Genomic DNA, 57,671 nt, shown 5'->3' with positions numbered 1-57,671 from the left:
GTACAGTAGCAACTGGACGTATCGAAACTGGTGTTGCTAACACAGGAGATGCTGTTGAAATTATCGGTATGGGTGCTGAGAAATTAACTTCTACTATTACTGGAGTTGAAATGTTCCGTAAGATATTAGATAGAGGTGAAGCTGGAGATAACGTAGGTATCTTATTAAGAGGTATCGATAAAGACCAAATCAAAAGAGGTATGGTTATCGTTAAGCCAGGATCTGTAACTCCTCACGCTAAATTTAAAGCAGAGGTTTATATCCTTAAGAAAGAAGAAGGTGGACGTCACACTCCATTCCACAACAATTACCGTCCACAATTCTACGTACGTACAACAGACGTAACTGGTACTATCCAATTACCAGAAGGAGTAGAAATGGTAATGCCTGGTGATAACTTAACTATTACAGTTGAATTACTTAATACTATCGCGATGAACGTAGGTTTACGTTTCGCTATCCGTGAAGGTGGTAGAACTGTTGGTGCAGGTCAGGTAACTGAAATTTTAGACTAATTAAAGTTTAATAATATATAAGGTTAAGGTGTTTCAATAACGGAATACCTTAACTTTTACCTACGGGTTTAGCTCAGTTGGTAGAGCACTGGTCTCCAAAACCAGGTGTCGGGAGTTCGAGTCTCTCAACCCGTGCTAATAAAGTATAGAAAAACAATGGCTGGATTTGTAAATTACGTAAAAGAATCGTTTGAAGAGTTAAAGCATAATGTGACTTGGCCAACAATGTCAGAAGCACAAAGCTTAACTATTTTAGTAGCTGTATTCTCTACATTATTCTCTTTAGCAATATGGGGAATAGATACAGTATTCAGCAAAGTCATCGCATTTTACTTTCATTTAATAAACTAAAATAAAACATTAATTTATGTCTGAAGGGAATGCAAAAAAGTGGTATGTTGTTAGAGCCGTAAGTGGTCAGGAAAATAAAATCAAAGCCTATATCGAGACTGAAATAGCGAGATTAGGGCTTCAGGATTATGTTGATCAGGTACTTGTTCCTACAGAAAAAGTAATTCAAATCCGTAACGGAAAGAAAATAAGCAAAGAAAAAGTTTATTTTCCTGGTTACATTATGGTGCAAGCCAATTTAAGTGGGGAAATACCTCACATTATAAGATCAGTAACTAATGTTATCGGTTTTTTAGGTGAAACTAAAGGAGGAGATCCGGTGCCGTTAAGACAGTCTGAAGTAAACAGAATGTTAGGTAAGGTAGATGAATTAACTGTAGAAACAGAGAAAAACGTTGCGATACCTTATACTATTGGTGAGACAGTAAAAGTAATCGACGGTCCATTTAATGGATTTGACGGTACGATTGAAAAGATAAATGAAGAAAAGCGTAAGCTTGAAGTTATGGTGAAGATTTTTGGAAGAAAAACACCATTAGAGTTAAGTTATATGCAAGTTGAAAAAGTATAATAATTGTTACAACGATACCGATGTGTAATACCGCTTCCAACAGTATAGGCACATCACAATTAAATTATTAAAAATGGCAAAAGAATTAGGTAAAGTAGTTAAGTTACAAGTTCGGGGAGGTGCAGCGAATCCGTCGCCACCGGTTGGACCCGCTTTAGGAGCTGCAGGTGTTAATATCATGGAGTTCTGTAAGCAATTCAATGCTAGAACGCAAGATAAACAAGGTAAAGTATTACCTGTTGTGATTTCTGTTTACAAAGACAAATCATTTGACTTCGTAATCAAAACACCACCAGCAGCAGTACAATTATTAGAAGCGGCCAAGGTGAAAAAAGGTTCAGGTGAACCAAACCGAAAAAAAGTAGCTAAAGTTTCTTGGGACCAGATTAAAACTATTGCAGAAGATAAAATGCAGGATTTAAATGCATTTACTTTAGAATCTGCTATGAAAATGATCGCAGGTACCGCGAGGTCTATGGGAATTACCGTAACCGGAAACGCGCCAAATTAATCTATTAAAAGACATTTAAAATGGCAAGATTAACAAAAAAGCAAAAGGAAGCTTTAGCAAAAATAGAAAAAGGAAAATTCTATTCAATTAACGAAGCTTCATCATTAGTAAAAGAGATCACAAATGCAAAATTTGATGCCTCTGTAGATATCGCTGTTCGTTTAGGAGTAGATCCAAGAAAAGCAAACCAAATGGTTAGAGGTGTTGTATCTCTTCCTCATGGTACAGGTAAAGACGTAAAAGTTTTAGCATTAGTTACTCCAGACAAAGAAGCAGAAGCGAAAGAAGCTGGCGCTGATTATGTAGGATTAGATGAGTACTTAGATAAGATTAAAAGCGGTTGGACAGATGTTGATGTAATCATCACTATGCCAAGTGTTATGGGTAAATTAGGTCCTTTAGGTCGTATCTTAGGTCCTCGTGGATTAATGCCAAACCCTAAAACAGGTACAGTTACTATGGATGTTGCTAAAGCAGTAACTGAAGTAAAAGCTGGTAAAATTGACTTTAAAGTTGATAAAACCGGTATTGTACACGCTGCAATTGGTAAAGCATCATTTAGCCCAGAGCAAATTGCTGGAAACGCAAATGAATTAATACAAACGTTAATAAAATTAAAGCCAACTGCGGCTAAAGGTACGTACGTAAAGAGTATTTACATATCAAGTACAATGAGTCCTAGTATTGCTGTTGAGCCTAAAATTGGTTAATTAGTTAAAAACTTTTATTATGACTAGAGAAGAAAAATCGCAAGTAATTGAAGACTTAACTGCACAATTAGCCGAAAATACAAATATCTATATCGCTGATATTTCAGGCTTAAATGCAGGTCTAACTTCAGATTTACGTCGTGCTTGTTTTAAAGCAGATATAAAATTAGCAGTTGTTAAGAACACATTACTTGAAAAAGCAATGGAAGCTTCAGATAAAGATTTTGGAGATTTACCATCTGTTTTAAAAGGTAACACGTCAGTAATGTATTCTGAAACAGGAAACGCTCCTGCTAAAGTAATTAAAGCTTTCAGAAAGAAGTCAGAAAAACCTTTATTAAAAGGTGCTTTTATTGAAGAAGCTATTTACGTAGGAGATGACCAATTATACGCCTTAGTAGAAATCAAGTCTCGTGAAGAGTTAATCGGTGATATCATCGGATTGTTACAATCGCCTGCTAAGAATGTTATTTCAGCACTTCAATCAGGTGGAAATACATTAACAGGTGTCTTAAAAACATTATCTCAAAAAGAGGGGTAATTAAAAAAGTACGCACTTTTACACAATTATATTAAATTAAAAAACTTATTAAAACGATAGAAAATGGCAGATTTAAAAGATTTCGCAGAACAATTAGTTAACTTAACAGTAAAAGAAGTAAACGAGTTAGCTACTATATTAAAAGATGAGTATGGTATCGAGCCTGCTGCTGCTGCTGTAGCTGTAGCTGCTGGACCAGCTGCAGGTGGTGAAGCTGCAGAAGAAAAAACTGAGTTTGATGTAATCCTTAAAGCAGCTGGAGCTTCTAAGTTAGCAGTTGTAAAATTAGTTAAAGAATTAACTGGTTTAGGATTAAAAGAAGCTAAAGAATTAGTTGATGGTGCACCTAGTCCAATTAAAGAAGGTGTTTCTAAAGACGAAGCTGAAGGTTTAAAATCTTCTTTAGAAGAGGCTGGAGCTGAGGTTGAGCTTAAGTAAGCTTAGCTTTCAAACAATACAAAGGTTTAGGTCTGGAGTAATACTCTAAGACCTAAACCATTTTGCGTATATATTAGTACGATACGCTGTCATTATTATTTTTAATCAAAATTTCGTCCATTGATGTTAGTAACACAAGCTGAAAGATTAAATTTCTCGTCTATTATCAATAGAACAGATTATCCAGATTTCTTGGATATTCAGATTAAATCCTTCCAGGATTTTTTCCAACTAGAAACTAAATCTGAAGAAAGAGGTAATGAAGGGTTATACAATACCTTCATGGAAAACTTCCCAATAACAGACACCCGTAATCAATTTGTTTTAGAATTTTTAGATTACTTCATTGATCCGCCAAGATACACTATTGAAGAGTGTATTGAAAGAGGACTTACTTACAGCGTACCGCTTAAAGCAAGGTTAAAATTGTATTGTACAGATCCTGAACACGAGGATTTCGAAACTATTGTTCAAGATGTGTATTTAGGAACAATTCCTTACATGACTCCAAGTGGTACTTTTTGCATTAATGGAGCAGAACGTGTTGTAGTATCTCAATTACACCGTTCACCAGGGGTTTTCTTTGGTCAATCTTTCCATGCTAATGGGACAAAATTATACTCTGCCAGAGTTATTCCATTTAAAGGATCTTGGATTGAATTCGCTACAGACATTAACAGTGTAATGTATGCTTATATCGATCGTAAGAAAAAATTACCGGTAACAACGTTATTCAGAGCTATAGGTTTTGAACGTGATAAAGATATTCTTGAGATTTTCGATCTTGCTGAAGAGGTAAAAGTATCAAAATCCGGATTAAAGAAATATCAGGGACGTAAATTAGCTGCTCGTGTACTTAACACATGGCACGAAGATTTCGTAGACGAAGATACTGGAGAAGTTGTATCTATCGAACGTAACGAAATTGTATTAGATCGTGATACAGTTTTAGACAAGGACAATATTGAAGAAATTCTTGATGCGAATGTAAAAACGGTTCTTTTACATAAAGAATCTGCGCAACAAGGAGATTATGCTATTATTCATAATACACTTCAAAAAGACCCTACTAACTCTGAGAAAGAGGCTGTAGAACACATCTATCGTCAATTACGTAATGCTGAACCGCCAGACGAGGAAACTGCAAGAGGAATTATAGATAAACTATTCTTCTCAGATCAACGATACTCTTTAGGTGAGGTAGGACGTTACAGAATGAACAAAAAATTAGGTCTTGATATTGGAATGGATAAGCAAGTGCTTACTAAAGAAGATATCATTACCATTATTAAATATTTAATCGAGCTTATCAACTCTAAAGCAGAGATTGATGATATTGATCACTTATCTAACCGTCGTGTACGTACTGTAGGTGAGCAATTATCACAACAATTTGGTGTTGGTTTAGCACGTATGGCACGTACTATTCGTGAGCGTATGAACGTTCGTGATAACGAGGTGTTTACGCCAATAGACTTAATTAACGCGAAAACTTTATCGTCGGTAATTAATTCGTTCTTTGGAACAAACCAGTTATCTCAGTTCATGGATCAGACTAACCCATTAGCAGAGATTACTCATAAACGTCGTTTATCTGCTCTTGGACCAGGTGGTTTATCTCGAGAAAGAGCCGGTTTCGAAGTACGTGACGTTCACTATACACATTACGGGCGTTTATGTCCGATTGAAACTCCTGAAGGTCCGAACATTGGATTAATTTCTTCACTTTCGGTATATGCTAAAGTGAATTCGATGGGATTCATCGAAACTCCTTACCGTCCAGTGGAAAACGGAGTTGTGGATATTGTTAATCCTCCGGTGTATTTAAGTGCAGAAGAGGAAGAAGAGAAATTAATTGCACAAGCAACTGTACAAATAGACGAAAACGCTAAAATTGTACATGATAAAGTAATTGCTCGTATGGAAGGTGACTTCCCGGTAATCGAGCCAGAGCATATTCATTATACAGACGTTGCACCTAATCAAATTTCGTCTATATCGGCGTCTTTAATTCCGTTCCTTGAACATGATGATGCGAACCGTGCGTTGATGGGATCTAACATGATGCGTCAGGCCGTTCCATTATTACGTGCTCAGGCACCAATTGTAGGTACTGGTTTAGAGCGTCAGGTTGCTAAAGATTCTCGTGTATTAATTAATGCAGAGCGCGATGGTATTGTGGAGTATGTAGATGCTAACGAAATTATTATCAGATACGATCGTACAGAGGATGAAGCAGCAGTTAGTTTCGATAGTGATACTAAAACATATCCATTAGTTAAATTTAGAAAAACGAACCAAGGAACCTCTATTAACCTTAAGCCAATCGTTCGCAAGGGCGATAAAGTTCAAAAAGGTCAGGTGCTTTGTCAGGGTTATGCAACTGAAAATGGAGAACTAGCACTTGGTAGAAATATGAAAGTAGCCTTCATGCCTTGGAAGGGGTATAACTTCGAGGATGCTATCGTTATTTCAGAAAAAGTGGTTCGTGAAGATATCTTTACATCTATCCATATCGATGAGTACTCTTTAGAAGTAAGAGATACTAAGTTAGGTAACGAAGAATTAACTAACGATATCCCTAACGTTTCTGAAGAAGCTACTAAAGATTTAGATGAAAACGGTATGATTCGTGTTGGAGCCGAAGTTAAACCTGGTGATATCCTTATCGGAAAAATCACGCCTAAAGGGGAAAGCGATCCAACACCTGAAGAAAAATTATTACGTGCTATTTTTGGTGATAAAGCGGGAGATGTCAAAGATGCATCTTTAAAAGCTTCTCCATCGTTAAATGGTGTAGTTATCGATAAAAAATTATTTGCTCGCGCGGTAAAAGATAAGCGTAAGAGAGCAAAAGATAAAGAAGATATAACGCAATTAGAAGGTATTTATTATTCGAAATTCGAAGACTTAAAGAACATTTTAATTGATAAATTGTTTGCTTTAGTTGCCGGAAAAACTGCGCAGGGAATTTATAATGATTTAGGTGAAGAAGTATTACCTAAAGGAAAGAAATATACCCTGAAAATGTTAAATGCTGTTGAAGACTATACGCATCTTACATCTGGTGTATGGACTACAGATGAGCATACTAATAAATTGGTTGCAGACTTAATTCATAACTATAAGATTAAAGAAAATGACTTACAAGGTGCTTTAAGACGTGAGAAGTTTACTATTTCTGTAGGAGATGAATTACCTTCTGGTATTATTAAATTAGCTAAAGTTTACATTGCGAAAAAACGTAAACTAAAAGTAGGAGATAAAATGGCTGGACGTCACGGTAACAAAGGTATTGTTGCTCGTATAGTACGTCAGGAAGACATGCCATTCTTAGAAGATGGAACACCTGTAGATATTGTATTAAATCCACTTGGGGTACCATCTCGTATGAACATTGGTCAGATTTACGAAACTGTTCTTGGTTGGGCCGGACAAAAATTAGGACGTACGTATGCAACGCCTATTTTTGACGGAGCAACTATCGATCAGATTAATGAATTAACAGACGAAGCCGGAATTCCAAGATACGGTCATACATATTTGTATGATGGTGGAACTGGAGATCGTTTCGACCAGCCTGCAACTGTAGGAGTTATCTATATGTTAAAATTAGGGCATATGGTTGATGACAAAATGCACGCACGTTCTATAGGACCATACTCTTTAATTACGCAGCAACCACTTGGAGGTAAAGCTCAGTTTGGAGGTCAGCGTTTTGGAGAAATGGAGGTTTGGGCTCTTGAAGCTTATGGTGCTTCTGCCACCCTAAGAGAAATATTGACAGTGAAATCTGATGACGTTATTGGTAGAGCTAAAACTTACGAGTCTATCGTTAAAGGAGAGCAAATGCCAGAACCTGGTTTACCAGAATCTTTCAACGTATTAATGCACGAATTGAAAGGTTTAGGACTAGACATTAGATTAGAGGAATAATATATTGCCCATCAGATTATTTTATCTGATGGGCTAAAGTTTACAAATAATTCGATATCACCATATATTATGGCAAGAAAACAAGATAAGAATGCAGTAAAGAGGTTTAACAAAATCTCCATTGGTTTAGCGTCACCAGAGTCTATATTAGCAGAGTCTAATGGTGAGGTTTTAAAGCCAGAAACTATCAATTATCGAACTCATAAACCAGAACGTGATGGTTTATTCTGTGAGCGTATTTTTGGTCCTGTTAAGGATTACGAATGTGCCTGTGGAAAATATAAGCGTATACGCTACAAAGGGATAGTATGTGACCGTTGTGGGGTAGAAGTTACAGAAAAGAAAGTACGTCGTGACCGTGTGGGACACATTAACCTTGTGGTTCCTGTAGCTCACATTTGGTATTTCCGTTCTTTACCAAATAAAATAGGATATTTATTAGGATTACCATCTAAGAAATTAGATATGATTATTTACTACGAACGTTATGTAGTAATTCAGCCGGGTAATGCTAAAAATGCCGAGGGAGATCCGTTACAAAAAATGGATTTCTTAACTGAAGAAGAGTATTTAAATATTTTAGAAACACTTCCTCAGGAAAATCAATATTTAGAAGATACAGACCCTAATAAGTTTATTGCTAAAATGGGGGCTGAGTGTTTAATAGAACTTTTAGAGCGTATCGATTTAGATGCTTTATCTTATCAATTACGTCATAAGGCAAACACAGAAACTTCTAAACAACGTAAAACTGAAGCATTAAAGCGTTTACAGGTTGTAGAGGCTTTACGTGAATCTAACGAAAACAGAGAGAACCGTCCGGAGTGGATGATTATGAAAGTAATTCCTGTTATTCCGCCGGAATTACGTCCGTTAGTGCCGTTAGATGGAGGTCGTTTTGCAACTTCAGATTTAAATGACTTATACCGTCGTGTAATTATTCGAAACAACCGTTTAAAACGTCTTGTTGAGATTAAAGCACCAGAGGTGATTTTACGTAACGAAAAACGTATGTTACAGGAATCTGTAGACTCGTTATTCGATAATACACGTAAAGCGTCTGCGGTTAAAACAGATTCAAACAGACCTTTAAAATCTTTATCAGACTCGTTAAAAGGTAAACAAGGTCGTTTCCGTCAAAACTTATTAGGTAAGCGTGTTGACTATTCTGCGCGTTCTGTAATTGTTGTAGGACCAGAAATGAAGTTATTCGAGTGTGGTTTACCTAAAAATATGGCGGCAGAACTTTATAAGCCTTTTGTAATTCGTAAGTTAATCGAAAGAGGTATTGTAAAGACTGTAAAATCTGCTAAGAAAATTATAGATAAAAAAGAGCCAGTGGTTTGGGATATCTTGGAAAATGTGCTTAAAGGACATCCGGTATTACTAAACCGTGCTCCTACGCTTCACAGACTGGGTATCCAGGCGTTCCAGCCTAAATTGATTGAAGGTAAAGCGATTCAGTTACACCCATTAGTGTGTACGGCGTTTAACGCGGATTTCGATGGTGACCAGATGGCGGTGCATTTACCATTAGGACCAGAAGCTATTCTTGAAGCGCAATTATTAATGTTAGCGTCTCATAATATCTTAAACCCTGCAAATGGTTCGCCAGTAACAGTACCTTCTCAGGACATGGTACTTGGTTTATATTATATGACCAAGTTACGTAAGTCTACGCCGGAAGTACCAGTTAAAGGTGAAGGTTTAACATTCTATTCTCCGGAAGAAGTAGTTATTGCTTTCAACGAGAAACGCTTAGACTTAAATGCTGGTATTAAAGTTAGAACTTATGACTTTAATGACGAAGGAGAAATAACTTTACAAATTATTGAAACTACTGCAGGTCGTGTATTATTTAACGAAAAAGTACCACATGCAGCAGGATATATAAACCAGGTTTTAACTAAAAAATCATTAAGAGATATTATCGGTAATATCTTAAGAGTAACATCTGTTCCTGAAACAGCTGCTTTCCTTGATGAAATTAAAACTTTAGGTTACAAATTTGCATTTCAGGGTGGATTATCATTCAGTTTAGGTGATATTATTATCCCGCCGGAAAAGCAAGGTATGATTGATAAGGCTAATGGTTTAGTAGACGGTATTACCGGAAACTATAACATGGGACTTATTACAAATAACGAACGTTATAATCAGGTTATTGATATCTGGACTTCTACGAATGCTGAATTGACTGAATTGTCTATGAAGCGTATTCGTGAAGATCAGCAAGGATTTAACTCGGTATTCATGATGCTTGATTCTGGAGCGCGTGGATCTAAAGAGCAGATTCGTCAGCTTACTGGTATGCGTGGATTAATGGCAAAACCTAAAAAATCTAACGCAGGTGGTGGAGAAATTATCGAAAACCCGATTCTTTCTAACTTTAAAGAAGGACTTTCAATTTTAGAATACTTTATTTCTACTCACGGTGCTCGTAAAGGTCTTGCGGATACGGCTCTTAAAACGGCAGATGCGGGGTACTTAACGCGTCGTTTAGTAGACGTTTCTCAGGATGTTATCATTAACAGTGAAGACTGTGGTACTTTAAGAGGTGTTGAAGTTTCTGCGTTAAAGAAAAATGATGAAGTAGTTGAATCTATTGGTGAGCGTGTAGTAGGTCGTGTATCTCTTCACGATGTAGTTAACCCATTAACAGAAGAAGTACTTGTTTCTGCTGGAGAGTTAATTACCGATGATATTGCTGATATTATTAATGCTTCTCCTTTAGAAAGTGTAGAAGTACGTTCAGCTTTAACTTGTGAGGCTAAGAAAGGTATCTGTGCTAAATGTTATGGTCGTAACCTTGCAACCAATAAAATGGTTCAGATGGGAGAAGCTGTTGGGGTTGTTGCTGCACAGTCTATTGGTGAGCCAGGTACACAGTTAACACTTCGTACATTCCACGTGGGAGGTATTGCTGGTAACATTTCAGAAGAAAACAAGTTAATCGTTAAGTTTAACGGAATTGCAGAAATTGAAGATCTTAAAACGGTTAAAGGTGTAGATGCTGAAGGAAATGCTGTAGATATCGTTATTTCTCGTACTTCTGAATTGAAGTTGATAGATAAAAAGACAGGTATTACTTTAAGTACAAACAATATTCCTTACGGTTCTACAATTTATGTAGAAAACGGAGCAGAGCTTTCTAAAGGCGATGTAGTTTGTTCTTGGGACCCTTATAACGGTGTAATTATTTCAGAATTTGCTGGAAAAATACGTTATGAGAACATCGAGCAAGGTGTTACTTATCAAGTAGAAATCGATGAGCAAACCGGATTCCAGGAAAAAGTAATTTCTGAATCAAGAAACAAGAAATTAATCCCTACGTTACACGTAGACGACGCTAAAGGAAATCCTATACGTTCGTACAACTTACCAGTTGGAGCGCACTTAATGATTGACGATGGTGAGAAAATTGGTGTAGGTAAGGTATTAGTTAAAATTCCTCGTAAATCTGCTAAAGCAGGGGATATTACAGGAGGTTTACCTCGTGTAACAGAATTATTCGAAGCGCGTAACCCTTCTAACCCGGCTGTAGTAAGTGAAATTGATGGTGTTGTTTCTTTTGGTAAAATTAAGCGTGGTAACCGCGAAATTATAGTAGAATCTAAATTAGGAGATATTAAGAAATATCTTGTAAAACTTTCTAATCAAATCCTTGTTCAGGAGAATGATTATGTAAAAGCAGGTATGCCTTTATCTGATGGTTCTATTACGCCTAACGATATTTTAAATATTAAAGGGCCTTCTGCGGTACAACAATACTTAGTTAACGAAGTACAGGAAGTATATCGTTTACAAGGGGTAAAAATTAACGATAAACACTTTGAGGTTGTTGTAAGACAAATGATGCGTAAAGTACAGATTATTGACTCTGGAGATACTATCTTCTTAGAAGATCAATTAGTACACAAAGCAGACTTTATTGAAGAAAACGATAAAATTTTCGGATTAAAAGTTGTAGAAAACGCAGGAGACTCTACAAATCTTAAAGAAGGGCAAATTATTACGCCGTTTATGTTAAGAGACGAGAACTCATTGTTACGTCGTGAAGATAAAGAACTTGTTACTGCAAGAGATGCGCAACCGGCAACGGCTACGCCAATCTTACAGGGTATTACAAGAGCGTCACTTCAAACTAAGTCGTTTATCTCGGCTGCATCCTTCCAGGAAACTACGAAGGTGCTTAACGAAGCTGCAGTAAACGGTAAAGTAGACGATTTAGAAGGTCTTAAAGAAAATGTAATTGTAGGACACAAAATTCCAGCAGGTACTGGTTTACGTAAATACGATCACATTATCGTAGGATCGAAAGAAGAGTTTGATGAAATGATGCAAGCTAAAAAACAAGAAGTAAATTATAACTAATGAGACTATTCCCGTACTTTTGTACGGGAATAGTATTTATCTCAACGCAGGTTGGGTATAAAATTTAAAATCCTGCTTAATTTTAATTGAGTAGGATTTTTTTTTAAATCAATAAATATGTCAGACGAAAAAGATCCGAAAAAACAAGGACAGATAAATATAGAATTAGACGAAAAAATTGCTGAAGGGACCTATTCTAATTTGGCAATTATTAATCATTCCATTTCAGAATTTGTTGTCGATTTTATAAGTATTATGCCTGGAACGCCAAAAAGTAAAGTGAAATCCAGAATTATATTAACGCCGCAGCATGCTAAACGTTTATTAAAAGCTTTAGGCGAAAATGTTCACAGATTTGAACAGGCTCATGGTGAAATTAAAGATTACGAGCAACCTCCGATCCCATTAAATTTTGGACCAACTGGAGAAGCTTAAATCGAGCAAAAAGAATAAGAATGTAAAAGATTGAAGTTAATTGAAATTTTTTATGAAGCAACCTCCAATCCCATTAAATTTTGAACCAACGGGAGAAGCGTAATATTAAAAAATCCCTTTGAAATTTATTTCAAAGGGATTTTTTATTTGTGATTGTTTGGTCCTGTTAATCAAATTCTGATGTTAAATGGAATTTAATATTCGGGTACTTTTGTTCAGTCATTTGTAAAGAGAATTGTGAGTCGGCCAGAAACACTAATTGATTTCTTTTGTCTTTTGCTAAAAAGCGTTGTTTAACTCTCATAAACTCTTTAAACTCTTCACTTTTAGGGTCTTTTGGTTTTACCCAACAAGCCTTATATACATTTAAGTTTTCGTAGCTACATTTAGCACCGTACTCGTGCTCTAAACGGTATTGTATAACTTCATACTGTAGTGCTCCAACCGTTCCAATTACTTTTCGTCCATTTAATTCCAAAGTGAATAATTGGGCTACTCCTTCATCCATTAATTGATCAATACCTTTATAAAGTTGTTTTGATTTTAACGGGTCGGCATTATTGATATATCTAAAATGCTCAGGCGAAAAACTTGGTATTCCTTTATAATGAATAATTTCACCTTCTGTTAATGTATCTCCAATTTTAAAGTTCCCGGTATCCTGAAGTCCAACAATATCTCCCGGATATGAAATGTCTACAATCTCTTTTTTCTCTGCAAAAAAGGCATTTGGACTGGAGAATTTTACTTTTTTATTATGTCGTACATGTAAATACGGAGCATTGCGTTTAAATTCTCCAGAAACAATTTTTACGAATGCCAGTCGGTTTCTATGGTTGGGATCCATGTTGGCATGAATTTTAAACACAAAGCCTGTAAATTTATCTTCATCTGGTTTTACAAGACGTTCTTCACTTTGTTTCGGTCTAGGTGTAGGGGCTATTTCAACAAAACAATCCAGTAATTCTCGAACACCAAAGTTATTTAAAGCAGAGCCGAAGAAAACGGGTTGAATGTCTCCATTCAGGTAATCTTCTTTACTAAATTCTGGGTAAATACCATCCACTAGTTCAATTTCTTCCCTTAATGTATTCGCTGATTTTTCTCCTACAAGCTTATCCAGCTCCGGAGAAGACAAGTCAGAAATTTCAACGGTTTCTTCAATATTTTTTCTGCTATCACCACTAAAAAGGTTGATATTCTTTTCCCAGATATTATAAATGCCTTTAAATTCGTATCCCATACCAATAGGGAAACTTAAAGGGACAACTTTTAGACCTAGTTTTTGCTCTACTTCATCTAATAAATCGAAAGCATCTTTTCCTTCACGATCCAGTTTGTTAATAAATACAATCATCGGGATATTGCGCATGCGACAAACTTCAACCAATTTTTCCGTTTGTTCCTCAACCCCTTTGGCGACGTCGATAACCACAATAACACTATCTACAGCAGTTAATGTTCTAAAAGTGTCTTCGGCAAAATCTTTATGTCCCGGGGTATCCAGGATATTTATTTTGTTGCCGTTATATTCAAATGCTAAAACCGAAGTAGCAACAGAAATACCACGCTGGCGTTCAATTTCCATAAAGTCACTCGTAGCACCTTTTTTAATTTTGTTACTTTTTACAGCACCAGCCTCTTGAATAGCCCCTCCGAAAAGTAATAGTTTTTCTGTTAAAGTTGTTTTTCCTGCATCGGGATGCGATATGATACCAAACGTTCGGCGTCTGTTTATTTCACTTTTAAAACTCATAATTGTACTTGAAAATAGGTCGCAAAGATAATATTATTACAAGGATTTTCTTGGATTGTAGCTAAGGCTTTTTAATTTTATCGTCACAATAACGAATTTTAAAAATTTACTTGGTATTTTTACAAAATGACAGAAGAGAAGGTAATTTTAGTGGATGAAAATGATATGCCAATAGGGCATATGTCCAAGCTTGAAGCGCATGAAAAAGGAGTGCTACACCGTGCATTTTCCGTATTTGTTTTTAATGATAAAGATGAATTAATGCTACAGCAACGCGCCCTAGATAAATATCATACACCAGGTTTATGGACAAATACTTGTTGTAGCCATCAGCGTGAAGGCGAATCTAATATTGAAGCAGGAAGACGACGTTTACAGGAGGAAATGGGATTTGTAACAGCTTTGGAAGAAACTACTTCATTTATTTATAAATCACCATTTGAAAATGGTTTAATCGAGCATGAGTACGACCATATTTTAATAGGGTATTATAACGATGAACCTAAAATAAACCCTGAAGAAGTAGCAGATTGGAAATGGATGTCGTTAAAAGACGTACAAGAAGACATTAAATTAAGACCGGAAATATACACGTCCTGGTTTAAAATTATATTTGATAAATTTTACGAACACATAAACGTTTCTAAGTTATAATGAAGGTTACGGTTAGCAGACAAAGTTATTTTAACGCCGCTCATCGATTGTATAGAAAGGATTGGAGCGATGAGAAAAATCAACTTGTTTTTGGTAAATGTAACAACGTTAATTATCACGGGCATAACTATAATGTAATTGCCAGTGTAACTGGAGAAATTGATGAAGAAACGGGGTTTGTAATTGATTTGAAAATATTAAAACAATTATTAAAGGAAGAAGTAGAAGATCCTTTTGACCACAAAAACCTGAACTTGGATGTGCCGGAATTTAAAGCGTTAAACCCAACTGCCGAACATATAGCCGTCGTAATTTATAATAGAATAAAACCGCGCCTAGCACCCCATTTAGACTTAGAAATAACCTTATACGAAACGCCCCGTAATTTTGTGAAATATTCTGGGAATTAACATATGAAAGACTTTTTATACCCAATTAAATTTACTCCCATTTTAAAAGATAAAATTTGGGGAGGAGATAAATTAAAATCATTATTGAATAAAGATCATAAACTGCCTAATGCCGGAGAAAGCTGGGAAATTAGTGATGTAGAAGGCGATACTTCTATAATTGCGAATGGTCCGTTGAAAGGGCAATCTTTAAAGCAGCTTTTAGAAAACTATAAAGAGCATGTTTTAGGTGTGCAGAATTATAGAATTTTTGGTAATAAATTCCCATTACTTATTAAGTATATAGATGCGAAGGAAGATTTGTCTATTCAATTACATCCTAATGATGAATTAGCGGCGAAACGTCACAATTCCTTTGGAAAGACTGAGATGTGGTATGTAATGCAGGCCGATAAAGATTCTAATTTAATAGTAGGGTTTAACGATAAAATTACTCCAGGTATCTATCTGGAACATCTTGAAAATAAAACGCTTCCGGAAATTTTAAATTTTGACAAGGTGAAGGCAGGGGATACCTATTTTATTGAGGTAGGACGAGTGCATGCCATTGGAGCAGGAGTCATGCTAGCTGAAATCCAACAGACCAGTGATATTACATATCGAGTGTATGATTGGGATCGGGTGGACGCTTTTGGAAAAGAAAGAGAACTTCATAATGATTTAGCCATTGATGCTATAGACTTTAATATGAATGATGATTTTAGAGTGTTTTATCAAAAAACTCCAAATCAATCTAATGAAATGGTTAGTTGTCCGTATTTTACAACAAGTTTTTTACAGGTGACAGAACCATTGACTAAAGAAAATATTTATGATTCCTTCTTAATCTATATGTGTGTAGAAGGCGAGGCAGAAATTACTGTCGATACGTATAAAGAAACTATAAAACAAGGAGAAACGGTATTATTACCTGCCGGCATTAAGGCATACCATATAAATGCAAAACAAGCTAAGCTACTTGAAGTATATGTGTAAAAAAAATCCCAAGTGTAACACTCGGGAATTTTATTTAACAAGCTGTTTTGTTTTCTTTATATAAATTAATGCCTAAAGGAACACCAAATAAAGCGCTACAAATTGTTTCTTGATTTTTTGTGGTGCTTTTTGTTTTGGTTACTATAACATTAACTAAATAGCCCTGGCTATGTTTTTTGACTAATTGGGCCTGAATTGTTAATTCATCATTCAAAAAGGCATTTTTGTGCATTTTAAATTTAAAATCTTCAAGCGCAGGAATGTCTTGTAAATAAAATTCTTTTAAAGGATAGGTAGCAACAGCCTTTACTGTATTATAAAGATTGTGCGGTAATAAAAATCCGTTAGCGTTACTTACGTGTTCTGTAACTAAAAATGGTACGTGGGTATATATATTAGTGTTCATAATTTTAAAAGTTTTAAGGATATAATAAGTGGGGTGTTAAGTTGTAATGATGATAAGTGCCAAACATGACTTTAGAGAGTTGAGAGCACTTAAAAATGTTTTGATTGATTTGCTTTTGCGATTTAATGGATTTCATAATTTGAGTTTTAAAAATTAATATTAGACTGAAAATAAAAAAGGTGCTTTTAAAAAAAGCACCTTTTTGTTTATGGTTATATTATTAAAATGTAACGTTTATTTAAGATGCATATTTAGCTTAGGTTTAAGCACAGAAATAACAAACGACATCCACTGTTGTGAATTGCGCTTACAAATCTGCTTATATGCCATCTTGGTAGTAATCATGTAATAAATTTAAATATTTTTTTCTTTACAGCAATAAATTATAAATCAAATATTATAAATATTATATGGGATTAGTTTAATTTTGTGCCTAAATAAATACAATTATTATATTATGGCAAATGTAAGAGATCTTAAAAAAGACATTAATTATGTTTTAGGAGACATTATCGAAGCTGTTTATGTTTGGGAATATTCAAACACAGACAAGGGTACAGAGCAAAGTGAAGCAATTATCGACGATGCAATAAGTACATTCGATAATTTAATTGCAAAAGTGAACAATAAGTCTGTAGAAGATAAAAAATCTCATTTTAAGGCAATTAACCAGGAGTTGGAAGATAAGGGAAGAGCACTTATTGAAAGAATAAATAAATTGGGTTAAAAAAAATGAAAAAAAGATTTGTAGATATGAGATAACTGCTTATATTTGCACTCGCATTTCAGGCCGATGTAGCTCAGCTGGCTAGAGCAGCTGATTTGTAATCAGCAGGTCGTGGGTTCGAGTCCCTCTATCGGCTCAAAAAGTTCAATGAAAATCATTGAACTTTTTTTTTGTTTCAAACTTAAATAAAGGCATAAATAAAAAGCTCAACGTGTTAGTTGAGCTTTTTGATTTTATTACATATATTTCGATTTATTCTTTTATTTCATCGATATAATGCTGTAATTCTTTACCGTATTTAGAAGCTTTAACTTTAGGCGTAAGCGTATTGTTTATAGTGTCTAACCACTTAATATTGGCATCGTAAATTTCAGTAAGCGCAAGATAAGGAGCGACTTCTGAATCTTTATTATTCATTGCGAAATTTACGGTGTATAGATATTTGCGTTTAATTAAGTTATTGGCAGCATCAACTGCCTTTTTTATCCTTAAGGAATCACCTGATTGTCTGGCTTCAAAATCCTCCTTAATTAAATCTAATTTCGAGTTATTTAGTTTAGACATTACTAATAAGTAGTCTTCTAAAATGTCCTGGTTTTTAGATCCCGTTACTTTCGAATCTATAGTAAAGTTTTTTAAAGTAGTATTTATAGTGATTTCACCTGGTTCGCCAAAAAACAATATTTTTTCATTGGTATTGTCATTCTTATCTAATTTAAGAAAAAAGACTTCTGGTGACTCCACATTGGCATATAATTCAAAATCTTCATTGCCATTTACGGTTACAGAATCTACATTAACTATAATTGAATCATCTGCTTTCTGTAAGTAAACAGTTCCTTTTTTTAATCCTTTTACGTGTGTTTTTACAGTTAAATTACCTGTGTCTCTACCGCAGGAAACGGCTAGTAATAAACCTAAAATAAATGTTAGTTGTTTCATTGTTAATATTGATGTTTAGGGGGCAAATATCAATTAAATAATTATTATAAGCTAGTTGGTGGCTACGATTTTCATTAACTCAGTACATAATATAGCTCCATAGGTTCCGACTACATAACCAAACACAGCGAGTAGGGCACCAACAGTGGCTAGTGACGGATGAAATGCAGCAGCAACGACCGGGGCAGAAGCAGCTCCTCCAACGTTGGCCTGACTTCCAACAGCCAGAAAAAAGTAAGGCGCTTTAATTAATTTTGCTATTATAATGAGTAAACCAGCGTGAATTGTCATCCAGATTAGACCTATTAATATTAAACCTGGATTGTCAAATAGTTTGGTTAAGTCCATTTTCATACCAATAGTTGCAACAAGAATATAAATAAATACACTACCTATTTTGCTAGCACCAGCACCTTCGTAATTTTTAGCTTTAGTAAAAGATAATAGGATGCCAATAATTGTGGCAATGGTGATAAGCCAGAAAAAACTGCTTCCAAACGACGATAAGGCACTTTTAGGGTCGCTTACCACTGTAAAATTAGACGTTAAATAATTTGAAATAACTTCAGAACCAAAATGTGCCAGACCTACTGCCACGAAAGCGAATGACAAAATCATGATATAATCTGTCAAATTTGGTATTCTGGTAATTTTGTCACTAAAATGCTGTACTTTTTCCTGAAGTTCGTTAATGGCAGTGTTGTCAGCTTTTAGCCAGGTGTCAATTTTTTTGCGTTTTCCAATGCCCAGCAGGACAACAGCCATCCATATATTGGCAACAACAATATCGACTAAAACCATCCCGCCATAAAGTTCCTGATTATATTCATAAATTTCTAGCATAGCTGCCTGGTTTGCACCGCCACCTATCCAGCTGCCTGCCAGAGTAGAAAGACCTCTCCAAACAGCATCAAAACCTGCACCTCCAACAGTTTCCGGAGAAAAAGTGGAAACGATTAGAATGGCCAAAGGACCGCCTAAAATGATTCCAATGGTACCGGTAAAAAACATAATCAGCGCTTTCCAGCCTAAATTGAATACGGCCTTTAAGTCAATACTAATGGTCATTAAAACCAATGCAGCAGGAAGTAAATAGCGGCTGGCCACAAAGTAAGTTTTTGATTCGTCGGCAGATATGATACCTAAGGAATTAAAAATGGCAGGAATAAGGTAGCACATTAATAAACCGGGGATGTACTTGTAAAATAAATTCCAGAATTTTGTTTGTTTTGATTCTGTGTAAAATACGAATCCAAGTGAGAGCATTAGGATGCCAAAAACTATGGCATCATTTGTGAAAATAGGGGTGTTTTCCATAAAATTTTGTTAAATGCCGAAAATTAGCAATTTCAGCCCTTATAAAAAAACGATTATCGTAAAGTTTGGCACGATGATTGCTTTTTAATAATCAGTTATTGCGATGACGATTATTAAAGTGTGGTTACTTTAATATTAAGAGTAGTAATTTTTCATATTGGTTGGTTAGTTAGTGAAAAAGCATCCCTTGAGGATGCTTTTTTTATGGACTTATTTTATGAAGGCTTCAATAGTAGTTAGCAGTTCCGGAGCTATTGGCCTCGCTGATTCATTATATGATTTAGCATTTTCTATATGGTCACCATTAATGGGCACTAATACATGATTCATGTTATCAATTATTTTTAGAGTAGAATTTGGTGCAGCTTCATGAAGAAGCTCTGCTTCTTTAGGCATGACTTGTAAATCATTTGTTCCATTAATTATTAGTACAGGCATGTTTAACCCTTTTATTACTTCGGTAGGATTGTATTTCATCCAGCTGGCAATAAATGGCTGGACCTCGATGTTAAATATAGATTTTAATTCAGGAGGATAATCAGTCGTGGTTTGACCAGATTTTAAAACCTCAAAAATTCGTTTGGCATCTTCATAATAAATTGGTGCATTGGTTTGTAGTTGGTCCATAATTACCAAATCGATACTTCGCCCGGCTCCTGCAATAGAAATAAACCCGTCGGCATAGTCTTTTGCTGCAAGCATACCTACTAAACTACCCTGGCTATGGCCAATTATGAATATATGATTGTATTGGTTTGTTGATTTGAAATACTTTATGACCTCGATGGCATCGTTTACAAAGTCATCAAAACTAACAGTATTATCTATCTTATTAGTTTTAATTTGTTTTACAATACGTTTGTCATATCTAAAAGTAGCAGTGCCGTCTTTGGTGAGGTCTTCTGCCAATTTTTTAAGTACATTATTTTTTAAGAAGTTCTGATTTCCATTTCTATCTGTCGGTCCTGAACCAGCGATTAGGATTCCTAAATTTGGCTTCGATACTCCGTTTGGAGTAAGTAAGGTCCCGTCAATTAAATCTGTGATTGTTAAATCTTCCGAGCTATAATTTTGTTCCTGTGCCAGTCCGTAAATGAAGAATAAGCATAAAATAAAGGAAAATTGGAATTTCATGATTAAAATTTTAGATATCTAAAGTTACGGTAAAATATGTTTTGAATATTTAAATTATTAGTAATATTTAGAGATGTTAAGGATTGTTTTTAATCGTTTTTTAGTGAATTTCATCTGTAAATGTTAAAATTATATGTATTTCGTCGAAATAAAAGGCTTTTAAACTTGCTTTTTCAGGTATAATTCTATCTTTGAATTGTACTAAAAAATATTTTAGTTAATGGATTAATTAATTAATTAATTAATGTTTGCATTGTGTTGTTGATGCTAGAGACCCTAAATCTAACTACATAATAAAAGTGCAAATAACGAAAACCGAGGTTGAGGGACCTCGGTTTTTTAGTTTATAATTCTGAAGGTTAAATTAATTCGCCTTCCTATTTCTTTTTTTGTTTTAGGAATTTGGTGCAACCAGTATTCTTGAGTCTTGCCTTGCATAATCAATAGACTACCATGATTTAAGACAAGGTTTTGTTTTAAACTTTTTTCGGTTTTGTGTTTTAATTGAAAATTGCGTTCTGCACCAAATGATACAGACGCGATGATGGGATTGGGACCTAAAGATTTTTCATTGTCTGAATGCCAGCCATTACTATCGGATCCATTTCGGTAAAGATTACATAAACAGGTCGTGAATTTTGTTTTTATCTCCGATTCTACTTTCTGTCTAATTTCATTAAGGCTTTTTATAAAAGGTTTGGGGTACATGGTTATTCCAGAATAGGAATAGGGGTTTGAGTTTTCTGCATATAAAGCTGTTAATCTGGGTTGCAAATGAGTTTTTCCAAAAATTGTTATTTCATCCTGTTTCCAGGATATGTTTTGGAGTAGGTCTTGAAAATAAAAATCAGATGTTTCTTTATTTAAAAAAGAAGGGAAATATGAAATGTTTGCATCTTTTAAGTGTAATTGAATTTTATGATCTGAAAACAGCATACTATAATTGGATATAACTATAGGCCCAGTACATGAGTACAAATTGTAATGGAATGCGTAAAAATAGTATCCATTTTGGAATTTTTATGACTGTAGTTTCATTTTGAAGCATATAAAAATGTACTAGAAGGAAAATACTAAGCATTACAATAATGGCATATATAGAAAAATTTTTAAATGGAGGCATACAAACGGTAAAACCAAGAATCATTTCAGAAACCCCACTTAATCCAATTAGTAAATCATGTTTGGGTAAGTAATTTGGCATAATTCGTTTGTACATTTTTGGTTGTATAAAATGTAAAATTCCAGCCATGATATAGAAAGAGGCCATTAGGTATAAATGCCAAGGATACGTCATAAGACAATTTATTTTCTCTAAATTAGCTCATAACAATTTATATATGAAATTTAAGCTGATTTTTTTACTACTATTTATTGGTTATCAGGGTTTTTCTCAGTTACCAAATGGTTTTGTTTATATTAATAATGTAGACTCTACAATTCAATTAGAATTGCGTTATTGCACAGATTATAATTTTGTAGGGACTCCAATTCACGGTTATAACAAAGCTGTCGGTATTGTTACTGTTAAAACAGCAGAGGCGTTAAAAGCAGTTCAGAAGGAATTACAGTCTAAGAATCTATCGCTAAGAATTTATGATGCTTATCGTCCTCAGGAGGCTGTTAATCATTTTATAACATGGGCAAAGAAATTGAATGATACGATTATGAAGCCTTATTTTTATCCGGATGTTGATAAGCGTTATTTGTTTAGAGATGGATATATCGCATCTAAATCCAGACACAGTAGCGGGAGCACCGTAGATTTAACTTTGGCTGATTTGAAAACAGGAGCTCCTGTTGATATGGGATCTAACTACGATTTTTTTGGAGAACCTTCCTGGGTTGAATATGACAATTTAACACCTGTTCAAAAACAAAACAGGCAGTTATTGCAAAATGTCATGCAAAAACATGGTTTCAGGAGCTATAGTAAAGAATGGTGGCATTTTACATTACGAAATGAACCTTTTAAAGATCAGTATTTTAATTTTCCTGTGGAATAAAATTGCTTAATACCATCTTTTTTTCTTCTTTTTAGATCCTTCTGATTTTCTTCCTTTTTTGTGTTTGCTTCCTGTTTTTTTTGATTTGTGAACTTCGGGTTTTGCCTTGGGGTCTAAAGGATAAGGGTGGTCTTGCTCTACAGCAATTTCTCTTTGAATAAGTTGCTGAATCGTTTTAATATACGCTTTCTCATCAGCAGAGCATAAGGAATAAGACATTCCGGTTTTACCAGCTCTTCCGGTACGACCTATTCTGTGGACATAGGTTTCTGGAACGTTTGGCATATCGAAATTTATTACAGCATCAAGGTCTGTGATATCAATCCCTCTGGCGGCAACATCTGTAGCTATTAAAATATTAACTTCGTTATTTTTAAATCTGTTCAGAGCATCTTGTCGGTCGGTTTGAGATTTGTCGCCATGAAAACTTTCAACTTTATAACCGTTTTTTAATAGAGTTTTTTCCAGTTTGTCGACTCCAAATTTTGTGCGTCGAAAAATGATTATATTCCCTTTTATTGTGTTTCTAAGTAAATGTAAACACAATTCTATTTTATTTCTTTTCGGAACATAATACAATACTTGTGAGACGCTTTTTGCAGCCGATGAAGTTGGTGAAACTTCAATCCTGATTGGCGTTTTTAAAATTGTATTGGCCAGTTGTTCTACCTTAAAAGGCATGGTTGCTGAGAACAACAAAATTTGTTTGTCTTGCGGACATAAACGTTCAATCTTTTTTACATCGTCCAGAAACCCCATGTCCAGCATAAGGTCCGCTTCATCTAGCACCAGAGTTTGTATATAATCTAAATTAACAACGTCTTGTTTATGTAAATCGAGTAATCTTCCAGGAGTTGCAATTAAAATGTCTACACCTTTTTTAAGGACATCTATTTGAGGTTCTATAGGGGCTCCACCAAAAATAACTGTACTTCTTAAGTTGGTGTATTTGCTGTAAATTTTAAAATTTTCTTCAATCTGGATAGCCAATTCTCGGGTAGGACTAACAATTAAAGCTTTTATTTTTTTTCCTCTTTTAGGGGCGTCCTGAAAATCGAAAAGTAATTGTAAAATAGGTAAAGCGAAGGCGGCAGTTTTTCCTGTACCGGTTTGAGCAGATGCAATTACGTCTTTTTGGTCTAAAACAGCAGGAATGGTTTTTTCCTGAATTAAAGTAGGGTTGTCGTATCCTGCTTCAGCAACAGCTCTTAACAGTGGACGGTTTAATTTTAAGTCTTTAAATGACATAAGCCTTCGAAATTTATAAGTGCAAAGATAATGTAAAAGGAATGAGCAGAAGCTTATTTTGTGCTAATTGAAAATATCGACATATTTTTTAGTCGAATTTTTAAGATTGTCTGATAAGGTTTTGAGCCAGGTAAGCTGATTATAAATTAAATGAGCCTCTTGTAAATAATTTAAAGTTTCTGGGGTAATATCTGTAACACCTGCGTTTAGTTCTTTGTTTCGAGCTTCAGATAAGGAGGTGTAAGAATTAAGTAATTTAGATTGTGCAGATGAAATGTCAGGCTGATTTTCTTTAGTTGTATTAAAATTATTACCCAACATGGCAGATGAAGCTTCAAGATTTAACTCTATGTATTTAACAAAATCGTCGAAATGAGTCGAGGCCTCGGTGGTCTTGTGATTTTTTATAAAGCTACCCATAGAAGCAATAGCTGCTAATAGCGTGTTGTTAAGTGTTACAATTTTATAAATAAGGGCTAATTCTTTTTGCTTAGACTTAGGGTCTTGAGTAATGCGCTGAAATGCTGCGTTTAAATTACTAATAGCTAAAAATGCATCTTTTCGGGGTTTTTTGTATTCTAAAGCTGTGGCTGATTTTTTGTGGTATAACGCTTGTGTTGCCAGTAAATATGATTTGTTATGGTCTATAACCGATTTAAGTGACTGGCTTAGGTTGTTTAACTCCCAGTTTGGCCACAAAAAATAAGTCGTTAGCAAGGCAAGAGCGGCACCTATAAATGTATCAATCACTCTGAATTTTACAACCGATAGAGAGTCAGGATAGAGTAGTGCGTACAGAAAAATAATGTGGAGTGTAATAAATAAAGCTCCGATTCTGTAATTTTCCTGAATTAAAGCAAATGCAAAGAGTAAAGATAGTGCGGCCAAAACGCTATATACAACTACATTTTTAGTAATCATTATAATTGCTATTGCTATAACAGCTCCAATAATAGTCCCTATTATACGATTAATAGTTCGTTCCTTAGTTAAACCGTAATTCGGTCTCATAATAACTATTAAAGTGAGTATAATCCAATAAGCATTTTTAATATCGAAAAGTTTACCTAAAGCAAATGCTAAAATAATAGCAACAGTTAATCGTAAAGAATGTCTGAAAATAGGAGAATTAAAACTTAAATTCTGAATAATTATAGAAGGCGAATATTCTTCCTGCGTAATAAACTGTGCCGCTTCCTTACTCTTTAGCGATAATTTTGAATCGATTTTCACATTAGCCAGTGCTCGTCGTATAGAACGAGTTTCTTCTAATAATTGCTCTTGATAGTCGGCGAGGTTGTGTAACATCATGGCACCTTCTCGAGCTTTTGGTAATCCAATATGTTCAACATAATCTGTAATCCCTTTTTCAAGATTTGAGTATGCTTTTAATAATTCATTTTTATCAGGAATCGGGTCTCTTGTTATAACGGCTCGGGATAACTTTTTTAAGTGGTTTCCCAAGATTAAATTAAACTCCCGAAAAGGCTTTAAAAAGTCAGATTTTGAATCAAATACGGAGTCAATTTTATTATAATCTAAGGTGTTAGCCAGAGCTAATTCAAAAATATCGATGATGGAAGTAAAAATGAGCACACGTTTTTCATCGAAATGGGAGCGCCCTGAGCGTTTACGTTCCGCTAATAGTATTTCGCGAAGCGTTTCATGTTTATCGCTTATCTGTGTTTGTAATTTAAACAGTTCTTTCTGAAGTTTACTTCGATTTTTATTTTGGGTAAGTAGCAGGGCTCTGGTACTAAGGTATTCTCCGGTTAAATGAAGCACATCCGAAAGTAACTGATCATCGTCTTTTTTCGGGAAAATCCAGTAGAAGAGCAAGGATAATCCTAAATACCATAAACCACCTACGCCAATTAAACCGACATGGATTAAGATTTCTGAGAGTGTTTCTTTTTGAATCGCTAATGCCAGAACAATAGCCAGTAATCCGGAAAATGAAATAAGTGAAGCTCTGAATCCGTAGGCTGATATTATCGAAATACAAAATGATAAAATAGCAATTACAATAATTAAAAGTACAAGGTAAGGTTTACTTAAAAAGATTAGGGCTGTAGTTAACATAGTAATTAAAATACTATATAAGATACCCAAGATTTTGCGTTTAAAACTTCCGGGAATATCACTTGGTGCATTTAAAAATACTCCTACAGCAATAGAAGGCGCAAAAGCAAATAAATTTAAATAGTGAAATGTAATTAAAGGGACTATTGCCGCTAAGGTTAAAATCAGTCCACGATTAAAACTAGAGCCTTTTAGGAAAATTTCAATGGATTGTAATAGGTCTTTTACCATGTTAAATTATTCAAGGTAAAGATAGGTTAATTCTTAGAACGAGAATTTGAAAATTATAGTTTTAGATATTCAATTTTTCTAAAGCGTAAGGCATTCCAGTCATCATTTAATTCAATTTGTCGTATAGGTTGTAATCTGTAATCTATTAATTCGTCCCAGGCTTCATGATTATACAATTCCAAAATTTCGGCTTTAGAAGTTTTACTGGGATATGCTATCCATAAAACAGAATCATCTTTTAGTTTAGGGAAAAGCGTTAACATTTGCGTAATGAGTTGCTTTTTTGATGTAATAAACAATAAGGCGCAAGAAATGCTTGATGTTTTTATTAGTGAAGAAATTATTGTGGCATCCAACTCAGATACGAGTGGTTGGAAGTCGTCGGGCTCATTAAGTATTAAAACATCTTCATGTTTATGGAATTTTAATTTTTGAATAAGCGACTTCATAATCTTGAATGCAGTTTGACATAAAGTTAACTAAAATTCAATTAGCAACCTAATGCATTTGCTTTCTATAAGTAGGAATTAACAAGTCCTTATCGTCTGTCAATATGAGGGGATTTGTCAGGAACAACTTCAGTAACAAAATATCGTGTGTCTCCCCAAATCATAAAGGTTTTGTAACGCTCTATATATTTTAGTTTAACATATTGTCCTTGTAGTTCGTTTAATTTTTCAATAACATTTTCGTCTTTATCCAAAACAGAAAAAGCAAAAATCTGGGCACCACTAATACCTTGACTAATCTCACCTTCCCAGGTTTTAATAATGACCCCTTTTTTACTGATTTTTATTAACTCTCCAGATCGTGTACCAGAGCTATATGGTACGTAGTATAAAAATGCGATATAAGCTGAACCAAGAATAACTAATCCTAGAAAAACTAAAAGTAATGTTTTCTTCATAAGGTGTTTGTTTAAAATGGGTTAGTATCATAAAATTAACATAAATTTTTAAAACTTTTACTCTAATACATTAAAAGAAAACGTTGTAGTAAAAAACTGCCGAAAAATCCCTTGAATTTTTAATAATTAATTATGAATTCTAATTTTTTCAGAGTAGTAATATGTGTTATTTTTGCAATGTAAAAAGAGAATAATAATAATTTAATATTTTTTGTATGAAAAAAGTTTTGATTTTTGCGGTATTGGTAGTTTTTGGATTAAACTTAAAAGCAGAGAATACAAATCCGGTTTTAGTAAATGTAGGTGATGTTGCTACATTGGGAGCACCTAGTGCTGTAACATATTCAGCTGTTAAATTTCCTCAAAAGAACTTTTTATTAAAACGAGGAGCGATTGTAAACTATAATAGTTTAGCAGGAGTTCAAGTTCAAGTAGTAAAAGTTAAAGAAAATAATGGAAACAAAACTGTTGTTTTAAAACGTGCAGACGGACGTAAATTCTTTAATGTATTATCTACTGTTACCGTAGATGTTGATAAAGCAGTTCAAAATAACGAACTATTACTAGTTTCTTATTTAGATTAAAATATATTAAATCCTCAATTTAATATGATTAAATAGAAGTTTTATTTGAATTAGTCGTTAAAGCCCCTCGAACTTTTAAAAGTTCGAGGGGCTTTTTTGTGCCTTGAAATCTTATTGTTTTATGAATCTAAAGGTTTCAGATTCTGTTTTTAAGAAATAGAGCCCTGGGTTTAAGAAATTTACATTTAGTGTTTGTTTTGGAAGTAATTCACCTTTACTTATTTGTTGCCCTTGAATATTGAATAATTTATAAGCTGTTAGGTTGGATAAGTTTTTAAACTGAATTTGGCTTTGTACAGGATTGGGGTATAAAAGAAGTTTTTTTTCGAAGGGTTTGTCTTCTATACTTAATTTAGCATCGTAATACTTAATTATTTTATTGTCTGCATAAGAAGCTATGTATAGTTCTGTCTCTTCTTGATTAATTTCAAGCGCTACACACTCTTTAATATTCGAAAGGATTGTTTCGGTGTTAAGATTATTAATGTTGATTTTTAATATTTTATTTAAATACCTTTGGGTAACAAATAAGTGATCGTTTCTGATTAAAAACCCAGAACAAGATTCAATGTTTGAAATTACAACTTTATAAGATTGGGAGGCATTGTCTAAATTTATTTTAGAAATAACCCCTTTACTAGATTCGCTGATGTATAATTCATTTTTATATAATTTAATATCTCTAGGGCCCTTTAATCCTTCAATTACAATTATTGGCAGGGAGTTATTTTCAATATTTTTTTTATATAAAATTCCTGTGCCATAATCTGTAAAGTATAAGTAATTGTTATAAATTAATAAGCCATCAGGACGATCTAATTGAGAAGTGATGGTTTTTACAGTTGGTTTTTCTACGCCAATATTTAATTTAGAAATCTTTCCTCCTCCAAATTCGCTTACGTATAAATAGTTGTCTTTTAGAGTTAATCTGGCTGGTTTAGATAATCCCGAAGCTACTTCAATAGGAGTTGCTGAATCGGAATTAATGTCAATTTTCAATATTTTTCCTTCCAAATTCTCTGCAAAGTATAATTGCTCCTGATACAGCAAAATTCCAACTGGAGAGGATATGTTTGTAATTAAATCTGTTTGAGCAAGTATTCTTTGAAATGAAAAAAATAAGAGGATGATTAAGACATTAAGGAGAAATCGTCTCATGTTACAGTTAATTTTGGTTAGTTAAAAAAGGTTGTGTTATTGGTTTGTGAATTTTAAAGTAGTCTATTTCAGTGTTTTATCAAAGTAAAGTAAGGGAAATGTTAAAAATGTTTTCTGTTTGAAATAGAAATAGTCTTGTTTTTATATTTATTTCTTTATGAGTTTCAAATTAAGGAAAAGGTTGTTCGTATGGGGGTATTGAATTATTTAGGAAATATTTATTCAAAAAAAAAGCTAATATTAATATTAGCTTTTTGGGTGTTAAACAGAATAGAGTATACTGTTTTGAGGTTTTATCTAGTGTATTACTTTTTTATAAACTTTAAAGTTTGAAGATTTGTTTTTAGAAAGTATAATCCCGGATTTAAATGTTCAATATTTAAATTTTGATTAGGCTGCAGAGAACTTTCTTGAATAATTTGTCCTTGAAGGTTTAATAGAGTGTACGGTTCAACTGAAGATAAATTATTTAAGTAGATATAACTTGTAGCAGGATTAGGTGAAATGCTAATATTTTTTTGAATTGCATTGTTTTCAATACCTAAATTGGCATCTGTATATTTAATGATTTTATTGTCGGCATAAGATGAAATGTACATTTCGGTTCCATCATTATTAATTGCAATCCCTACGCCGTCGTTAATATTTAATAAAAAATCATTAGCAACTGGATTCGTGCCAGAAATATTGGCTTTAGATATTTTATTTAAATTTCTTAGAGTAATAAATAAGTTGTCGTTTTTTACATAGATACCGGTACAAGATTCTAGGTTTGTAATAACATTATCATGAACGGCATCTGTTCTTGTTAGGTTAAATCTGGAAATCCTATCTCCATTATATTCACTAATATAAAGGTAATTTTCATAAACAAAAATGTCTTTTGGACCAGTTAGGTTATTGTCTACTTCGACAATTGTTGGAGTTTCGCTAGTTAGATCAATTTTTGATAAAGTGCCATCATACACCTGTGTAAAATACAGTTCGTTATTATAAATTGCTATTCCATCGGGACCCTGTAATTCAGAAAGAACTGTTGTTAAGGAGGGAGAGGACTCCGTTAGGTCTATTTTGTAAATTTTGTCCCCCACAAAATCAGAGATGTACAATTCGTTGCCGTATTTGGCAAGTCTTGCCGGACCAGACAGGCCTGAAACAACATCAACAGGTGTTGGGCTTTCTTGAGTAATATCAATTTTAGATATTTTTCCAGCTTCATTTTCTACAATGTAAAGCTCGTTTTCATCTAATAATATACCTACAGGAGAAGATAAACCTGTTACGAAATCGGTTTGTGAATATATCTGATTTGTAAATGAAATAACCAGAATTAAGGTTAAATAAAGCGTAGTTTTTTTCATGACTGAGTGGTTTTAGGTGATTTGAAAAATTTTGATTAAGCTTATGTTGTAAATTGAAGTTAGTCTTTTTCAGTGTTTTAGGCAAAAAAAATGACCGTTTTTAGATAAACGGTCATTTGTTGATTTATGTTATTCAGCGTGTTATTTTATCATGCTGTAACTTCTCTTGATGAAGTTTGTCAGTTCTTCACCTTTTAATAAGCCCTGAGATAAACGTGCTAAATCTAAACTTTGTTTTATTAATCTTGTCTGATCTTCTTTAGCTTCAGTATTTAAAATATCTGATACTAAAGGAGCATTTGTATTAACTACCAGATTATAAATTTCCGGCATATTACCCATACCAAACATTCCTCCGCCTCCGGTTTGTTGCATCTCTTTCATTCGACGCATAAATTCCGGTTGCGTTATTATAAACGGAGAGGCTTCACTATCCATTGTTTCTAACTGAACCATAAATTTATCTGAAGGAATAGTTTCCTTTAATACGTCTTCCAGTTTCTTTTTCTCATCTTCACTTAATTTAGAGATTTTGGTGTCTTCCTTTTTAATTAAGTTGTCAATGTGATCTGCGTCAACGCGTGAGAATGTAATGTTTTCCTTAGTCCCTTCAAGTTTTTGCATTAAGTGAGAAACAATAGGAGAGTCTAGCAATAAGACTTCATAATCTTTTGCCTTAGCTTCTTCTATATAACTGTGTTGAGCGTCTTCGTTAGAAGCGTATAAAATAACAAGTTTACCATCTTTATCGGTTTGGTTTTCTTTTATTTTATTTGTTAACTCTTCGTAAGTGTAGTACTTGCCATCTACGGTTGGGTAAAGTGCGAAAGCTTCTGCTTTGTCGAAGAATTTATCTTCAGACAACATTCCGTATTCGATAACAATTTTAATATCGTTCCATTTAGCTTCAAAATCTTCACGGTTATTGTTGAATAACGATTTTAATTTATCGGCAACTTTTCTTGTGATATAAGATGAAATTTTCTTAACTGCACCGTCCGCCTGTAAATAGGAACGCGATACATTTAACGGAATGTCAGGAGAATCTATAACACCTCTTAGCATAGTTAAAAATTCAGGAACTATACCTTCCACATTATCTGTAACGAATACCTGATTCTGGTATAGTTGAATTTTATCTTTTTGAATGCTCATATCGTTTGTCATCTTAGGGAAGTATAAAATTCCGGTTAGATTGAAAGGATAATCTACATTTAAATGGATGTGGAATAGAGGCTCCTCAAACTGCATTGGGTATAACTCTCTGTAGAAATTCTGGTAATCTTCAGTTTCTAAATCAGCAGGTTGTTTGGTCCATGCTGGGTTAGGGTTATTTATAATATTGTCTACAGTTATTTTACGCTGAGGTTCTTTAGTTTCTTTACCGTCTTTATCTGTAATCGTAGCAGGTTCATGCTCAGGATCGTTGATTTCCTTGGTTCCAAATTTAATTGGAATAGGCATGAATTTATTGTATTTAGAAAGTAGGCTACTTATACGTGACTCTTCTAAAAACTCTGTAGAGTCTTCTGCGATATGAAGAATTATTTCAGTACCTCTTTCTGTTTTGTCTGAAGTTTCGAGACTAAACTCAGGAGAGCCATCGCAGGTCCAGTGTGCAGCAGGTTCATCTTTGTAAGATTTTGTAATAATCTCAACTTTATCAGCTACCATAAAGGCAGAATAGAAACCTAAACCAAAATGACCAATAATTCCAGAGTCTTTAGCAGAGTCTTTATATTTATCTAAAAATTCTTCAGCTCCCGAAAAGGCAACCTGATTAATGTATTTTTCAACTTCTTCAGCTGTCATTCCTAATCCCTGATCTATAATATGAAGTTTTTTATTCTCTTTATCTATTTTAACTTCAATTTTAGGGTCGCCATATTCTACTGTGGCTTCACCAATACTTGTAAGGTGTTTTAGTTTTAAAGTTGCATCTGTTCCGTTACTAATTAATTCACGTAAAAAGATTTCGTGATCGCTGTACAGGAACTTTTTAATTAATGGAAAGATATTCTCTACCGAAACATTAATACTTCCTTTTGCCATAATATGTATATTTTTAAAAATGATTTATTTCTTGACTTTAGATAGACAAAAAAAATACCAAGGATGAAAAGGTGACAAAGTGGCATTGGATGGAAATAATGAAATCGATAAAGTAGAGAAAATCGCTGGCCGAATTTTTTAAATAATCCAATGTGTATTTAGAAAACTATTACGGCTAAAATGTTTAAATTTGATTATTCTACTGAGAATATTTCAAAAAAGAGGTAGAGAAATCTTCATAACAATAAAATTTATGTACAATTCAAAAATTACCGGTCTCGGGTATTATGTGCCGGACAATGTGGTGACAAACGATGATTTGTCGAAAATAATGGATACTAATGATGAGTGGATTCAGGAACGAACCGGTATTAAAGAACGCCGTTGGGTAACTTCAGAATCGGGAGATACTACTTCCGTTATGGGCATAAAGGCTGCAAAAATAGCAATTGAACGTGCAGGAATAGATAAAGATGATATCGATTTTATTGTGTTTGCCACCTTGAGTCCAGATTATTATTTTCCAGGTCCCGGAGTACAGGTTCAAAAGGCTTTGGGAATAAAAACTGTTGGCGCTATAGATGTTAGGAATCAATGCTCCGGCTTTATATACGGCCTTTCTGTAGCAGACCAGTTTATAAAAACAGGTATGTACAAAAATATATTGGTTATTGGTTCAGAGTTACATTCTAAAGGCTTGGATAAAACCACAAGAGGTCGCGGAGTTTCTGTGATTTTTGGAGACGGCGCTGGAGCGGCTGTTTTAAGTAGGAGTGAGGATTCGTCGAAAGGAATTTTGTCTACACATTTGCATTCCGAAGGAGAACACGCCGAAGAATTAGCTTTACTTGCTCCTGGAATGGGTACACGTTGGGTAGATGATATTTTGAAGGATAATGACCCAAATGATGAAAGTTATTATCCATATATGAACGGTCAATATGTATTTAAAAATGCAGTAGTTCGATTTAGTGAGGTTATTATGGAAGGCCTTGGTGCTAATAATCTGACTGCACAGGATATTGATATGTTAATTCCGCATCAGGCCAATTTAAGAATAGCTCAGTTTATTCAAAATAAATTTAAACTGGACAATAGTCAGGTGTTTAATAATATTATGAAATATGGAAACACGACTGCGGCATCTATTCCAATTGCACTAACAGAAGCGTGGGAGCAGGGGAAAATAAAAGAAGGAGATACAGTTGTTTTAGCTGCCTTTGGTAGTGGATTTACCTGGGGTAGTGCTATAATTAAATGGTAAAACTTAAATGAAACAAAAAAGCCAAAACAGATGTTTTGGCTTTTTTTATATGCTAATAATCAATCCTTAAACTAACATTGGATTGCGAGTACACAATTTTGGTAAGAAGACTAATTCAAATAAAAAAATAATATATCGCTTAATGTTATACTTAAAGTTAACGAAAATTTGTCTTTTTCTATTGCTTTGATTTACAGTATTTAACGAATTTTAACACTTTTAGTCGAAAAAATAGAAACCCGGGATGTAAAATACCGGGTTTCCTTGATTAAAACTCTCATTTTTAACACTAACCATCATTATTTAAAATGGAGTTTTAAAATTGTTAACTTAACAAAATAGATGGTTTTTAATATTTTGAATATTTTAGTGTTCGTTTGTTTTGATTGATATAATAAGGACTTTCTAAATTCTGTTTTGTTACATAAATTTGACTGTCTTAACATTTTTAAGCTATGAAAAAATCAACCTTGGTCTTGGGTGCTTCTTTAAATCCCGCACGATATTCTAATATGGCAATTCGTAAATTAGTTCAGTCAGGACAACCTACTTATGCTATTGGTTTGAGAAAAGGAGAAGTTGAAGGCGTAAGTATAGAAACAAATTTAAGGCTATTTGCAGATGTGCATACAGTAACGTTGTATCTAAATCCTAAACGGCAGGAGGCCTTTTATAATTACATAATACATTTAAAACCAAAACGTGTCATCTTTAATCCAGGTACCGAAAATCCGGAATTTTATGAGGTGTTAGCAAAACATCATATTCAATATGAAGTAGCTTGTACTTTAGTGTTGCTTTCTACGAATCAGTATTAAACCTAAAAAGGTTAATGCCCCGTTTAAAATTAAAATAAAGAATCCAAATTCAAATCCAAACCATTTTAAACTGTTCAGGCTAATAATATAGGAGAGGATTGGAGATAATACCGCAATAAATGGAACCATTTTGTCTTTTATAGCCCATTTGGTAAATAACCCAAAACTGTAAAGTCCTAAAAGCGGACCGTAAGTGTAACCCGCAAAAACAAATAGTTTGGCAATTACGCTTTCATCCTTTATAATATATTTAAAAACAATTATTACCAGAATTAAGAGTAAGGAAATAAGGACGTGAATGCGTTTTCTGATTTTTACCTGCGTAGGTTTATCGTGTTTTTTTTCTATGTCTAAAATATCGATGCTAAAAGATGTGGTTAAAGATGTTAAAGCACTATCTGCACTACTGTAAGCTGCTGCAATTAATCCCAGTAAAAAGAAAATAAAGACCCCAATACCTAGGTGTTCTTTGGCTAATACCGGGAATAAATCGTCTTTATGGGCATCTATTCCATTTTGTTTGGCGTAAACAGTTAATAATAGTCCAAGACTTAAAAAAACGAAATTTGTAATGGTTAAAACTATGGTAAACCAAAACATGTTTTTTTGTGCATCTTTTAGGGTTTTACAGGTCAGGTTTTTTTGCATCATATCCTGATCTAAACCGGTCATGACTATGGCTATAAAAGCACCGGAAATAAATTGTTTCCAGAAGTAATCGGCTGTTTTAAAATCGTCGAAAAAGAACATTCTGGATAAATCACTATCTAAAACAAAATTTAATGCCGTTTTGCCATTAAGATTTATATCCTGACTAACTGAATAAATGGCTACACCAACAGCTGTAAGCATAAAAAGTGTTTGAAGCGTGTCGGTCCATACTATGGTTTTTATACCAGATTTAAACGTGTAAAGCCAGATGAGTAATACTGTTATGGTCACTGTTTGCCAGAATTGAATACCTAAATCATCAAACAGAATAATTTGAAGTACATTGGCAACTAAAAACAATCTGAAACTAGCTCCTACGATTCTGGAAATCAAAAAGAAAGAAGCGCCTGTTTTATAAGCGTAATTACCAAACCGTTCTTCTAAATAAGTATAAATTGAAGTTAAATTTAAACGGTAATAAAGCGGTAGTAATATGGTGCCAATAACTAGGTAGCCTATAATATATCCAAAAACCACCTGCATGTAACTAAATTGAGAAGCTTCAATCCAGCCAGGAACGGAAATAAAAGTAACTCCCGAAAGCGAGGCTCCAATCATTCCAAAAGCTACAACGTACCATGGCGATTGTTTGTTCCCTTGGAAAAATGCACTGTTGTCGCTTTTTTTTCCGGTGAAATAAGAAATTAAAATTAAAAGCCCAAAATAGGCGGCGATAAGTAAAATAATTTGTGACGCGCTCATAAGTTAGTTTTCGCAGTCCAAAATACAAATTAGAATGGGATATGAACAATTCTTAAAACTAAAATTGTAAATTTGAAGCCTATGGAATTTTCTTCAAAATTACTTGAAAAGGCGGTAAAAGAAATGTCGCAATTACCAGGAGTTGGTAAGCGAACTGCCTTGCGTTTAGTGCTTCATTTGTTAAGACAGCCAGAATCTCAAACCATTCAATTGGCGCAGGCATTACTTAATATGAGAACGGAAATTAAATTCTGTAAATCGTGTAATAATATTAGCGATAACGAATTATGCGAAATCTGTTCCAATCCAAGACGTCAGGACGACATTATTTGCGTGGTAGAAGATATTCGCGATGTTATGGCTATTGAAAATACAAGTTCTTTTAAGGGGTTGTATCATGTTCTTGGAGGAAAAATTTCGCCAATGGATGGTATCGGTCCTCACGATTTAAACATATTACCTTTAATAAATAAAGTAAAAGAGGGACGCGTTAAAGAGTTAATTTTTGCGTTGAGCTCTACAATGGAAGGCGATACTACAAACTTTTACATTTACAAACAAATACAGGATTTTGATGTGGTGACTTCCACTATAGCCAGAGGTATATCGGTTGGTGATGAGTTAGAGTATGCGGATGAGGTTACTTTAGGCCGCAGTATTTTAAATCGTATTCCTTTTGTAAGTTCCTTAAAATCTTAATTCGGTTTGAAACTTTCTATAGTCATTTTAAACTATAATGTGCGTTACTTTTTGGAATTGTGTCTGCGAAGTGTCGTTGCTGCGCTTAAGGATATTGATTCAGAAATTATAGTTGTAGATAATTGTTCCACCGATGATAGTTGTGCAATGGTTAAACAATTGTTTCCAGAGGTTCTGCTAATTGCAAACAAAGAAAATTCAGGGTTTTCAAAAGGAAATAATATTGGTGTAGCACAGGCGCAAGGGGAATATGTTTGTCTTTTAAATCCGGATACGGTAGTCGCAGAAGATACTTTTACTAAAATTTTGAAATTTGCCGATGAGCAATCGTATTTAGGAGCTATAGGTTGCCAGTTAATAGATGGGGCTGGAAGATTTTTACCTGAGAGTAAACGTAATGTGCCAACACCTAAAGTTGCTATTAATAAGATTTTTGGTAATCCATCACTGTATTATGCTAATCACATAAGAGAAGAAGACATTTCTAAAGTGGATGTTCTTGTAGGGGCATTTATGCTTATGCCTAAAGCTGTATATCTGGCCGTGGGTGGACTGGATGAAGATTATTTTATGTATGGTGAAGATGTAGATTTATCCTATAAAATTTTAAAGGCGGGGTTTAATAATTTTTATTTTGGAGACACTACAGTAATTCATTATAAAGGAGAAAGTACCTTAAGAAATCGAGTATATGCAAAGCGTTTTAACGGCGCTATGCGTATTTTTTATAAAAAGCATTTTAAGCTTAATAGGTTGCAGGATGTATGTGTTAACCTGGCAATAAAAAGTTTAATCCTGTTAAATCTTCAGCCTAAAATAACTCCCGTAAAAGTCGACTCAGTTGTTATTGTTTCCAATAGAAGTATGGAAAAGTTGTTGTTGAAGATGGAAAAACCGGTTCAAGTCGTTAATACGGTTTTAAATATTAATGAATTTCAACAATATATTCTGGATTGTAATGTGTTGACTTTTAAAGAAATTGTCGAATTTCTTAAAAAAAACGGATTTAAAAAGTCCTTAACCTTTAGAATTATTCCTTATAATGCTAACTTTGCTTTAGGAAGCGATAATGCAGTTTCTAGAGGAGAAATTATAAAATTTTAAGACTTCAATTTAAAAAATACAGTTTTGTATTCTGAATATTTCATTGAATATAATTTGCTAAAATGTGGTTTTTTTTATTAATTTCGCAAGCAATAATTAATTAACATCTTTTTATTAAGAATATGGCAAAAGTAGAGCTGAAATTACCAAAAATGGGAGAAAGTGTTGCAGAAGCGACAATAACATCATGGTTAAAAGAGGTCGGAGATACTATTGAAGCGGATGAAGCGGTATTGGAAATTGCTACCGATAAGGTAGATAGTGAAGTGCCAAGTGATGTTGAAGGTGTATTAATCGAAAAATTGTTCAGTGCAGATGATGTTGTACAGGTAGGACAAACTATAGCAATAATAGAAACAGAAGGTGAAGCTAGTGAGACTACAGCGGAAACCTCAAATGAAGAGGCTCAGCCGGAAGAAGATGCTAAAGTAGAAGAAGTTGAAAATACCGTTAGCCAGGCAAAAGAAACTGTTAGTTCGGCTATTGTTTCTAATGAAGACCGTTTTTATTCTCCTTTAGTCAAAAATATAGCAAAAGAAGAAGGTGTAGGACAGGAAGAGTTAGATGCTATTTTAGGGACAGGTAAAGACGGGAGAGTTACTAAAAATGATATTCTGAATTATTTAAGTAGCAGAAGTTCGAAACCAACTGCTTCTGTTCAAGGGCAGCAATCAGAAGTAAAAGAAGTTGCTAAATCCACTCCGGTTAAATCAGAAGTAGCTCCGGTGGTAGCTTCAGGCGAGGATGAAATTATAGAAATGAGTAGAATGGGTAAATTAATTGCTCATCATATGGTTGAATCAGTTCAAACATCAGCTCATGTTCAAAGTTTTATTGAAGCAGATGTTACAAATATCTGGAACTGGCGCAAAAAGGTTAAAGATGCGTTTTATAAACGTGAAGGCGAGAATTTAACTTTTACTCCAATTTTTATGGAGGCTATTGCTAAGGCTTTAAGAGATTTTCCTTTAATGAATATTTCTTTGCAAGGGGATACCATTATTAAAAAGAAGAATATTAATCTGGGGATGGCAGCGGCTTTACCTGATGGTAATTTAATTGTACCGGTTATAAAAAATGCTGATCAGTTAAATTTAGTTGGAATGACTAAAAAAGTAAATGATCTGGCAAACAGAGCAAGACAAAATAAATTAAAACCAGACGATATTCAGGGAGGAACTTACACTGTAACTAATGTAGGGACTTTTGGTAGTATTATGGGGACACCTATTATTAATCAGCCTCAGGTTGGAATACTTGCTTTAGGTGCTATTCGTAAGGTGCCAGCAGTAGTAGAAACACCAGAAGGCGATTTTATTGGAATACGTTATAGAATGTTCCTGTCTCATTCTTACGATCATCGTGTAGTGAATGGTGCTTTAGGCGGACAGTTTGTGAAAGCTGTTAAAGACTATCTTGAGGCCTGGGATAGTAATCGAGAAATCTAAGTACAAATTGTTAATATAATGTGAACCCAACTGATTTCAGTTGGGTTTTATATTTTAGCCCAATTACATTTAGTAAATTAGCATCCTTAAAAAATAATAATTTGATGAGCCTTAATCTAAAAAAGCCCATTTGTTTTTTCGACCTGGAAACAACAGGGGTTAATATTTCCAAAGACAGAATTGTAGAAATTGCTATTTTAAAAGTGTATCCAGATGGAAAGGAAGAGTCTAAAACCTGGTTGGTAAATCCGGAAATGCCCATTCCTAAGGAAGTTTCAGAGATTCATGGTATTTCAGATGCCGATGTGGCCGATGCTCCTACATTTAAAACCCTGGCAAAAGAAATTTACAATATGATTAAGGATTCAGATCTGGGAGGGTTTAATTCTAATCGTTTTGATATTCCGCTTTTAGCTGAAGAAATGTTAAGAGCCGAAATCGATTTTGACATGAAAAATACCTTAACAGTAGATGTTCAGACTATTTTTCATAAAATGGAACAACGTACCTTAAGCGCTGCGTATAAATTTTATTGTGATAAGAATCTGGAAAATGCTCATAGTGCAGCAGCCGATACTTTGGCAACTTATGAAGTTTTAAAAGCGCAGGTAGAGAAATACGAGGAGCTGGAAAACAGTACTAAGTTCCTGTCAGAATTCAGTACTAGAAAGCAGTTTGCCGATTTTGCAGGTTTTATAGTGTTTAATAAGGAAGGAGAGGAGTGCTTTTCTTTCGGAAAACATAAAAACAAAAAAGTAGTAGATGTGTTAAATGACGAGCCGGGATACTTTGGGTGGTTGTTAAATGCAGATTTTCCGCTTTATACCAAAAAAGTGCTTACAGCAATTAAATTAAGAAGTTTTAATAATAAGTTGAATTAATTTAAGTTATTTACAATGAAACTTATTTGTATAGGTAGGAATTATACCGAGCATATTGCTGAACTGGAAAATGAAAAACCGGAAGATCCGGTTGTATTCTTAAAGCCGGACACCGCAATTTTACTAAAAAAGCAACCGTTCTTTATTCCTGATTTTTCCGAAGATGTGCATTATGAAGTGGAGGTTTTAGTTAAGATTAATAAAGTAGGAAAATACATAGATAAAAAATTTGCTCATAAATATTATGATGAAATTGGCTTGGGAATTGATTTTACGGCAAGAGATTTGCAAGCAAAATTAAAAGCAAAAGGATTGCCCTGGGAAAAGGCTAAATCTTTCGATGGAGCGGCTGTTATAGGTAAATGGTTGTCGAAAGAACAGTTTTCAGATTTAAATAACATTAATTTTTCATTAAAAAAGAACGAAAATACTGTCCAAAACGGAAATACAAGTCACATGCTCTGGAAAATCGATGAGTTGATAGAATGTGTTTCGAAATATTTCACTTTAAAGATAGGAGATATTATCTTTACAGGTACGCCTGCTGGAGTAGGTCCCGTAGCTCCAAATGATATACTTCAAGGATTTATAGAAGATAAACAGATGTTTTCAATAACTGTAAAATAATTATGGAACGACATTACAAGTTGTATAGAGTGAGAGAACTGGCTGATAATGATGAGGATTTTGTTAAAGCGTTAGCCATGACTTTTATTGAAGAAGTGCCCGAAGACCTGAATCTTTTAATTGATGCTGTAAAGACTAAGGACTACAATAATTCCTATCAAATAGCCCATAAATTGAAACCAACTGTCGATTTGTTTGAACTCGGCGTATTAGATGATGTTATCGAAATTCAGGACTGGGGTAAGTTTGAAAAAACAGATTTAGATATAACTACTAGTTTTGAAAAGGTGGTTACAGCTATTGAAAAAGCGGTTTCTGAGATTAAATCGGACTTTGATTTAGAATAATGCAGGCAGAAATTATTACTATTGGCGATGAAATTCTTATCGGCCAAATTATCGATACAAATTCGGCTTACATAGCCAAGGCTTTAAACAGAATAGGTGTTTCGGTATTTCAGATTACTTCTGTTCAGGATGATAAAGAGCATATTTTGCAGACTTTAAAAGCAGCTGAGAATCATGCTGACATTATTATTATAACAGGAGGTTTAGGACCAACAAAAGACGATATTACTAAGCATACCATTGCAGAGTATTTTAACGATACATTACAGGAAGATACTAGAGTTTTAGAGCATGTAGAAGGTATCTTTGCAAGATATTCGTCCAATCCTATTTCGCAATTAAACAGAAATCAGGCTTTAGTACCCTCTAAAGCTAAAGTGTTACATAATGAGTATGGAACAGCTCCTGGGATGTGGATAGAAAATAATGGTAAAGTTTTTGTGTCTTTGCCAGGTGTGCCATTCGAAATGAAAGCGCTTATTGATGATACGGTAATTCCTGAGCTTCGACAGAAATTCAAATGTCCGTTTATTGTACATAAAACTTACGTTACATACGGTCTGGGAGAAAGTGCATTGGCCGAACGCCTGGAAGTCTGGGAGGAGGCTTTACCCGGACCTATAAAACTGGCATATTTGCCAAATTTAGGGAAAGTAAGGCTGAGGTTGTCTGCAAAGGGAATGGATAAAGAAGCTATCCTGAAGGAAATGGATAGACAAGAGCAGCTTTTAATGCCACAAATACAAGACATTTTTGTTGGTGTTGAAGGTGAAGAGAATTCTCTGGAAGAGCAAATCGGAAAATTATTAGCTAAAGACGGTAAAACTTTAGCCACAGCAGAAAGTTGTACCGGAGGAAAAATTGCCGAGCAGTTTACAGCTCATGCTGGCGCATCTCAGTTTTTTAAAGGTAGTGTGGTGAGTTATGCAACTCAGGCTAAAATTGAGGTTTTGAAAATTCCGCAGGCCCTTATTGAAACGCACGGAGTGGTAAGTGCCTCTGTTGCCGAGGCAATGGCTAATCAAGCACTGCAGTTGTTTAAAACAGATTACGCTATTGCTACAACCGGAAATGCAGGGCCTACAGCTGGAGATGATAAAGAAGAATTAGGAACCGTATTCATTGCAATAGCCTCTAAAAAAGGTGTGTATTCTGAAAAATTTAATTTGGGAAATCATCGTATAAAAGTGATAAATAAGGCGGTAAATAAAGCCTTAGAATTACTTCAGAAAGAAATTTTTAAAAATAGATAACATTTAAATTGTTATAAAGCAAAGAATTTGTATATTTGCACCTCGTTTTGAAATAACAACATTTAAAGTTTAGAAAGAATGTCAAGAGTTTGTGAACTTACAGGTAAGAAGGCAATGGTAGGAAACAACGTGTCTCACGCTATGAACAAAACTAAGCGCAAGTTTGATGCGAATTTAGTTAAAAAGCGTTTTTACATTCCAGAAGAAGATAAGTGGGTAACTTTAAAAGTATCTACTTCAGCATTAAAAACTATTAACAAAATAGGGATTTCTGCTGCTATAAAAGAAGCTAAATCTAAAGGGTTTTTAAAATAAGCCACTTTTAAAATTATAGAATAATGGCAAAGAAAGGTAACAGAGTTCAAGTAATATTAGAGTGTACAGAGCACAAAGAATCTGGAATGGCGGGAACTTCTAGATATATTACTACAAAGAATAAGAAGAATACTCCGGATAGAATGGAAATTAAAAAATTCAATCCTATCTTAAAGAGAATGACTATTCATAAAGAAATAAAATAATTGAGTCATGGCAAAGAAAGCAGTAGCATCATTACAAACAGGGTCTAAAAGATTAACAAAAGCTATTAAAATGGTTAAGTCTGATAAGACTGGAGCTTATACTTTTGTTGAAGCAATCATGACACCTGAGCAAGTAAACGACTTCTTGAATAAAAAATAATTATATTTTTTATCAATACTTAAGATATTTAAGCTGCTTTCAATTTTGAAAGCGGCTTTTGTTTTATATTTACATTTAAAATAGAAGCCTTTTGTCGTTTTGTTTAACGATAAATTTGGGCGAAACTCTTTAAATGATTTGTTTTATATAGATAGGAGATTATCTGTGTAAAACAAAAAACTAAATAATAATCGATGAGCTTTTTTAAAAAAATATTTTCTTCAGAAAAAAAGGAAACATTAGATAAAGGTCTTGAAAAATCTAAAGCCACTTTTTTCGATAAGCTAAGTAAGGCAGTTGCCGGAAAATCTAAAGTAGATGATGATGTTTTAGATAACTTAGAAGAAATTTTAGTGTCCAGCGATGTTGGTGTAAATACAACATTAAAGGTCATAGAACGTATTGAAGAACGTGTAGCTCGCGATAAATATTTAGGAACAGAAGAATTAAATCTGATTCTTCGTGAAGAAATAGCCGGCTTATTATCTGAAACGAATTCTGGCGAAGAAACAGAATATACTATTCCAAAGTTGGCTCCACAAGCCAATGGTGCTAAGACGCCTTATGTGTTAATGGTTGTTGGTGTTAATGGTGTTGGTAAAACGACCACAATAGGAAAGCTGGCATATCAGTTTAAAAAGCAAGGTTTAAAAGTTGTGCTTGGTGCTGCCGATACATTTAGGGCAGCCGCTATAGACCAGCTACAGGTTTGGGCTGACCGAGTGGAAGTTCCTATTGTAAAACAAGCTATGGGGAGTGATCCTGCATCGGTAGCTTTTGATGCACTTCAATCTGGTGTGTCTCAGGATGCAGATGTAATTATTATAGATACAGCCGGACGTTTGCATAATAAAATCAATTTAATGAACGAGTTAACCAAGGTTAAACGCGTTATGCAAAAAGTAATTGGAGATGCGCCGCACGATGTTCTGTTAGTACTCGATGGTTCTACGGGGCAGAATGCTTTTGAGCAGGCCAAACAATTTACCGCAGCTACCGAAGTAACTTCATTAGCGGTAACCAAATTAGACGGTACAGCTAAAGGTGGAGTTGTTATTGGTATCAGCGATCAGTTTAAAATACCGGTAAAATATATTGGTGTAGGAGAAGGGATTAACGACCTCCAGGTGTTTAATAAATACGAATTTGTAGATTCTTTCTTTAAATAAACAGAAACGATATAATTTAAATAGATGCCTTGAAGACTAAATGTTTTCAAGGCATTTTTTATTTTCTTAAAGTCATATTGCATTCTTAAATCATTCCGTATCTTTGCACTCTGAATTTTTGATATGAGAACAAAATCACGTAAAAAGAATAAAATCAACGTTGTAACTCTGGGTTGTAGTAAAAATGTTTACGATAGCGAAGTGTTAATGGGGCAACTTAAAGCCAGTGGTAAAGACGTTGTGCATGAAGAAGAGGGGAATATTGTAGTGATTAATACCTGTGGATTCATAAATAACGCCAAGGAAGAAAGCGTGAATACCATTTTGGAATTCATGCAGAAAAAAGAAGAAGGCGAAGTTGATAAAGTATTTGTGACTGGTTGTTTGTCTGAACGCTATAAGCCGGATTTAGAAAAAGAAATTCCGAATGTAGATCAGTATTTTGGAACTACAGAATTGCCTGGTTTACTTAAAGCTTTAGGAGCTGATTACAGACATGAATTAATAGGGGAGCGTTTAACTACCACTCCTAAAAACTATGCATATTTAAAAATTGCAGAAGGTTGCGATCGTCCATGTAGTTTCTGTGCTATTCCTTTAATGCGTGGTAAGCATAAATCGACTCCAATCGAAGAATTGGTGGTTGAAGCTGAAAAACTGGCGTCTAATGGAGTTAAGGAATTAATTCTTATAGCTCAGGATTTAACGTATTATGGATTAGATTTATATAAAAAGCGCAATCTGGCTGAGTTATTGGAAGCCTTAGTTAAGGTGGAAGGTATTGAATGGATTCGTTTACATTATGCATTCCCAACAGGGTTTCCAATGGATGTTCTGGAAGTAATGAATCGTGAGTCTAAAGTATGTAATTATTTAGATATTCCATTACAGCATATTTCCGATCGTATTTTAAAAAGTATGCGTCGTGGTACTACTCAGGAAAAAACCACAAAGTTGCTTCAGGAATTCAGAAAAGCAGTGCCGGGAATGACTATTCGTACTACACTTATTGTGGGATATCCAGGAGAAACAGAAGAAGATTATCAGACTTTAAAGCAATGGGTGCAGGATATGCGTTTTGAGCGTTTAGGATGTTTTACTTACTCGCACGAGGAAAATACGCATGCGTATACTTTAGAAGATGATGTGCCGGAGGAAGTGAAACAGGAGCGTGCTAATGAAATTATGGAAATCCAATCGCAGATTTCTTGGGAATTAAATCAGGAAAAAATTGGTCAGGAATTTAAGGTGGTTATCGACCGAAAGGAAGGTAATTATTTTGTTGGACGTACTGAATTTGATTCTCCAGATGTCGATAATGAAGTACTTATTGATGCTTCTACCGCTTATTTGAAAACCGGAGAGTTTGCAACTGTTAAAATAACCGATGCAGCCGATTTCGATTTGTATGCAGAAGTAGTTAGTTAATCTAAAAATTAGAATATAAAAAAAGCAGAATTTTAGATTCTGCTTTTTTTGTTATAAAGAAGGTGAATTATTGTTTACAAGAAATAATGCGTTTGCAAAAAACAGTTTCCCGTTCTCCCAGAAACTTCGAAACAAAACATTGTCTACCATATATATAATACTCCCTTTTTCAATACGTTCTTCTCCAAAAACTAAAGAATTTTTTAAAGGTTTTAGAGTATCCGTTCCGCTAAATCCGGAAATATTTTTGGGAGATTCTCCAATATAGGAAACATTATATCCGTCTTCGAGTAAATCGTAAGAATCTTTGCCAAGTTTTAAGGTGTAATAGTCTTTTTTGTAACCGAAGGCAAGTGGGTGTGTATTGTCTGTTGCCGTTTCAAAAATGGCTCCTGTAATCATTTTTTTCAGGCTTTCCCGTTCTCTGTCGGCATAAGGAATCAGTTTTTTTGCCACAGTGGTTGAGTCTTTTGTTTTCTTAGTTTTAAGTCCAAATCCTTTTTGGTTTGCGAAACTCTTAAGAGCACCGTCTATCGCGATAATTTTTCCTCCTTTTTTAATCCAGTTGTGTAAAGTATTTAAAGCCGTACTGTCCAAAGAAGTTTTATAATTTCCATCCGGCACTATTAGGGTATTGTATTTATTAAGCTCGTAATGTTTTAAATTTTTAGTTTGTAAGGAAGTTATGGGATAATGTAACTGTTGTTCGAAAAAGTGCCAGATTTCACCATAACTTAATGAAGAGGTGGGTGTGCCTGCTAGCACTGCAATTTTTGGGCTGTGTATAAACTTTACATCCGGAGAACCAAAATCGGGTCCAGATTTAGAGAACCCACTGTTTATAGGACTCGGATTCTTATTGAATTTTTTAGCAGAAGCGATTATTATATCATCAAAATCTGAAACGCTTTTATTATCTCCCCTAAGAATAATTAATGAACCTCTCTCGTACATATGCTCGGTGGCATTAATTTCAATGGGTTTTTCTGTAAACCTAACCTTAATATTCTGGGCTAACAAATCAGCTAAAAACTGGGCATCGGAAATATGATTCCATTTAGCCATATAAGCTGGAGCCGAATTGTCTGCTTTTGGTAGATCTAAACTCTTAGGCGAAGCAGGTTTTTCAGCTATTAGTTTTGTACTGGCTGTAGCATCCAGGCCATAAGCAAAAGGAATACTCCAGGCAGTAATATCATATGTAAGAGAATCTTTCAGTTTAACATTTGGCTCAAATAAGACTTGAACCATTTTTCCTTTAGGCTGGTTGGTGCTCACAATTAAATCGGAATCAGAAATGGTTTTCGTGTATTTGTCTCCTTTAGTATAATTGTAACCATTTACTTTTGAGGAATTACTTTGGTAAAATGAAATGTCGTGTTGTTTTAATAGCGATTTTAAGCTTTCAATTTTATCTCGATCTCCACTAAGTACAAAACTTTTATATTTTAGGTCTGTTGGGTTAAAGAAATTTTGGAATTCCGAGTTTATTTGAGTGGCATTTTTTGAGGCCATTTCTACGGTAGATAATCCGGTTGTAGTATGATGTGCAATTCGGTCTTTTAAGGTTAATACAGAGCCTTCATCAGTCATAATTCCTAAGCCTCCACGTCCATGACCGGCCTGTTCGTAAGTCATTCCTATGGCTCCCATAAATGTAGGATAAGTGTCTCCATAACTCGGGTATAGTAAATCAAAACGCTCTTTTGTAAAATAAAGCCATCCGTTGGTGTCAAAATATTGGGCATTATTCTTCCCGATAGCTGTCTGGAATTCTTTTTGCCAGTCACTTATAAGTTCATGTGAAGGTTCTGCTGCAGGGGCAAAATAATACGGATCATTTATGCCTTGTTCATGAAAATCTACATGAATATGCGGCAGCCATTTGTTATAAACTTTTAAACGAGATTGACTTTCAATTTGGGAGGCCCAGGCCCAGTCTCTGTTTAAATCAAACAGGTAATGGTTTGGTCTTCCTCCGGGCCAGTCTTCGGCATGTTCTCTGGCTTGCTGGTCTATATTATATGGCATGCTTGCCGTTTGGTTAAACCAGTTCACGTAGCGGTCGCGACCATCAGGATTCATGCAGGGGTCTATTATTACCACAGTATTTTTTAACCATTCCTGTTTTTCGGTAAGTAAGTTGTAAAGCGTGTTCATCGCAGCTTCAGAACTGGATGCTTCATTGCCGTGTACATTGTAACTCAACCAGACTATAGTTATATCTTTAGTGTTTGAATTGCCTTCTAGAATCCCTGTGTTTTTTAGGTTGTTTTCTCTAATACGTTCAAGATTTTTTATGTTGTCTGCAGAAGATATAAAAGCTAAGTACAAAGGGCGGCGCTCGTAAGTAGTTCCATATTGTTCCAGTTTTATATTGTCTGGCATTTCTAAGTTGGCATGTTTAAAGTAATCTACAACCTGATGGTGTTTGGAAAATTGGGTGCCTAATTCGTAACCTAAATAGTCTTTAGGAGACTTTAATTCTTGTGCGAATGAGGCAATTGAGCAGCAAAAAAGGCTCATTATAAAAACAAATAATTTGTGCATAGTGTTAGTTTAGGTCATAAAAATAAAGATATAAATTGAATATGAATTAACTAAAATTTAGGACTTAAAACTGTTTAGTGCTGTATATTTACATCAGAATTGAAAAGTAACTATGCCGACAGACTGTATTCCGTTTAAAGACACTCATTATTTTTCACAACTTATCTGTGATTATTTAGAAGAAAAACAAGCGTTAAAACCCTTTTATAACAGGTTTCCATCTTTAGAAGCCTTTAAAACTCAGATTGAAGAAAAGCAGGAGCAGTGGAGTAAAACTTCTGAGAAAAGAGCTATTCTGGCCGATGTTTTGAAAGCGCAATATCAGGGTTTTGAAATGTCTGAAACCACCCGGTATAATATTGAAGCTTTGCAAGAGGCAAATACCTTTACAATAACAACAGGGCATCAGTTAAATTTGTTTACCGGCCCACTTTATTTTTTATATAAAATAATTTCCACAATAAATCTCGCGAAAACATTAAAGGATACATACCCCGAATATCATTTTGTTCCGGTGTACTGGATGGCAACCGAGGATCATGATTTTGATGAAATCAATTATTTTAATTTTAAGGGAAAGAAGATTCAGTGGCACAAAAATGCTGATGGGGCTGTTGGTGAATTGAATACCGAAGGGCTGGATGCAGTGTTCGAGTTGTTTTCAAAAGAATTGGGTCCAGGTAAATCTGCTGAAACCTTAAGACAACTGTTTACGAATGCTTACTTAAAGCATGAGAATTTAGCCGATGCCACAAAGTTTTTAGCTAATGCCTTGTTTTCAAAATACGGTTTAGTTATTGTAGATGCGAATAACAGGGATTTAAAACGAATGTTTATTCCGTATATCAAGCAGGAGATACTTACCCAAATTTCTTCTCAGGAAGTTTCAAAAACTAACGCGCAACTTTCAGAAATTCCAGATGCCGACTATAATATTCAGGTTAATCCTCGAGAGATTAATTTGTTCTATCTGATTAAAAATAAGCGGGAACGTATTGTTCTGGATGGTGAAGTTTACAAAGTGGTTAATTCAGATTTAAGCTTTACTAAAGATGCCGTTTTAAAAGAAATAGAAAATTTTCCGGAGCGTTTTTCTCCAAATGTTATTATGCGGCCTTTATATCAGGAAGTCATTTTGCCTAATTTGTGTTACATAGGCGGAGGGGGAGAATTAGCCTACTGGTTACAGCTAAAGGGGTATTTTAATACAGTTGATGTTACTTTTCCAATACTGCTCTTAAGAAATTCAGTTTTAATAAAAACGGAGCAACAAACACATAAATTAGACCGATTAGAGATTTCTAATCGCGATTTGTTTTTAAAACGGGATGCTTTTATTAACAAAAAGGTGCGTAAAATTTCTAATATAGATATCGACTTTTCTAAACAGAAGGAACATTTAAGAGCGCAGTTTGAAGCAATGTATGCCTTGGCTGAAGAAACAGACCCTAGTTTTAAAGGGGCTGTTGGGGCGCAGGAGCGCAAGCAAATCAAAGGTTTAGAGCATTTAGAGAAAAGACTATTAAAGGCACAGAAGAAGAAGTTGGCAGATCAGGTGTCGCGTATGACCGATTTGCAAAATCAATTATTTCCAAACCAGAGTTTACAGGAACGCGCTGTTAATTTTTCTGAATTATATCTTGAGTTTGGAGACCAATTAATTGAACAGTTAGTGTTAAATTTGCAGCCTCTAAAACAAGAATTTTTAATACTAAATCTGTAACATAAATGCATAAAGTAGATTTTGACTTGGTAGAAATGACAATGGATGTCATGAAATATGCCATAGAACGAATTTCTTCATCAGAACGCAAAATAGGTAAGCCTAAAAAGGCCGAAGAATTAAAGGCTTTGGTAGGCGAAACGATTACGCCTAAAGGAATAGGAGGGGAAAATGCTTTTAACCTTTGGAAAAAGCATTTAATGAAAGCGAATGTTCCTGTAGATCACCCTAGAAATCTTGCTTTTGTACCCGCTTCGCCAACACGTGCAGCGGTAATGTTCGATTTGGTAACTTCGGCTTCCAGTATTCACGGTGCATATTGGATGGAAGGTGCCGGTGGAATATTTTGTGAAAATGAAGCCATGAAATGGATCGTATCCCTTACGGGGCTTCCTGAAGGAGCATTTGGTGTGTTTACCAGTGGAGGAACAGCCGCAAATTTATCGGCTATAGTAACTGCAAGAGAATACTGGAGAAGTTTAAAAGAAGAACATAAAAATGAACGCGGTTTAATTATAACTTCTATAGGTGCGCACTCTTCAATTAAAGCCATGGCTAAAGTGGCAGACTTAGATGTGTTATTAGTTGATACGGAAGATCGTCTGGAAGCAGAAGCTTTACAGGAAACTATAGATGATCTTACATCTACACAACGCGAGCGTTTATTTGCTGTTGTGGCGACTGGAGGTACCACTAATGCCGGAATTATAGATGATTTAGATGGTATTGGCGATATTTGTGAAGCCGAGAATTTATGGCTGCACGTCGATGCTGCTTATGGAGGCGGGGCCTTAGCGGCCGACTCAGTAAGACACTTATTTAAAGGGATAGAAAAAGCAGATAGTATAACTATCGATCCGCATAAATGGATGTTCTCACCATACGATTGTGGTGCTGTATTATATAAACAACCGGAGTTGGCCAAAAATGCGCATTCACAACAGGGTTCGTATTTAGATATTTTTAAGGATGAAGGCGCTCATGGTTTTAATCCAACAGACTATCAAATACAGTTAACACGTAGAGTTCGTGGATTACCGCTTTGGTTTTCGTTAGCGATGCATGGTACAGACCGCTACAAACAAGCAGTTGAGCGTGGATTGGAACTTGCGCAGATTGCAGGAAAGTTAATTACCGAACACCCTAATGTTGAATTGGTAAGAGATCCAAGTTTATCTTGTGTGTTATTCAGACGTATTGGTTGGACACCGGAAGATTATACCCACTGGACTTACGAAAATCATAAAAAAGGTTTCGCTTTAGTGACGCCTACAAAATGGAAAACAGGAGATACTTTCGAAACTGTTTCCCGTTTTTGTTTTATCAATCCGGATACTACAGAAGAAGATATTGCACTTATTTTAAAAACTATGGAATAAAGTTTGTTTCAGACTTTACAAATAAAATATAAATATTAATTTTGCGCATGCAACACGATAAGGTATTAATTTTAGACTTCGGATCGCAATACACTCAGCTTATTGCACGTCGAGTACGAGAACTCAACATTTATTCCGAGATTCATCCATTCAACAAAATTCCAGAAGATTTAGCATCTTACAAATCGGTTATCCTTTCGGGTAGTCCAAATTCAGTAAGAGGAGAAGACGCTTTACACCCAAACTTAGACGGTATTAGAGGAGTAAAACCCATGTTAGCCGTTTGTTACGGAGCGCAGTATTTAGCACATTTTTCAGGTGGTAATGTAGCGCCTTCAGACACCAGAGAATATGGTCGTGCTAATTTATCATTTATTAAAACTGATGAAGAATTCTTCGCGGGAATTAATGAAGGAAGCCAGGTTTGGATGAGCCATAGTGATACTATTAAAGAATTGCCAGCTAATGGTGTTTTAATAGCTAGTACAAAAGATGTAACCAATGCGGCTTACCGAATTGAAGGGGAAACAACGTATGCGATTCAATTCCACCCAGAGGTGTATCACTCAACAGATGGTAAGCAATTATTAGAAAACTTTTTAGTGAATATTGCTGGTGTAAATCAAGATTGGACGCCAGATTCATTTATTGATGAAACTGTTGAAGCTATTCAGGAGAAAGTTGGAAACGATAAAGTAGTACTTGGGTTATCTGGTGGTGTAGATTCTACTGTAGCTGCAGTACTTTTAAATAAAGCTATTGGTAAGAACCTATACTGTATTTTCGTAAATAACGGTTTATTACGTAAAAATGAATTCCAAAGCGTATTAAATCAGTATGAAGGTATGGGGCTTAATGTAAAAGGAGTAGATGCTTCAGAGCGCTTCCTTGCGGCATTGGCAGGTCTTGAAGATCCTGAATTAAAGCGTAAAGCCATCGGAAAAACATTTATTGAAGTTTTCGATGATGAAGCACATAAATTAACCGATGTAAAATGGTTAGCTCAAGGAACCATTTATCCAGATGTTATCGAGAGTGTTTCTGCTACAGGAGGACCTTCGGCAACTATTAAGAGTCACCACAACGTAGGTGGTTTACCAGATTTTATGAAACTAAAAATTGTAGAGCCATTACGAGCTATCTTTAAAGATGAGGTGAGACGTGTTGGAGCTACTTTAGGTATCGACCCTGAATTATTAGGGCGTCACCCGTTCCCAGGGCCAGGTTTAGGTATCCGTATTTTAGGAGATATCACAGCAGAGAAAGTACGTATTCTTCAGGAAGTTGATGCTATTTTCATCAATGGATTAAAAGAATGGGGACTTTACGATAAAGTTTGGCAAGCAGGAGCGATGTTATTACCGGTAAACAGTGTAGGAGTAATGGGAGATGAGCGTACTTACGAAAAATGTGTGGCGCTTAGAGCTGTAGAAAGTACCGATGGTATGACGGCAGACTGGGTGAATTTACCTTACGAATTCTTACAAAAAACGTCTAACGATATAATAAATAAAGTAAAAGGCGTTAATAGAGTAGTGTACGATATTAGTTCTAAGCCACCCGCCACAATCGAGTGGGAATAAACATATTTTAAATCAATTATTTTTCGAATTAAACCATATTGAATGAAAAAGTTTTTAGTTGTTTTTATAATGCTTATCGCATTTGGAGGGTCAGTTTTAGCTCAAAATTATACCACCCATAAAGTTAAGCAGAATGAAAAAATCGAAGATATAGCCAAAACTTATCTCGTATCTGTTTACGATATATATACGCTAAATCCCGATGCTAAAAATGGAATTAAACCCAATATGGTTTTAATTATTCCTAAAACTAAAGTTCAGGCCGAAATTACAACGGTTAAAGAACGGACAGGGTATAAGCCACATCGCGTTAAACGCAAGGAGACGCTTTACAGCATTGCAAAACAATACAATGTTACTCCAGATGATATAAAAAGAGAGAATACCTTTTTGTATTCCGAACCCTTAAAAAAAGGGACCAAAATCAGAATACCTGTTTATAAAACAAAACAGGTTTTAGAAGAGGTAAATCAACCCTTGGATGTGGCAAAAGATTATGTGGTTTTGCCAAAAGAAGGTAAATGGCGTGTGGCTTATAAATTCGGAATTACGATAGAAGAATTAGATGCTTTAAACCCGGAGTTAGGCGAAGTTTTGAAGGTAGGCGATACGATTAAAGTTCCAAATATTGACCGAACTTCGGAAAAGGCTGTCGAAGAAAATTTCGATTACTACGAAGTGCAACCAAAGGAAGGATTCTATCGTTTAAAAGTTAAGCTGGGCTTAACTCAGAATGAGCTTGAAGCTTTAAATCCTGGATTGGCAGAAAGCGGTTTAAAAGCCGGTATGGTGCTTAAAGTACCTAAAAAAGTTGATAACGATGTTATTGGAATGATTTCTGATGAAACTGTGGTAGCTTCAGATTTGACTAAAAGACAATTTTACCCGATGCAAAAGCATATTGCGGTAATGTTGCCGTTTCGCTTAAAAGGAGTTAGTTTCGATTCCATTTCAGGAACAATGGCTCAAATTCAGAAAGATAGTTATTTGAACTTTTCACTTGATTTTCATTCAGGAGTTATCATGGCGCTGGATTCACTTAAAAAATTAGGGGTTAATGTTAAGGTTGATGTTTACGATACCGAAAATAAAACGAGTACCATTAGCGATTTAATGCGTGCCAATAATTTTGAAGAACTGGATGCTGTTATCGGACCTTTAACTCAAACCGATGTAGAATATACTTCGAGTCAGTTAAGTCGTTATAATATTCCGGTTGTTTCTCCAATAACAAAATATGTTAAAGGTTCAGAAAACACGTTTCAGTCCCGACCTTCAGAAGCTATGCTTAAGGCGAGAATTATCAGATATTTTAAAGAACGTGATACTTTAACGAATACCATTCTTGTTTTTGATAATAAATCGCTGTTGCAAAGCAGTGAATTAAAATCGGCATTTCCATTGGCGGCTTCAGTACAATCCAGAAAGGATAAAGATGGTAAAGAAGCGCACTACATTTTAGTTGATGATATAGCCAAGCTCTTAAAACCAGGTAAAAATGTCGTGTTTCTAGAAACCGAAAGCGAAGTATATGCTTCGAATGTTACCAGTATATTAAACTCGTTAAACACCGGAGATTTTCAAATTATGCTGGCGACAACGAATATGAATGCGGCTTTTGAGGGAAGTGAGGTTTCAAATCATCATTTATCTAATTTAAAGTTTCATTATGCGTCTGTTTCCAAGTCTTATGATGATGATCTTCAAAACGGATTTATTAAAGCTTACAGGAATACTTACGGTGTCACTCCAAATAAAATAGCTGTTCGTGGTTTCGATGTAACTATGGATGTGGTATTACGATTGGTAACTTCAACAGACCTTTATGCTTCAGTGAGTGAAGCCCCTTTAACCGAATATGTAGAAAGTAAGTTTGCCTATAAAAAGCAAGGTTTTGGTGGGTTTTATAACGATACGGTATATTTACTGCAGTATGAAGATTTAAAAATTGTAGAAGTTAAAGACTAAAAATTATGACCTCTAAAGTAACTTATCTGGGCGGTTTACGTACGGAAAATACACATTTAAAATCAGGTAATAGTTTTGTTACCGACGCGCCTTTAGATAATAATGGAAAAGGAGAAGCTTTTTCTCCAACCGATACTGTGGCTACTGGGCTGGCAAATTGTATGATGACCGTAATGGGGATTAAAGCCAGAGATATGGAAGTTGATATGACAGGAACTACAGCTGAAGTGACTAAAACCATGGCTGCAAATCCAAGACGTATTTCTAAAATAGAAGTGGTTTTTAGTTTTCCTTTTGATGCCGATGATAAAACCCGAAAAATTCTAGAGCATACTGCAAGAACTTGCCCTGTTCATTATAGTTTACATCCGGATATCGAACGCGATATTACTTTTAATTGGAAGTAAAATAAGTAGTCTCAGGTAAAATTCTTTAAATCTTCATTGTAAACAATTATGAATCAGCTTAATACTGATATTTTAATTGAGTTGGCTCATACAAAAATGCCATTTGGTAAATATAAAGAGCGATACCTTATAGACTTGCCGGAACACTATGTGGTTTGGTATCATGGAAAAGGCTTTCCAAAAGGGAAATTAGGAGATCAATTGCAAATGGTTTACGAGTTAAAATTAAACGGTCTTGAAGATTTGATTCGTAATATAAGGCACAAATACCCGAAAGTTCAATAAGGTTATATTTAATTGTTTATAATACGATATATCTATAAAAAAGGAGATTGAATATTTTCAACCTCCCTTTCAAACAACAATTAAATAAATGAAAAAATATAATTAGTGAGCCACTAATTTTATGGTTTTAGTACCGTCTGCATCTTTAGCTTTTACAAACCAAATACCGTTATCTATAGCTATAATTCTATCCGTTTTAGTTTTTAAACTATAAGTTTGCTGCCCAAGTAAATTATAAATTTGAACAGATGTTTCTGTTTTCACATTTGTAATATGAAGTTTTCCTTTAAATGCCGAAATATTTACCGTATTTGTGTTGGCTGTAACATCTTCTATACTTAAGGCTTGATTTAATTCTTTTATAGGGTCCCAGCCATCATTTCCTTTAGTGAAATTTAAGGTTGTAATTTCTGTTCCGTCTTTTAAAACAGGTTCTGTTAAAAGGGTAGACCATGTTACACGATTAGTGCTATTATCAACACCGGAGTCTTCCATAGAACCATACTCATACATGAATTCCGATTGACCTCCTAAAGAATCTCTCCAGCCATCAGGTACTATTAAGGATAATCCTTCAGACCCCGGATAATTAGACGTTTCGATGGATGTGTTATAAAATACAACTTCACTTGTTGTTGGTCGCCATGGTCTTCCAAAATAGCCAGGTTTAGCACGGTATTGCGAAGCTGTTTCTACACCAGGATCAGTAGTGGTTACTGTACATTCGTACATTAAATAACCACGACCACCATCTTGTTGCGCAGCAGTTAAGTATGCAGCATCGCTGCTCACATCACTTGTATTCATTACAAGATCGGTTTTGTAGAAAACTGCTGTCATACCTCCGAAAATATAATCTACGGCACCTAAAATTTCACCTTTATAAGCGACAACACGGGTATTAGTGCCTCCATAAAAAGTATCTTGCCTACCAATAACTTTACAGCCAATTAGAAGTACTTTGTCTGTATTATTTGTTACAGCAATAGCTGCTGCACGTTCTACATAACTTCTGTCCTGGACATCGGTGTTACCTTGTGTAGTAGGTCTTGTGCCTTTATTTTCTGATGGAATTAAAACTAAAATGTCTTCTGATTCTTTTTTTGAAATATATTGATTAAAGGAGTTTTCGAATATAATAGAATCAGCTTCAAATCCGTTGGCCGAAATGACAACTGTGGCATTCCAGTAAGATCCATTGGTAGTTCCGGCACCGGCATTTTGGTAAGAGATTGAACCGTTTTCTTTGTTTGTTTTTAAAACATCTTCGTGCCATTTCTGGTCAGATCCCATACTGTAATAACTATAACCGTGTCCGTAATAGGACGTAATTCTAACGGCGTTGGCATCGATATCGACCCCTTTGTTTGAAACAGCAATGCTAGGAGTGGCCGAGGCATTTTTAAGGGTTACATTTGGCGTGTTAATAACTAACATTTCCTCGTAGTTTCCCGGATCTATTAAAACAGTTACACGTTCGTTATTAGGACGAACCATACTGGCAATGGCCTTTAAGGCTGCATTTACAGTTTGATACTCTTTATCTGTCCCAACTGTGATTTCAGATGCGAAGTCAACAAAAGGTTCAATAAAGATATTAGTAATATAGGTTGTTCCTGCAGCTTTTAGTGTTACTGTACCATTATCTGCTCCTGTATAAATATACTCAGTAGTTTCTATGGTACTGGTACTTCCACTGGTGGTAATTATTGGGTCTCCATTTTCTATAGTGAAGTTGGCTGCATAATAATAGGTAATTATAATTTTTGTATTAGAGTTTACAGGAATTGCTATAGTTCCGTCAGCTCCTAAATCTAGATGGCCTTTGGCAATTTCATTTTTAACCGATCCCGAAAACATTAAACCTTTGTAATACATATCTCCGCTAGAAATGACTTTATCATCGAAACTCCAGTTTGTAACCGGAACAAAAGATAATTCCTTTGAGGCCTCTGCGTTTTCTACTGTAAGATTAGACGTTAAAGCCAGTTCAATTGGATATTCATCTAATCCGGAATAAGAAATAGAATAAACTCCGTTGCGAAGAGAAATAGCCGTAATGTCGGTAAATGTATAAACAGCATTTTCCTCTGTGGTATTGGTAAATGTTAAGCTTAGTTTTGCTAATTGTTCACTATTTAAATCGGGTGCATTTATACTAATGTTATATACGGGTTTTGCTACAAAATTCAGGTCTTTAGTAGCAGCAGCAGTGCCTATCGTGACTGTATTATTTTCGATTTCAAAATCGTTAACTCCACTTGCCGTTATAGTATACTCTACGTCGGCTTCAAGTTTTACAGAATAGGTTC

53 protein-coding genes and 2 tRNA genes (2 of these 55 running past the window's edge) are annotated in these 57,671 nt (G+C 34.7%); 38 read left to right on the top strand and 17 right to left on the bottom strand.

Annotated elements, in window-relative coordinates; all coding sequences use genetic code 11:
• From tuf to I3217_RS09225, 11 genes are all read left to right on the top strand, one after another.
• A protein-coding gene (gene tuf / locus I3217_RS09275; RefSeq protein ID WP_435049482.1) for an elongation factor Tu crosses the window boundary here: on the top strand, positions 1 to 515 show its final stretch. Its footprint begins 673 nt before the window's first position; 515 of the gene's 1,188 nt are visible here — the last part of the coding sequence; its start codon lies beyond the left edge, outside the window; its stop codon occupies positions 513 to 515.
• Between the two features lie 62 nt (positions 516 to 577).
• Positions 578 to 650: transfer RNA gene (locus tag I3217_RS09270), tRNA-Trp, on the top strand.
• Between the two features lie 21 nt (positions 651 to 671).
• Entirely contained in the window at positions 672 to 866 is a 195-nt protein-coding gene (gene secE / locus I3217_RS09265) for a preprotein translocase subunit SecE (RefSeq protein WP_435049481.1), read from the top strand.
• 16 nt (positions 867 to 882) lie between these two features.
• Positions 883 to 1,437: a transcription termination/antitermination protein NusG gene (nusG, locus tag I3217_RS09260; protein ID WP_435049480.1), complete on the top strand. Its 555-nt coding sequence runs from the start codon at positions 883 to 885 to the stop codon at positions 1,435 to 1,437.
• Between the two features lie 73 nt (positions 1,438 to 1,510).
• Positions 1,511 to 1,948, top strand: coding sequence for a 50S ribosomal protein L11 (rplK, locus tag I3217_RS09255; RefSeq protein ID WP_435049479.1), 438 nt, complete (start codon positions 1,511 to 1,513; stop codon positions 1,946 to 1,948).
• A gap of 20 nt (positions 1,949 to 1,968) precedes the next feature.
• The gene (gene rplA / locus I3217_RS09250; protein ID WP_435049478.1) at positions 1,969 to 2,658 is read left to right on the top strand and encodes a 50S ribosomal protein L1; all 690 of its coding nucleotides are present in this window, start codon (positions 1,969 to 1,971) and stop codon (positions 2,656 to 2,658) included.
• A 19-nt stretch (positions 2,659 to 2,677) separates the two neighbouring features.
• The gene (gene rplJ, locus I3217_RS09245; protein ID WP_435049477.1) at positions 2,678 to 3,199 is read left to right on the top strand and encodes a 50S ribosomal protein L10; all 522 of its coding nucleotides are present in this window, start codon (positions 2,678 to 2,680) and stop codon (positions 3,197 to 3,199) included.
• Positions 3,200 to 3,262: 63 nt separating this feature from the next.
• Complete coding sequence (rplL, locus tag I3217_RS09240) at positions 3,263 to 3,637, top strand: 50S ribosomal protein L7/L12 (RefSeq protein WP_435049476.1); 375 nt, start codon at positions 3,263 to 3,265, stop codon at positions 3,635 to 3,637.
• Between the two features lie 123 nt (positions 3,638 to 3,760).
• Positions 3,761 to 7,573: a DNA-directed RNA polymerase subunit beta gene (gene rpoB / locus I3217_RS09235; protein WP_435049475.1), complete on the top strand. Its 3,813-nt coding sequence runs from the start codon at positions 3,761 to 3,763 to the stop codon at positions 7,571 to 7,573.
• A 69-nt stretch (positions 7,574 to 7,642) separates the two neighbouring features.
• On the top strand, positions 7,643 to 11,947 hold the full coding sequence (gene rpoC / locus I3217_RS09230) for a DNA-directed RNA polymerase subunit beta' (protein WP_435049474.1): 4,305 nt from the start codon (positions 7,643 to 7,645) through the stop codon (positions 11,945 to 11,947).
• A gap of 117 nt (positions 11,948 to 12,064) precedes the next feature.
• Positions 12,065 to 12,382 (top strand): DUF3467 domain-containing protein, encoded by a 318-nt coding sequence (locus tag I3217_RS09225; protein WP_435049473.1) that lies wholly within the window; start codon positions 12,065 to 12,067, stop codon positions 12,380 to 12,382.
• 166 nt (positions 12,383 to 12,548) lie between these two features.
• Here I3217_RS09225 and I3217_RS09220 read toward each other — a convergent pair whose 3' ends face one another.
• The gene (locus I3217_RS09220) at positions 12,549 to 14,138 is read right to left on the bottom strand and encodes a peptide chain release factor 3 (protein WP_435049472.1); all 1,590 of its coding nucleotides are present in this window, start codon (positions 14,136 to 14,138) and stop codon (positions 12,549 to 12,551) included.
• A gap of 126 nt (positions 14,139 to 14,264) precedes the next feature.
• Here I3217_RS09220 and idi point away from each other — a divergent pair, with 126 nt between their 5' ends.
• The 3 genes from idi to I3217_RS09205 are packed head-to-tail and all read left to right on the top strand — an operon-like array spanning position 14,265 to position 16,177.
• Positions 14,265 to 14,792: an isopentenyl-diphosphate Delta-isomerase gene (gene idi, locus I3217_RS09215; RefSeq protein WP_435049471.1), complete on the top strand. Its 528-nt coding sequence runs from the start codon at positions 14,265 to 14,267 to the stop codon at positions 14,790 to 14,792.
• On the top strand, positions 14,792 to 15,202 hold the full coding sequence (locus tag I3217_RS09210; protein WP_435049470.1) for a 6-pyruvoyl trahydropterin synthase family protein: 411 nt from the start codon (positions 14,792 to 14,794) through the stop codon (positions 15,200 to 15,202). The genes idi and I3217_RS09210 overlap by 1 nt, the downstream gene beginning before the upstream one ends.
• Positions 15,203 to 15,205: 3 nt before the next feature.
• Positions 15,206 to 16,177, top strand: coding sequence for a type I phosphomannose isomerase catalytic subunit (locus I3217_RS09205; RefSeq protein WP_435049469.1), 972 nt, complete (start codon positions 15,206 to 15,208; stop codon positions 16,175 to 16,177).
• A 34-nt stretch (positions 16,178 to 16,211) separates the two neighbouring features.
• Here the strand turns inward: I3217_RS09205 and I3217_RS09200 are convergent, their stop codons facing one another.
• Positions 16,212 to 16,583: a hypothetical protein gene (locus tag I3217_RS09200; protein WP_435049468.1), complete on the bottom strand. Its 372-nt coding sequence runs from the start codon at positions 16,581 to 16,583 to the stop codon at positions 16,212 to 16,214.
• 457 nt (positions 16,584 to 17,040) lie between these two features.
• Between I3217_RS09200 and I3217_RS09195 the strand changes: the two genes are divergently transcribed.
• Entirely contained in the window at positions 17,041 to 17,310 is a 270-nt protein-coding gene (locus I3217_RS09195) for a hypothetical protein (protein WP_435049467.1), read from the top strand.
• A gap of 62 nt (positions 17,311 to 17,372) precedes the next feature.
• Positions 17,373 to 17,446, top strand: a tRNA-Thr gene (locus tag I3217_RS09190).
• Positions 17,447 to 17,562: 116 nt separating this feature from the next.
• On the opposite strand, the gene I3217_RS09185 is transcribed toward I3217_RS09190, so the two are convergent.
• The 5 genes from I3217_RS09185 to I3217_RS09165 form a co-directional block, all read right to left on the bottom strand.
• A complete protein-coding gene (locus I3217_RS09185) occupies positions 17,563 to 18,252 on the bottom strand; it encodes a DUF4369 domain-containing protein (protein ID WP_435049466.1) in 690 nt (229 codons plus the stop codon).
• 51 nt (positions 18,253 to 18,303) lie between these two features.
• A complete protein-coding gene (locus I3217_RS09180) occupies positions 18,304 to 19,569 on the bottom strand; it encodes a DUF819 domain-containing protein (RefSeq protein ID WP_435049465.1) in 1,266 nt (421 codons plus the stop codon).
• 210 nt (positions 19,570 to 19,779) lie between these two features.
• Entirely contained in the window at positions 19,780 to 20,703 is a 924-nt protein-coding gene (locus I3217_RS09175) for an alpha/beta hydrolase (RefSeq protein ID WP_435049464.1), read from the bottom strand.
• Positions 20,704 to 21,042: 339 nt separating this feature from the next.
• The gene (locus I3217_RS09170) at positions 21,043 to 21,639 is read right to left on the bottom strand and encodes an alpha-ketoglutarate-dependent dioxygenase AlkB family protein (protein ID WP_435049463.1); all 597 of its coding nucleotides are present in this window, start codon (positions 21,637 to 21,639) and stop codon (positions 21,043 to 21,045) included.
• Position 21,640: 1 nt separating this feature from the next.
• The gene (locus I3217_RS09165; protein ID WP_435049462.1) at positions 21,641 to 22,000 is read right to left on the bottom strand and encodes a DoxX family protein; all 360 of its coding nucleotides are present in this window, start codon (positions 21,998 to 22,000) and stop codon (positions 21,641 to 21,643) included.
• Between the two features lie 43 nt (positions 22,001 to 22,043).
• On the opposite strand from I3217_RS09165, the gene I3217_RS09160 reads away from it, so the two are divergent.
• Entirely contained in the window at positions 22,044 to 22,709 is a 666-nt protein-coding gene (locus I3217_RS09160) for a M15 family metallopeptidase (protein WP_435049461.1), read from the top strand.
• Positions 22,710 to 22,715: 6 nt separating this feature from the next.
• Here the strand turns inward: I3217_RS09160 and I3217_RS09155 are convergent, their stop codons facing one another.
• The 4 genes from I3217_RS09155 to I3217_RS09140 all read right to left on the bottom strand — a co-directional run bounded on the left by I3217_RS09155 (position 22,716) and on the right by I3217_RS09140 (position 27,177).
• Positions 22,716 to 23,957 carry a DEAD/DEAH box helicase gene (locus tag I3217_RS09155; RefSeq protein ID WP_435049460.1) on the bottom strand — a complete coding sequence of 414 codons (1,242 nt, stop codon included), beginning with the start codon at positions 23,955 to 23,957 and terminating at the stop codon, positions 22,716 to 22,718.
• A gap of 63 nt (positions 23,958 to 24,020) precedes the next feature.
• Positions 24,021 to 26,270, bottom strand: coding sequence for an FUSC family membrane protein (locus I3217_RS09150; RefSeq protein ID WP_435049459.1), 2,250 nt, complete (start codon positions 26,268 to 26,270; stop codon positions 24,021 to 24,023).
• A 53-nt stretch (positions 26,271 to 26,323) separates the two neighbouring features.
• Positions 26,324 to 26,719, bottom strand: coding sequence for a hypothetical protein (locus I3217_RS09145; protein ID WP_435049458.1), 396 nt, complete (start codon positions 26,717 to 26,719; stop codon positions 26,324 to 26,326).
• Positions 26,720 to 26,808: 89 nt separating this feature from the next.
• Positions 26,809 to 27,177, bottom strand: coding sequence for a 6-phosphogluconate dehydrogenase (locus I3217_RS09140; RefSeq protein WP_435049457.1), 369 nt, complete (start codon positions 27,175 to 27,177; stop codon positions 26,809 to 26,811).
• Between the two features lie 215 nt (positions 27,178 to 27,392).
• Here I3217_RS09140 and I3217_RS09135 point away from each other — a divergent pair, with 215 nt between their 5' ends.
• Positions 27,393 to 27,761, top strand: a complete 369-nt coding sequence (locus I3217_RS09135; RefSeq protein ID WP_435049456.1) for a hypothetical protein — start codon at positions 27,393 to 27,395, stop codon at positions 27,759 to 27,761.
• 111 nt (positions 27,762 to 27,872) lie between these two features.
• Here I3217_RS09135 and I3217_RS09130 read toward each other — a convergent pair whose 3' ends face one another.
• The 3 genes from I3217_RS09130 to htpG form a co-directional block, all read right to left on the bottom strand.
• Positions 27,873 to 28,919 (bottom strand): T9SS type A sorting domain-containing protein, encoded by a 1,047-nt coding sequence (locus tag I3217_RS09130; protein ID WP_435049455.1) that lies wholly within the window; start codon positions 28,917 to 28,919, stop codon positions 27,873 to 27,875.
• 305 nt (positions 28,920 to 29,224) lie between these two features.
• Positions 29,225 to 30,280: a T9SS type A sorting domain-containing protein gene (locus I3217_RS09125; protein WP_435049454.1), complete on the bottom strand. Its 1,056-nt coding sequence runs from the start codon at positions 30,278 to 30,280 to the stop codon at positions 29,225 to 29,227.
• Between the two features lie 141 nt (positions 30,281 to 30,421).
• Positions 30,422 to 32,332 (bottom strand): molecular chaperone HtpG, encoded by a 1,911-nt coding sequence (htpG, locus tag I3217_RS09120; protein ID WP_435049453.1) that lies wholly within the window; start codon positions 32,330 to 32,332, stop codon positions 30,422 to 30,424.
• Between the two features lie 253 nt (positions 32,333 to 32,585).
• Between htpG and I3217_RS09115 the strand changes: the two genes are divergently transcribed.
• Positions 32,586 to 33,596, top strand: a complete 1,011-nt coding sequence (locus tag I3217_RS09115) for a 3-oxoacyl-ACP synthase III family protein (protein ID WP_435049452.1) — start codon at positions 32,586 to 32,588, stop codon at positions 33,594 to 33,596.
• Between the two features lie 455 nt (positions 33,597 to 34,051).
• A complete protein-coding gene (locus I3217_RS09110) occupies positions 34,052 to 34,414 on the top strand; it encodes a CoA-binding protein (RefSeq protein WP_435049451.1) in 363 nt (120 codons plus the stop codon).
• Here I3217_RS09110 and I3217_RS09105 read toward each other — a convergent pair.
• Entirely contained in the window at positions 34,385 to 35,827 is a 1,443-nt protein-coding gene (locus I3217_RS09105; RefSeq protein ID WP_435049450.1) for a sodium:solute symporter, read from the bottom strand. The genes I3217_RS09110 and I3217_RS09105 overlap by 30 nt on opposite strands.
• Before the next feature lie 81 nt (positions 35,828 to 35,908).
• Here I3217_RS09105 and recR point away from each other — a divergent pair, with 81 nt between their 5' ends.
• From recR to rimO, 12 genes are all read left to right on the top strand, one after another.
• On the top strand, positions 35,909 to 36,526 hold the full coding sequence (recR, locus tag I3217_RS09100; RefSeq protein WP_435049449.1) for a recombination mediator RecR: 618 nt from the start codon (positions 35,909 to 35,911) through the stop codon (positions 36,524 to 36,526).
• Positions 36,527 to 36,532: 6 nt separating this feature from the next.
• Positions 36,533 to 37,630: a glycosyltransferase family 2 protein gene (locus tag I3217_RS09095; RefSeq protein ID WP_435049448.1), complete on the top strand. Its 1,098-nt coding sequence runs from the start codon at positions 36,533 to 36,535 to the stop codon at positions 37,628 to 37,630.
• Between the two features lie 122 nt (positions 37,631 to 37,752).
• Positions 37,753 to 39,078, top strand: coding sequence for a dihydrolipoamide acetyltransferase family protein (locus tag I3217_RS09090; RefSeq protein ID WP_435049447.1), 1,326 nt, complete (start codon positions 37,753 to 37,755; stop codon positions 39,076 to 39,078).
• 104 nt (positions 39,079 to 39,182) lie between these two features.
• Positions 39,183 to 39,959, top strand: coding sequence for an exonuclease domain-containing protein (locus I3217_RS09085; protein WP_435049446.1), 777 nt, complete (start codon positions 39,183 to 39,185; stop codon positions 39,957 to 39,959).
• Between the two features lie 15 nt (positions 39,960 to 39,974).
• A complete protein-coding gene (locus I3217_RS09080; protein ID WP_435049445.1) occupies positions 39,975 to 40,586 on the top strand; it encodes a fumarylacetoacetate hydrolase family protein in 612 nt (203 codons plus the stop codon).
• Positions 40,587 to 40,588: 2 nt separating this feature from the next.
• Positions 40,589 to 40,933 (top strand): Hpt domain-containing protein, encoded by a 345-nt coding sequence (locus tag I3217_RS09075; RefSeq protein WP_435049444.1) that lies wholly within the window; start codon positions 40,589 to 40,591, stop codon positions 40,931 to 40,933.
• A complete protein-coding gene (locus I3217_RS09070) occupies positions 40,933 to 42,186 on the top strand; it encodes a competence/damage-inducible protein A (RefSeq protein ID WP_435049443.1) in 1,254 nt (417 codons plus the stop codon). The genes I3217_RS09075 and I3217_RS09070 overlap by 1 nt, the downstream gene beginning before the upstream one ends.
• A 78-nt stretch (positions 42,187 to 42,264) precedes the next feature.
• Positions 42,265 to 42,501, top strand: a complete 237-nt coding sequence (rpmB, locus tag I3217_RS09065; RefSeq protein WP_435049442.1) for a 50S ribosomal protein L28 — start codon at positions 42,265 to 42,267, stop codon at positions 42,499 to 42,501.
• 23 nt (positions 42,502 to 42,524) lie between these two features.
• Positions 42,525 to 42,707: a 50S ribosomal protein L33 gene (rpmG, locus tag I3217_RS09060; protein WP_435049441.1), complete on the top strand. Its 183-nt coding sequence runs from the start codon at positions 42,525 to 42,527 to the stop codon at positions 42,705 to 42,707.
• A gap of 7 nt (positions 42,708 to 42,714) precedes the next feature.
• Positions 42,715 to 42,867 (top strand): DUF4295 domain-containing protein, encoded by a 153-nt coding sequence (locus tag I3217_RS09055; protein WP_435049440.1) that lies wholly within the window; start codon positions 42,715 to 42,717, stop codon positions 42,865 to 42,867.
• A gap of 194 nt (positions 42,868 to 43,061) precedes the next feature.
• Positions 43,062 to 44,036 carry a signal recognition particle-docking protein FtsY gene (gene ftsY / locus I3217_RS09050; RefSeq protein WP_435049439.1) on the top strand — a complete coding sequence of 325 codons (975 nt, stop codon included), beginning with the start codon at positions 43,062 to 43,064 and terminating at the stop codon, positions 44,034 to 44,036.
• A 123-nt stretch (positions 44,037 to 44,159) separates the two neighbouring features.
• Positions 44,160 to 45,464, top strand: coding sequence for a 30S ribosomal protein S12 methylthiotransferase RimO (gene rimO, locus I3217_RS09045; RefSeq protein WP_435049438.1), 1,305 nt, complete (start codon positions 44,160 to 44,162; stop codon positions 45,462 to 45,464).
• Between the two features lie 51 nt (positions 45,465 to 45,515).
• On the opposite strand, the gene I3217_RS09040 is transcribed toward rimO, so the two are convergent.
• On the bottom strand, positions 45,516 to 48,014 hold the full coding sequence (locus I3217_RS09040; protein ID WP_435049437.1) for a M14 metallopeptidase family protein: 2,499 nt from the start codon (positions 48,012 to 48,014) through the stop codon (positions 45,516 to 45,518).
• A 112-nt stretch (positions 48,015 to 48,126) separates the two neighbouring features.
• Between I3217_RS09040 and bshC the strand changes: the two genes are divergently transcribed.
• The 6 genes from bshC to I3217_RS09010 are packed head-to-tail and all read left to right on the top strand — an operon-like array spanning position 48,127 to position 55,359.
• Positions 48,127 to 49,737 carry a bacillithiol biosynthesis cysteine-adding enzyme BshC gene (gene bshC / locus I3217_RS09035; RefSeq protein WP_435049436.1) on the top strand — a complete coding sequence of 537 codons (1,611 nt, stop codon included), beginning with the start codon at positions 48,127 to 48,129 and terminating at the stop codon, positions 49,735 to 49,737.
• Positions 49,738 to 49,742: 5 nt separating this feature from the next.
• Complete coding sequence (locus I3217_RS09030; RefSeq protein WP_435049435.1) at positions 49,743 to 51,116, top strand: pyridoxal phosphate-dependent decarboxylase family protein; 1,374 nt, start codon at positions 49,743 to 49,745, stop codon at positions 51,114 to 51,116.
• Positions 51,117 to 51,163: 47 nt separating this feature from the next.
• Positions 51,164 to 52,699, top strand: coding sequence for a glutamine-hydrolyzing GMP synthase (guaA, locus tag I3217_RS09025; RefSeq protein WP_435049434.1), 1,536 nt, complete (start codon positions 51,164 to 51,166; stop codon positions 52,697 to 52,699).
• 42 nt (positions 52,700 to 52,741) lie between these two features.
• Positions 52,742 to 54,667 carry a LysM peptidoglycan-binding domain-containing protein gene (locus I3217_RS09020; protein WP_435049433.1) on the top strand — a complete coding sequence of 642 codons (1,926 nt, stop codon included), beginning with the start codon at positions 52,742 to 52,744 and terminating at the stop codon, positions 54,665 to 54,667.
• A gap of 5 nt (positions 54,668 to 54,672) precedes the next feature.
• Positions 54,673 to 55,074 (top strand): OsmC family protein, encoded by a 402-nt coding sequence (locus I3217_RS09015; RefSeq protein ID WP_435049432.1) that lies wholly within the window; start codon positions 54,673 to 54,675, stop codon positions 55,072 to 55,074.
• Positions 55,075 to 55,122: 48 nt separating this feature from the next.
• Entirely contained in the window at positions 55,123 to 55,359 is a 237-nt protein-coding gene (locus tag I3217_RS09010) for a DUF3820 family protein (RefSeq protein ID WP_435049431.1), read from the top strand.
• 102 nt (positions 55,360 to 55,461) lie between these two features.
• On the opposite strand, the gene I3217_RS09005 is transcribed toward I3217_RS09010, so the two are convergent.
• Positions 55,462 to 57,671 carry the 3' portion of a pectinesterase family protein gene (locus I3217_RS09005; RefSeq protein ID WP_435049430.1) on the bottom strand. The gene runs 1,741 nt beyond the window's last position, so 2,210 of the gene's 3,951 nt are visible here — the last part of the coding sequence; the start codon falls outside the window, past its right edge — the gene reads right to left on this strand; its stop codon occupies positions 55,462 to 55,464.

This window comes from Formosa sp. S-31 (assembly GCF_051172795.1).
In the GTDB taxonomy this organism is placed as follows: domain Bacteria; phylum Bacteroidota; class Bacteroidia; order Flavobacteriales; family Flavobacteriaceae; genus Formosa.
The sequence above is the reverse complement of the archived record's forward strand: the minus strand, read 5'-3'. Positions and strand labels throughout refer to the sequence as shown.

Coding starts and splice junctions, on each gene's coding strand:
- secE (WP_435049481.1), top strand. CDS start 672: ATGGCTGGATTTGTAAATTACGTAAAAGAATCGTTTGAAGAGTTAAAG.
- nusG (WP_435049480.1), top strand. CDS start 883: ATGTCTGAAGGGAATGCAAAAAAGTGGTATGTTGTTAGAGCCGTAAGT.
- rplK (WP_435049479.1), top strand. CDS start 1,511: ATGGCAAAAGAATTAGGTAAAGTAGTTAAGTTACAAGTTCGGGGAGGT.
- rplA (WP_435049478.1), top strand. CDS start 1,969: ATGGCAAGATTAACAAAAAAGCAAAAGGAAGCTTTAGCAAAAATAGAA.
- rplJ (WP_435049477.1), top strand. CDS start 2,678: ATGACTAGAGAAGAAAAATCGCAAGTAATTGAAGACTTAACTGCACAA.
- rplL (WP_435049476.1), top strand. CDS start 3,263: ATGGCAGATTTAAAAGATTTCGCAGAACAATTAGTTAACTTAACAGTA.
- rpoB (WP_435049475.1), top strand. CDS start 3,761: ATGTTAGTAACACAAGCTGAAAGATTAAATTTCTCGTCTATTATCAAT.
- rpoC (WP_435049474.1), top strand. CDS start 7,643: ATGGCAAGAAAACAAGATAAGAATGCAGTAAAGAGGTTTAACAAAATC.
- I3217_RS09225 (WP_435049473.1), top strand. CDS start 12,065: ATGTCAGACGAAAAAGATCCGAAAAAACAAGGACAGATAAATATAGAA.
- I3217_RS09220 (WP_435049472.1), bottom strand. CDS start 14,138: ATGAGTTTTAAAAGTGAAATAAACAGACGCCGAACGTTTGGTATCATA.
- idi (WP_435049471.1), top strand. CDS start 14,265: ATGACAGAAGAGAAGGTAATTTTAGTGGATGAAAATGATATGCCAATA.
- I3217_RS09210 (WP_435049470.1), top strand. CDS start 14,792: ATGAAGGTTACGGTTAGCAGACAAAGTTATTTTAACGCCGCTCATCGA.
- I3217_RS09205 (WP_435049469.1), top strand. CDS start 15,206: ATGAAAGACTTTTTATACCCAATTAAATTTACTCCCATTTTAAAAGAT.
- I3217_RS09200 (WP_435049468.1), bottom strand. CDS start 16,583: ATGAACACTAATATATATACCCACGTACCATTTTTAGTTACAGAACAC.
- I3217_RS09195 (WP_435049467.1), top strand. CDS start 17,041: ATGGCAAATGTAAGAGATCTTAAAAAAGACATTAATTATGTTTTAGGA.
- I3217_RS09185 (WP_435049466.1), bottom strand. CDS start 18,252: ATGAAACAACTAACATTTATTTTAGGTTTATTACTAGCCGTTTCCTGC.
- I3217_RS09180 (WP_435049465.1), bottom strand. CDS start 19,569: ATGGAAAACACCCCTATTTTCACAAATGATGCCATAGTTTTTGGCATC.
- I3217_RS09175 (WP_435049464.1), bottom strand. CDS start 20,703: ATGAAATTCCAATTTTCCTTTATTTTATGCTTATTCTTCATTTACGGA.
- I3217_RS09170 (WP_435049463.1), bottom strand. CDS start 21,639: ATGCTGTTTTCAGATCATAAAATTCAATTACACTTAAAAGATGCAAAC.
- I3217_RS09165 (WP_435049462.1), bottom strand. CDS start 22,000: ATGACGTATCCTTGGCATTTATACCTAATGGCCTCTTTCTATATCATG.
- I3217_RS09160 (WP_435049461.1), top strand. CDS start 22,044: ATGAAATTTAAGCTGATTTTTTTACTACTATTTATTGGTTATCAGGGT.
- I3217_RS09155 (WP_435049460.1), bottom strand. CDS start 23,957: ATGTCATTTAAAGACTTAAAATTAAACCGTCCACTGTTAAGAGCTGTT.
- I3217_RS09150 (WP_435049459.1), bottom strand. CDS start 26,270: ATGGTAAAAGACCTATTACAATCCATTGAAATTTTCCTAAAAGGCTCT.
- I3217_RS09145 (WP_435049458.1), bottom strand. CDS start 26,719: ATGAAGTCGCTTATTCAAAAATTAAAATTCCATAAACATGAAGATGTT.
- I3217_RS09140 (WP_435049457.1), bottom strand. CDS start 27,177: ATGAAGAAAACATTACTTTTAGTTTTTCTAGGATTAGTTATTCTTGGT.
- I3217_RS09135 (WP_435049456.1), top strand. CDS start 27,393: ATGAAAAAAGTTTTGATTTTTGCGGTATTGGTAGTTTTTGGATTAAAC.
- I3217_RS09130 (WP_435049455.1), bottom strand. CDS start 28,919: ATGAGACGATTTCTCCTTAATGTCTTAATCATCCTCTTATTTTTTTCA.
- I3217_RS09125 (WP_435049454.1), bottom strand. CDS start 30,280: ATGAAAAAAACTACGCTTTATTTAACCTTAATTCTGGTTATTTCATTT.
- htpG (WP_435049453.1), bottom strand. CDS start 32,332: ATGGCAAAAGGAAGTATTAATGTTTCGGTAGAGAATATCTTTCCATTA.
- I3217_RS09115 (WP_435049452.1), top strand. CDS start 32,586: ATGTACAATTCAAAAATTACCGGTCTCGGGTATTATGTGCCGGACAAT.
- I3217_RS09110 (WP_435049451.1), top strand. CDS start 34,052: ATGAAAAAATCAACCTTGGTCTTGGGTGCTTCTTTAAATCCCGCACGA.
- I3217_RS09105 (WP_435049450.1), bottom strand. CDS start 35,827: ATGAGCGCGTCACAAATTATTTTACTTATCGCCGCCTATTTTGGGCTT.
- recR (WP_435049449.1), top strand. CDS start 35,909: ATGGAATTTTCTTCAAAATTACTTGAAAAGGCGGTAAAAGAAATGTCG.
- I3217_RS09090 (WP_435049447.1), top strand. CDS start 37,753: ATGGCAAAAGTAGAGCTGAAATTACCAAAAATGGGAGAAAGTGTTGCA.
- I3217_RS09085 (WP_435049446.1), top strand. CDS start 39,183: ATGAGCCTTAATCTAAAAAAGCCCATTTGTTTTTTCGACCTGGAAACA.
- I3217_RS09080 (WP_435049445.1), top strand. CDS start 39,975: ATGAAACTTATTTGTATAGGTAGGAATTATACCGAGCATATTGCTGAA.
- I3217_RS09075 (WP_435049444.1), top strand. CDS start 40,589: ATGGAACGACATTACAAGTTGTATAGAGTGAGAGAACTGGCTGATAAT.
- I3217_RS09070 (WP_435049443.1), top strand. CDS start 40,933: ATGCAGGCAGAAATTATTACTATTGGCGATGAAATTCTTATCGGCCAA.
- rpmB (WP_435049442.1), top strand. CDS start 42,265: ATGTCAAGAGTTTGTGAACTTACAGGTAAGAAGGCAATGGTAGGAAAC.
- rpmG (WP_435049441.1), top strand. CDS start 42,525: ATGGCAAAGAAAGGTAACAGAGTTCAAGTAATATTAGAGTGTACAGAG.
- I3217_RS09055 (WP_435049440.1), top strand. CDS start 42,715: ATGGCAAAGAAAGCAGTAGCATCATTACAAACAGGGTCTAAAAGATTA.
- ftsY (WP_435049439.1), top strand. CDS start 43,062: ATGAGCTTTTTTAAAAAAATATTTTCTTCAGAAAAAAAGGAAACATTA.
- rimO (WP_435049438.1), top strand. CDS start 44,160: ATGAGAACAAAATCACGTAAAAAGAATAAAATCAACGTTGTAACTCTG.
- I3217_RS09040 (WP_435049437.1), bottom strand. CDS start 48,014: ATGCACAAATTATTTGTTTTTATAATGAGCCTTTTTTGCTGCTCAATT.
- bshC (WP_435049436.1), top strand. CDS start 48,127: ATGCCGACAGACTGTATTCCGTTTAAAGACACTCATTATTTTTCACAA.
- I3217_RS09030 (WP_435049435.1), top strand. CDS start 49,743: ATGCATAAAGTAGATTTTGACTTGGTAGAAATGACAATGGATGTCATG.
- guaA (WP_435049434.1), top strand. CDS start 51,164: ATGCAACACGATAAGGTATTAATTTTAGACTTCGGATCGCAATACACT.
- I3217_RS09020 (WP_435049433.1), top strand. CDS start 52,742: ATGAAAAAGTTTTTAGTTGTTTTTATAATGCTTATCGCATTTGGAGGG.
- I3217_RS09015 (WP_435049432.1), top strand. CDS start 54,673: ATGACCTCTAAAGTAACTTATCTGGGCGGTTTACGTACGGAAAATACA.
- I3217_RS09010 (WP_435049431.1), top strand. CDS start 55,123: ATGAATCAGCTTAATACTGATATTTTAATTGAGTTGGCTCATACAAAA.